We start from the raw sequence: 50179 nt of genomic DNA on the forward strand, positions 1-50179 counted from the left end.
TCAATTACTGACTTAAATTTCGCTCAAATAAACTTCGAGTAATTTAAACCAATCAATCAATGAAAATTATTTCGATTAATCAATCAGTAAAAATCCACACAAGTTGTTCTTCAATTCTCTTAATGATTTTTCTGCTCTTCGTCAGAGACAGATTCGACACAATACTAAGCTTTTATCTTAACCCTGTAAGCTAAGATATTTTCGTGTATCGCGTCGGGATGAGTGCATTATAGGGAAAAAAAACCAGTACGCAAGCACTTTTATAAATATCCGCGTTCGACCGGTTCTTTTTCACCCAAATAAAGCTTATAAAATTATTAAATAATTGATTTATATCATTAATTTATTTTTTCGATGTTTTAATCTTTATATCTACAATCTTTATAGGCTGTTTTGGCACGTTTTGATTCATACCATAGTTTGATGTAGGAACCTGAACAATACGGTCAACTACATCCATTCCTTTTACCACTTTACCAAAAACGGCATACCCAGGATTTCCCGGTGAACGGTTAAGAAATTTATTATCTGCAACATTTATAAAAAATTGACTAGTAGCTGAATCTGGATCTGATGTACGAGCCATGGCTAAAGTACCACGTGTATTTGCAATACCATTTCCTGCTTCGTTCTTAATAGGCGCTCGTGTTGTCTTTTCCTGCATATTTGCAGTCATACCACCACCTTGTGCCATGAAACCAGGAATGACTCGATGAAAGATTGTCTCTTTATAAAAACCAGACTTTATATAGCTTTTGAAGTTATTCACACTAATCGGTGCTTTGTCATCATATAACTCTATTTCGATGTTGCCCAAATTTGTTTGCATCTCAACTAAGCTATTAGCCCATACTGAGTGACTGCTTAGACCTAGACAAAACAACATCAATAGCTTTTTCATATTTTCCTACAATAAACTTTATAAAAAGATAATCATTAAATCTAATCGTCTACAACGAAGAATTCTAGTGAGTATTTATTAAGAATTTTAATTCTATTTTCTATTTAATCCATGTTCCACGTGAAACATGGATTATTGAGTTTGCTTAACTATTTTTATCCCAGAATTTTCTGAAATTTTTACTAATTTCGATAGTATGGCGTTTTGCTTTTCTAGAAATTGGTGTCAGGTTAATAAAACCATGAGTCTGTTCCGGAAATTCTTCGTAATACATTTTTACGCCATTTTGTCTTAATTTATGACTATATATTTTTGCTTCGTCATGTAAGACATCATGTCCAGCTGTAATCACAAAAGCCGGTGGATTTTTCTTTAGGTTGCCATAGGTAGGTGAAATAATTGGATCGTCAAGTTCTACATTATGCTGAGTTGCATAATATTGTGTGACGTAATCAATATCGGTATTTGTTAACACCAACCCTTCGTTATAAGCATAAAAAGAAGGATGTCTGCTTTTGAAATCCACTGTTGGATAGATAAGTAATTGTGCTTGCGGAGCATAAGCTTTATTTACTGATCTTTGCGCAACAACAGTACTAATATTTCCACCTGCACTGTCCCCTGCAACCGCAATTCTATTTTTTAATATTTTTAATTGTCTGCGATTTTGATAAACCCATGCTAATGCATCTTCACACGACTGAATTAAATGTTGTGGTGAAACTTCTGGAGCAAGAGGATAGTCGATACTGAGAACCTGTACTCTGGCGTATTTAGCTAATAAACGACAAACCTCATCATGAGTATCTAAACCACCTACGACAAAACCACCTCCGTGATAAAACACAATTAATGGCAGTTTCTTGTTAGGAGCAGGATGATAATGTCTGGCAAAGATTGTGCCGCTTTGGAGTGGTAGACGAATATCCTCTACCGACTCAATATAGGTTGGTTTTTGGCGTATGGCATGCATTTGTGAATCAAACATTCTTCTTGATTCAATTGGGTCAGAACCAATAAAGCCCACTCTCCCCTGTTTAATTTGCACAGCCATCATGCATTTAGTAAATGAATCGAGATCTGGATATTGATAAGAATATCCTAAAATTTTAGCGAGAGACTCTTGGGCTATTCGAGGCAACCTATCGAGTGCTCGAGCAGCGGGGCCTTGCCCCTTATCTAGCAATGTTTGAATTTTTTGATTAAATGCTGTCATGCCTGTCTCCTTGAATCCCTCTTATCCTTCATATTTTCTACAGAATTCTTTGTTGTTTGACTATATTCGCATACAACTCATGCAATCAAGATACAAAGGTAAAAACCAATCTACGCTAATCTGATTTATAGCAAATGTCATTAACAAATCTGTCGATTAAAACAGGACTTTTTTGCCAATTATTGTTAACAGACAAAAAGAGGTACTGCTATGTCAGCAAAACTAGTTGTTACTATGTTAGCAACCAGTCTTTTAACTGTAGGCTGTGTTGCTTATCCAGATGACCCTTATTATCGTGGTGGCGGATATGGTTACCATGATCATGATCGTCGCTATGATCGTGACGATCAACGTCGATATAATGATTGGGAACGGAAACGTTGGGAAGAGCGTCAACGAGTATATGAACAACAACGTAAAGATATTCGTGAACAAGAAAAAGATCGTCGTGAATGGGAAAAAAGGCACCGTGATTGGGATAAAAAACGGGTAGAAGATCGAGATCATGATCGCCGAGATTATCGTCATGATGATTAAATTCACTATTATATAAAAAGCCCCAAAGAGATAAGTCTTCTGGGGCTTTTTTGAGAAATATAAATTCTATTTCATTTATAGAAAATGAGTAGCAGCTCATTTCATATATGTATCGGCATCTTGAACATATATGCTCTATAAACTCATATCTCTTATTTTAGCAGTGAATTACTGAGCAGTTGCAGAACCTGAAACTGAACCAGAAGCACCAGCATCTACTTGACCTGGTTGAGCTTGACCAGAAACACCTGCGTCGATACCAGCACCAGCGTGTACACCAGATGGGCTAGCACTTGTTTGAGCAGAACCTGATGCGTTTAAACCAGCTTCAGATGCACAACCAACAGCTGTAAGAGCAACACCAGCAAGTACTACAGAGATAAGACCTAATTTTTTCATGATTGCTTTCCTTTCATTACGACAAACGTTTAAATGCAAAGTTCATCTTCGCGCTGCCTATAATTCACAATTTTTTTTTCTGACGTGCGTATCATTGGTTGTCTTTTGTAGTAGTAGAAGTACAAATTCTGCAATTTTTTATTAAATTCAATTTTTTAATCTGACCAACCTAATTTATAAATTAAACCATAGATAAACGTTTGTTTAATTTTATCAATTTTTTCTTTTTATTTTGCTGGTTCCTTATATTTAAAATTTTTTCATTTATAGAAACGCTATATAAGGTACGTAGACTGTTACAGAGCTTTTTTACCCTTAAAAGTGGTTTCTTCACAAAAAAGCCGCGAATGATCGCGGCTTTTTTTGAAAGTGAATATGGCTTAAACGTTAGATTATGGCCACTGCATTTCACCTTTTACAACTTTAGCCCCTAACTCTAAACTATCCACGCTTTGAAGAGTTGGATATTGCTTTTGCATAAGTTTGCTCAACTCAGCAGAGTTTTTAGTTGCCTTAGCTGCTTTTTCATAACTATTTAAATAATTAATTGAGAAATTAACCGCATCAAGACCTTGCGGAGCTCCTTGAACCATATGAGCAGGTACAACAATTTTAGGCTGAAGAGCTTTGATACTTTCTAAAGATTGAATAACTTCGGCACGATCTTTAGTTTTAGGGGTATCGGCCATCCATAAATGAATGCCTGAAGATACAGGAATCCCCCCTACTACTGCTTTTGCAGACGGTACCCATAAATAGGTAAGTTCTTTTTTACCTTTAATCTCGATTGACTCATTTTCAAGTTTTAAAGTCTTAGCTGTATAAGCTTGAGGCACAATAATTTGGCTAGGTGCATTTGCACCCATTTTTGGTCCCCAATATTTAACTTTAAGCGTTTGAGTATCTTGGATATGTTTTACTGTTTCCGGCGTAGCAATGATCTGTACATTCGGGAAATACTGTTTAAATACGTCTAAGCCGAAATAATAGTCCGGGTCACCATAGCTTACAAAAATAGTTTTTAATGTTTTACCGCTATCGAGAATATTTGCGGCAATGCGCAATGCTTCAGATTTTGAAAATTGTGCATTAACCAATAAAACTTCCTTATCCCCTTCTATTAAGGTTGAAGTCACACCGAAGTGTTCTGGTTTAGCCAGAAAACTCTGAATTTTGAGGTCTTGAGCAAAAGCTGACTGAGCCATAGTTAATGCTGTTGCAGTAGCAAGTGCAGAAGCTGTTAATTTAAATAATTTCATTAGGTATTCTCCTGTTTCATGAGAAATACTTTAAATTGCAATTTATGTAAGATAAATGCACTAATTTAAGATAAACTGTTGCATATATTGTAATAATAGCTAGACATATGGACACTTTAAAAGCGATTCAGGTCTTTGTTTCTATTGCACAACATGGCAATTTGACCAAAGCCGCAGAGCATCTTAATTATTCTCGTGCCATGGTTTCGCGTTATCTTGAACACCTTGAGCACACATTCTCAACTCGACTATTTCAGAGAAATACCCGAAAAATATCTCTTACTCCCGCAGGTGAGAAAGCTTTGCTCTACTGTGAAAATATTTTACAGCAACAACAACTTTTACAAGAGCTCGCAGCGCCTGAGCAACATAACGGTACAATCCGTTTTACATGCGGTTTATTTTTATTTGAACTTGGGGTAGCAGAATGTATTCGTCAATTTAAGCGACAGCATCCTCATATTCAGTTTGATGTTTACCTAACTGAAAGCACAATTGATCTTATAGACGCACAAGTGGATTTGGCGCTACGTATTACTCAAAAGGTAGCTGATGGTTTAATTGCTCGGCCAGTTTGTCAGATTGAGTCTGTTTTCTGTGCTCATCCTGATTATTTAAAACAGCACAGCCCCCTGCTCCATCCTCGTCAACTTATTCAGCATGAATGTATTGCTCACCATAGCCAGCATCAATTCTGGACACTTTTTGATAATGAACAGCAACCTCAGAACTATCCTTTAAATGTTACTTTTAAAAGTAATGATGTGAACGCGCTTTACGATATGTGCTTACATGCCCAGGGAGTTGCGATGTTACCGTCATTATTAGTTGAGAAAGATTTAAAAGAAAAACGCCTGACAGCTTTATTTAAAAATTTTACGGCTCCTGCGTTAAGTTTGTCGGTTGTGTATGCTTCTAGACAACATTTACCCCGAATCACTCAAGAATTTATAGCTTTTATGATCGAAAATCTGGATTTTTACTTAAAACCGCAAAATTAAAAGCTTTAAATTGCCGTGTACGCTTGAATTTTTAGGCAATGCCCATACTTCATCCCTATTAATGAATTACAGCATATGCATGGCAGTTCAGGTTTTACACAGTAAATACTGATGCCAAAAAGGACTGTACATGTTTAAAAACCCATTTAAACGGAGATCATCAATGGCTAATGAGCAAAACGAGCAAGCTCAAGACATTCAAAATGAGCAAGCTGAGCAATCTAACGAGCAAACTCAGGCTGAAGGTGTAGAGCAAGCAAACGACGTTACCGTTGAATCTTTACAAGCGCAAATCACTAAACTAGAAGAAAATCTTAAACTTGAAAAAGCTCGTACTGCAAATGCAGTTTACGAAGCACAAAAAAGTGTAGAGCGTATTCAACGTGAGTCTGAGAAGCATAAAGAAACTGTGCTTGAAAAATTTGCCAAAGAATTGTTGGATTCTGTCGACAATTTAGAACGTGCAATTCAAGCTGCTGGTGGCGAAGAAACACCTGTACTTGAAGGTATTAAGTTAACTTTGAAGTCATTGTTAACGACTCTTGAGAAATTTGGCGTTGTAGAAGCTGATACTCAAAATGGTTTCAACGCAGATTTACACCAAGCTGTTGGTATTGATCCAAATGCCAAAGCCAATGAAATCGGCACCGTTTTACAAAAAGGCTATACCTTAAATGGTCGCTTGTTGCGCCCTGCTATGGTTATGGTTGGTCAATAAAATGAGCAAAAGCGAAGCTTCGCTTCGCTAAAAGCACAAAATTTGAGAGTTTTTTGATTTTTTTTTCATAAAAATGCTTGAAAAAAACCGATTGACTCTCATATCGAATAACAAGCAAAAACATTGCAACAGAATTTTAGAGGAACACACCAAATGGCGAAAATTATTGGTATTGACTTAGGTACTACCAACTCATGTGTTGCTGTACTTGAAGGCGATAAAGTAAAAGTAATCGAAAACGCTGAAGGCGCACGTACAACTCCATCGATCATTGCTTATAAAGATGGCGAGATCTTGGTTGGTCAAAGCGCTAAGCGTCAGGCAGTAACAAACCCTAAAAATACATTATTCGCGATCAAGCGTTTAATTGGTCGTCGTTATGAAGATCAAGCAGTACAAAAAGACATTGGTCTTGTACCGTATAAAATCATCAAAGCAGACAACGGTGATGCTTGGGTTGAAGTAAACGATAAAAAATTAGCGCCTCAACAAATCTCTGCTGAAATCTTGAAAAAGATGAAAAAAACTGCAGAAGATTATTTAGGTGAAACAGTAACTGAAGCGGTAATTACCGTTCCTGCTTACTTTAACGATGCTCAACGTCAAGCAACTAAAGATGCGGGTAAAATCGCTGGTTTAGATGTTAAACGTATCATTAACGAACCAACGGCTGCGGCTCTTGCGTTCGGTATGGACAAAAAAGAAGGCGACCGTAAAGTTGCAGTTTACGACTTAGGTGGTGGTACTTTTGACGTATCTATCATTGAAATCGCAGACCTTGATGGCGACCAACAAATCGAAGTGTTATCAACTAACGGTGATACTTTCCTTGGTGGTGAAGACTTTGATAACGCGTTAATTGAATACTTGGTTGAAGAATTCAAGAAAGAACAAAGTGTGAACTTGAAAAATGATCCACTTGCGTTACAACGTTTGAAAGAAGCTGCTGAAAAAGCAAAAATCGAGCTTTCTTCATCAAATGCAACAGAAATTAACCTTCCATACATCACTGCTGATGCGACTGGTCCTAAACACTTAGTGATCAACGTAACTCGTGCAAAACTTGAAGGTTTAGTTGCAGACTTAGTTGCTCGTACAATTGAACCTTGCCGTATTGCACTTAAAGATGCTGGTCTTTCGACTTCTGACATCTCTGACGTAATCTTGGTTGGTGGTCAGTCTCGTATGCCACTTGTACAACAAAAAGTACAAGAATTCTTTGGTAAAGAGCCACGTAAAGACGTGAACCCTGACGAAGCAGTTGCAATCGGTGCAGCAATTCAAGGTGCTGTATTGTCTGGTGACAAGAATGACGTATTGCTTCTTGACGTAACACCATTAACTTTAGGTATTGAAACAATGGGCGGTGTATTGACACCAATCATTGAGAAAAACACGACGATTCCTGCGAAGAAATCACAAGTGTTCTCTACTGCTGCTGATAACCAACCAGCTGTAGATATTTCAGTTTACCAAGGTGAACGTAAGATGGCTCAACAAAACAAATTGTTGGGTAACTTCCAATTAGGCGATATCCCACCTGCTCCACGTGGTGTGCCGCAAATTGAAGTATCGTTTGACATCAACGCTGACGGTATCTTGAAAGTATCTGCGAAGGATAAGAGCACTGGTAAAGAGCAATCGATTCAGATTAAAGCAAACTCAGGTTTATCTGATGCTGAAATCGAAGCGATGATTAAAGATGCTGAAGCGAATGCTGAAGAAGACCGTAAGTTTGAAGAACTTGCAAAAGCTCGTAACGAAGCTGATGCATTAATTTCAAGCTCGAACAAAGCTGTTAAAGATCTAGGTGACAAAGTGACTGAAGATGAAAAAACAGCGGTAAGCACAGCGGTTTCTGAACTTGAAGCAGCAACTAAAGAAAATGATGTTGAAGCGATCAAAGCGAAAACTGAAGCTTTACAAAACATTTTGATGCCGATCACTCAACGTGCTTATGAACAAGCACAACAAGCTGGTGGTGCTGAAGGTTTTGATCCTAATGCATTCCAAGGTGGTGATGCTGGTCAACAAAAAGCTGATGATGGCGTTGTTGATGCTGAATTTACAGAAGTAAAAGATGACAAAAAATAATTTGTCTCTTTAGAAAAGACCGCGCGAAAGCGCGGTTTTTTATGAGTTACAAAAAAAAACAATTATTATTTTTATATCAATTTGGTTGTTTTGTCGTCAAAATAGCTAATTATTAAAACTAACTATTTATTATTTATAATCATTTCAAAAAATTAAAATCACTGTTATTAAATCCATTAAATTTTCCATTAGTGCCAAATAAATAGATTTATCCCTTCCCTTTCTTTAGCAAGATCACAAAACAACCACCATCTCTAGTCTCCTTTATCACTTTGACGAATCAGAATTACTTACTAACAATAAGAATTTATTTATATTTTTATTTTTGCCATGAAAAAATTTCTATGGTGGGGAATAAGCTTTTACTTAAGTATGAGCTTATACACAGTTGCTTTTGCTCAAAGCCATTTATCAACTATTTCTTTTAATCAGCCTCTAAAATACAAGATTGATTATATAGATCCACGTTTTCATATTACCAAGGAACAATTTATTCAAATTGGTCAAGAAGCTGCTGGGATTTGGCAGAAAGAGGCAGGAAAAACTTATTTTATTTATGACCCACAAGCAGAACTTACAATTAATTTAGTGTTTGATGATTATCAAGCTGTTCAAAATGAAAAAAAAATTAATATAAATAAGTTATTACAACAGCAGGAAGAATTGCGGGAGAAAAATAAAACTGTTCTATTATCTAAACAACAAATAGATCAGGAAACTGCTCTTTTGAATGAAGCAAAAGAGGAACTAAATAATAGATTTGAACAATATCAAAAGGATGTAACTCTTTTTAACCAAGGAGATAATAGTAAATTTAATCAAGCTGATTTAATTAAACGTCAAGCTGAGCTAACCGAATTATCATTAAAGTTAAAAACAAAATTTTCTCAACATAACAATAAAATAGAAAATCTTAATGCACAAATTAAGCAAATAAATCAACAGCAAAGTCTGCTTAGTCAATCTATTAAACAATTTAATTTAAGTACAACGGCTAGTCCAGAGACTTTCCATAAAGGTTTATTCAGTCAAAATCAGATTCAAATTTATGGTTTTAATTCATTTGATGATTTGCGTCTAACACTTGCCCATGAATTTGGACATGCACTGGGACTAAAACACACTACTGACCCTAAATCTTTAATGTATCCTCGTTTAAAAGAACAGGATATTCATAACTTCAAATTAACACATTCGGATTTAGATTTACTGGGTTCATTTTATAGTTCCAATAACGAAAATCATTAAAAGCAACTGATTAAATAAACTAAATAAATTAAAAATTAATCAAATTTTTCTAACAAATAATTTGGCAAATGGTAAAAAATAATGAGACTAAAGTCTCATTTATTTGTCGAAATTGTACATTTTTTGATTGATTTTTCATTTTATCTTCTTATAATACGTTTCTTTCAAATCTCCCCTCCCGTGACGACTATGCGCTTAACTTCTTTGTTTTTAGGCTTGGCTTTTGCTTTTTCTAATTTTCAGGCCAATGCTCACCTTGCAACTCCTGTGAATACTCAAGTTCAGCAAAAAAATGCTCAACATTTGACATATAAAATTGCTGAAGTTGATCCTCGTTTTGGTTTAAGTCAAGACCAATTGATTCAGATTACTCAGCAAGCTGCTGATATCTGGAAAGAAGGTACGGGTAAAAATTACTTTACTTATGATCCAAATGCAAAGTTAGAAATTCGTCTTGTATACGATGACAGCAAAAATCGTTCAGAACAGCGTCAAAAAATCTCTGCTCAATTTAAACAAGATCAACAACGTGTAGTTGATGAACAACAGCAAATTAAGCAGTTGAAGCAAAATTTAAGTCAAACTCAATCTGATCTTGAAAACAAAAAACAGATCTTAAATGAGAAATTGAAGAATTTTGATCAACAAATGATGCAATTTAACGAAGGTAAATTAGCACCTGAATACACGGCAAAATCTCTTGCGAAAACTCAAAAAGATTTACAGAAACAAACTGTTTCTTTAAAGAAAGATATTGCTGCTTACAATCAGCAAGCTGCGGACTTAAACAAAAAGGTTAATCACTTTAACCAGATTAATGACCAGTTTAATCAATCATTAAATCAGTTTAAGCAAAATGCACAAGCTGATGTATTTAAGAAAGGCATTTATAACGGTAAACAAATCACAATCTATGAGTATAGCTCTATCGATGATTTACGTTTAACGATTGCTCATGAGTTAGGCCATGCGCTTGGCTTGAAACATAGCAATCAACCAGGCGCGTTAATGTACTCAGTTCGCAAAGATAGTGATAAAAAAAGTGATATTTTAACTGACGCTGATCGTGATCTATTAAACGCTTTACCTCAATAATTAGATACAAGACATCAATGATGTATCTATTTTATAAATAGATACATCGAAATTCATGTCAAAGTCATGTTATTGTGGTTGTAAGAGCCGTCTAAAATAGAATGGAGATCAAGATGAGTTATTATCATATCCTGATTGAAGTAAATGACCACATTAGTACGATTGAACAAACTCGAGATATCGAACTATTTGATATTATTGAACTTAAACCGTACCTTCATTCTATTTTACTGCCTTATTTTAATGAGCAAGAAATTGAGCTTGAAGATGAAAATATTGAATATAAAGATATTTTACATCTTGAAGTTAAGCAGACATTACTACCCATCGAACATTTAATCGAAGAAGAACAGAAGCAGTTACCAAGTGACACCGATGTCACTATTACTGCTTATGAAATCTTTAATGATCGTGATTTAAGCCAAGATGTCACTTCAGTTATTTTGGACATTTTGGAAGCTGTAAAGCTAGATTAATCCATAGTTTAACTGCTAAATAAAAAAGGTCTGCATATGCAGACCTTTTTTATTTAATGCCTTATTGCATCATTTTCTGGGCTTGTTCCTGACGGAATGCTCTTAAAATTTGCTGCCCTGCCCGTCCAGTTGGATTTAAACCTAAACGAGTCTGCTCTTGACGGATAGCAATACGTGTTTTATCACCAATTAAGCCATCTACAGCACCAATATCATAGCCACGATTAATTAGAAATTGCTGAATCTCTCGACGCTCTGCACGAGAAGTACCTGGGTCATCTGTTGGCCAAGAAGCAATGAATGGCTTGCCACCTTTTAAGCGATCAGATAAATGTGCAATCGCAAGTCCATAACTTTCGGCTGCGTTATAGCTATAAATGGCATCAAAATTTTTAAATACTAAAAACACTGGGCCATTTGCTCCTGCTGGTGCCATTAAACCGGCAGGCGTACTATCAGACAAAGCACCTTGAATTAAAGGTGTACCATCAATTCGGGTTACTCCACGTGCACTCCAGCTACTCAATGATTTTTTAGAGCGGCGTCCTTCTCCATCAATTGACATACCTGACGGAATTTTGACTTCAAAACCCCAAGGCATTCCCGTTTGCCAACCCGCTTTATTTAAGAAATTAGCCGTCGATGCCAATGCATCTGCCGTACTCGACACTAAATCTCGGCGACCATCACCATCAAAATCAACAGCTAAGCGTTCATAAGTTGATGGCATAAACTGTGTATGTCCAAATGCACCAGCCCATGAGCCTTTAAGTTGATCTTCGGTTAAATCGCCACGTTGTAAAATACGCATAGTGGCAAAAAATTCTGTACGGAAATAACTTTGTCGGCGCCCTTCACAACTTAATGTTCCAAGTGCTTGCAATAAAGGATATTTTCCAGAAATATCTCCAAAATTACTTTCAACACCCCATACTGCTACAATTGTTTCAGCTGGTACGCCATAAGCTTGAGATGCACGATTTAAAACATCTCGATATTGCGCTAATTTTTGTTTCCCCAGCTCAACACGCTCTTCATCTACAAGACCAGATAAATAGTCCCAAATCGGTGTAGAAAATTCTGGCTGATAATTTAACTTATCAATTACTGAGTAGTCTGGCGTTAAATTTTGCGTATAGCGTTCATAAGTACTACCTGAAACTCCAGCAGCAATTGCCTGTGAACGTAAATTTGCTAAACAACTCTGGAAATTATTATTAGGCGTATAAGTATTGCTATTCGTTACTGGAACAGTCGCATTACTAGACATTGTAGAAGTAGAACCATTTATTACCAGCTCTGCTTGAGCCTGAGTCATTGTCAAAAATATTGACCCAACAATACAAGAAAAACGTCGCATATTATCCTAGTTCAATTTTTAAATTTAAATTTGTCTGTACCATACCATTATGGACTCAAAATTTTCAGAGAGAAATCGTAAATTTGAATTCATAATTACTTCTTTAAATTCATTTCCAAAGTTTTAAATTCAAATTTTACATCTAGTTTTGAATTTAAAACTTCTCACACAAGATTAATTGGTTTTTAAATTCAAAAATCTCTCCTGTAGTTTAAATTCAAAATGTCACTTTAAATTTAAAAACCTAAACCCAATCTATCTGTGGATAACTTATAAAACCCACACCTAAACCACCTTACACACTATATTCTTTATACTTTTCATCATCCTTACGAACTATAAGGCCTTAGCTACTCATGAGTACATGTTTTAAATTTAAAAGTTAGATGTAGTTTTGAATTCAAAACACCACCCAGACAACATACATCTTTTTAAATTCAAACTTTAAGCATTGGGGATAACCTATTTTAAATTCAAAACCACCAAAACGACTTATTTCATTTTTTTAAATTCAAAATTAGAGCCTTTATTTAAATTCAAAAAGCTTAATAAAAGTTATCCACAGCAGAACAACATTAGATTTCTTAAATTTAAAAGACAAAAAAAGCGATCCGAAGATCGCTTTTTAGAAAATTTAACTTAATTAAATGGTCATATCAGCTGTCAATGCGAGTGGTTCTGGCAAAATTTTCGCTAATTGACGGCATAAACTCGTCAATTCATTACTATCCACAGGCATTAATGTAATGTGGCCCAACTTACGGCCAGCACGTTCTGATTTGTTATAAAGGTGCAGATGAGCGCCATTTAAGGCAAGTACATCCTCAGTTTTAGGATGCTGACCAATAATATTGATCATAACCGTTGGTCGAACAACGTCTGTTGAACCCAATGGTAGTCCTGCAACAGCTCGAATATGGTTTTCAAACTGTGAACATACGGCGCCTTCAATTGACCAGTGGCCAGAGTTATGCACACGTGGTGCCATCTCATTTGCACATAAGCCTTGTTCTGTCACAAATAGCTCGAGAGTTAGCACACCAACATAGTTGAGATGATTTAACAAACGAGTAATGTAGTCTTGAGCTACAGGTTGTAGAGCTTCACTGTTCGGTGCAGGTACGATTGAGTGCGACAAAATACCGTTGTGATGGTGGTTTTCAGCTAATGGCCAAGTTTTTACTTCACCATTTTGGCCACGCACCGCAATGATTGAAACTTCGCGAGAGAATTTAACAAAGCTTTCGGCAACTAGACTTTTTGCAGGACCAAGTTCAGCCCAAGCAGTATCAATCTGGTCTTCTGAACGAAGTACAAACTGACCTTTGCCATCATATCCACCAGTTGCAGTCTTAAGCACGATCGGTAAACCAAGCTCAGCAACAGCTTTTTTCAAGCTTTCCAGGCTATCTACAGCACGATACGGCGCAACAGGAATCTCAAGTTCATCAAACAATGCTTTTTCTGACAAACGATTTTGCGCAGTCGCTAAAGCAATACGGGGAGGGTGCAATGTTTTGGTTTGAGTCAAAACATCTACGTCCGCAACAGGCGTATTTTCAAACTCAAGGCTGAAAACATCAGCACTTTCAATAAACTGCTTTAAACCTTGTTCATCTTGGCTAGAAAAAACTTGGCCTAAAACACCTGCTGGACAATCTGTATTTGCTTCAAAAAAAGTACATTGAATATTTAATGGTAAAGCTGCTTGCGCCATCATACGGCCCAATTGTCCACCACCAAAAATACCGATAGTTTTATCCATTTCAGCCTCTTAAACCTGTCCCGGAATATTGTTGCTTGCAACTTTATCAGTTTGCGCAGCACGGAAATCAGCAACATTTTTTGCGATTTCAGGACGAGTTAAACCTAAAATTTGAGCAGCCATAATCGCAGCATTGGTCGCGCCAGCTGGACCAATTGCCAAAGTACCCACTGCGATACCTGCTGGCATTTGTACGATTGAAAGTAATGAATCTACGCCATTTAAAATTGATGATTTAACTGGTACACCCAACACAGGTAAGTCAGTTTTTGCAGCACACATACCTGGTAAGTGCGCAGCACCACCAGCACCAGCAATAATCACTTGAATACCGCGATCACGTGCAGTTTCTGCATATTCAAATAAACGATCTGGAGTACGATGAGCAGATACCACTTCCGCTTCAAATGGGACACCAAGCTGTTTAAGCATATTGGCTGTGTTTTCGAGAGTTGCCCAATCAGATTGAGAACCCATAATAATTCCAACGAGAGGTTGAGCATCTTGTGCTGCGGCCGCATTCATTGCTAATGTTCCAGAGACAAAAGTAAAAGAAGATAAATCTCGACGAGAGCCAAGTTTTAAATGGTTCGGAAGCCCATTATTATAGACTGATTTTTCATCTCACGAAAATTTAACTGACCAGCTCTGTGAATATTTTTAATTTGATAGAAAAATGTCATGGTTTAACAGTGACACATTCTCAATTTTTATTAATATAACGCGCTTAATCAAATTCATAAGAGCTTAATAATGAAAAAATTTCTTGGAGTCTTAACACTCACACTTTGCACAACGACGAGTTACGCGGCCTTAGTAAATTTAAATATCAGCGAATTTCAAAAAACCATTAAAACTTTAAATAAAGAAAAGGGTTATAACGGAGAAATCAAAAGTGGAGCATTAACTGGTAAGGTGCAAGAGAAATTTATTGTCACTGGAAAATCTGCTACTGATGAGAGAGAGCCAGTTCTGATGACTGGTTATTATCTTGGTGCAACTGAGGTAGGAAATGTATATTCAATTACTGAATATCGTATTTACTGTGACGATCAGACCTATAGTTATGCTATGTCTAATTTTGAACCGGACGGCGCTTTGAGTACAACTACATTAGATAGTAATTATGCTTTTGACTATGAAGACCCAACGCCAAGAGATAAACAATTTTCTAAAATTCTAAAAAAAGCGTGTAAATATTCTGCTAAATAATCAGGTATTTGAAAAGTAATAGCTTGTAAAGTCAGTTATTCAATACAAGCTATTGCTGATTACTGGCTTCTAAATACAAAATAGACGCAGCCAAACAGGCATAACATGGCCCAAACATAGTCTAATTTAAACGGCTGCTTAAATAGCAACACCATAAATGGCACAAATACAATGAGAGTGACTACTTCTTGGGTAATTTTCATTTCACCCAAGGTCCAGTTTTGATCACTCAAGATTCGAGTTGCTGGAATCATAAAACTATATTCCAGTAGGGCGATAATCCAACCGAATAAAATCGCTTGCCAGAATGGAGCATGGTGCAAAAATTTAAGATGCCCATACCATGCAAGTGTCATAAAACAGTTCGAAATAATTAATAGCACAAAAGCTAAAACCGTTGGGCTCAAAGGCACATCCTTCATCGTCACGATGATTTAAGTATTAATATGGATCAAAAACATTATAAAAGATAAAACTATAATTCAGCTTAAATCTAAAAAATAAAGCTGTACTTTTATGAGTGCCTCAAACACATAGAACAACAACGAATTTTGACTATCTTTTCCAGTTGAGCCTTGCTATCGTTGCTGGCAAATTTATCAATAATGAAAACACAGTAATTCACATTAATACTGTGTACAAAAGCAGTGGAGAAGGCGAGCAATGCATCTGCATATCTTGGGTATTTGTGGCACTTTTATGGGCTCTTTAGCACTTTTAGCTCGTGATTTAGGACATAAGGTAACAGGTTCCGATTCAAACGTTTACCCGCCAATGTCTACCCAGTTAGAAAACGCAGGTATTGAACTCATGCAAGGCTATGACCGTAGTCATTTACAGCCTCATCCAGATTTAGTTATTGTCGGCAACGCCATGAAACGTGGTATTGATGCCGTGGAATACATGCTCAATGAAGGCCTGCCATATATTTCTGGTCCACAGTTCCTTGCTGATCACGTTTTACAAGGCAAACATGTGCTTGGTGTGGCAGGTACTCATGGAAAAACCACGACTACCACCATGTTAGCTTGGGTACTTGATCAAGCTGGTTTAAATCCGGGCTTTTTAATTGGTGGTGTCCCACTTGGTTTTAGTGAAAGTGCTCGTTTAGGCGGTGGAAAATACTTCTGCGTTGAAGCCGACGAATATGACTCAGCTTTCTTTGATAAGCGTTCTAAGTTTGTTCACTATCATCCAAAAACGGCGATTTTAAATAACCTTGAATTTGACCATGCCGATATTTTTGATGACTTAGCAGCAATTCAAAAACAGTTCCATCATCTTGTGCGTACTATTCCAAGTGAAGGCCGTATTATTGCGCCAATTACCGAAACTCATATTGATGAAGTACTTGAAATGGGTTGCTGGACGCCAGTGATTCGTACAAGTTTAGAAGCAAATGAAAAAGCTGCTTTATCTGCCGAATTAATCTCAATTGATGGCAGCCATTTTAAAGTCCTCGAAAATGGCAATGCCGTTGGTGAAGTGAAATGGAGCATGACAGGGCAACATAGCGTAGCGAATGCTTTAGCAACCATTGCAGCGGCTCAACATGTGGGCGTTGCACTTGCAACAGCTTGTGAAGCTTTATCTAACTTTGGCGGTGTAAAACGCCGTATGGAGTTACTCGGTACAGTCAATGGTATTGAGGTTTATGATGACTTCGCTCACCATCCAACAGCAATTGATACGACTTTAGATGGCGCACGTAAACGCTTAGGTGAACGCCGTTTATGGGCCATTATTGAACCGCGCTCAAATACCATGCGTATGGGCAGTCATAAAGATGGCTTAGCGCATTCAGCACGCTTAGCAGATGAGGTTATCTGGTACCAGCCAGAAGGTTTAGACTGGGATTTACAACCTGTAATTGAAGCTGCATCAAACCGTGCTCAAGTCAGCCGTTCACTTGATGAAATTATTGACCGTATTGTTAATGAAGCAGGTGAGGGCGATGCTGTGGTGATTATGTCTAACGGTGGCTTTGGTGGCTTACATCAAAAACTTTTGAGTGCATTAAAAGCAAAAGCTGCCTAAATTGCTCCTTTAAGATTAAAAAAAGGGTTTCAAATTGAAACCCTTTTTTATTAAATCGTTTTCAAACCTGCTCAGGTTCAATATTTTCCATAAACTTATTGGAAATAAATAAACGTAAGGTATAGACAATACCCATCGCAAACACGCTATATCCCACGTTATTACAAATGAACGGAATACATAAAATAATAAGCGCGGTAATAGGATAAAACCATTTAGAAATTCCAGCTAAACACTCAAACTCGTATAACATCCATATACAAGTGGTATAAAGCACCACACTCACAGCAACAATCACACCCATATATAAATCAGAGATATGTGCATGATGGGTAGTAACATCCACAGCGGCGGCAAGCGCAGCACCTACGGCAGCAATACTCACAAAAACAAAATAATGGCCATAACCCCATACAAATGGACGCACACCTTTAAAATGATGATGTTGTTCACTGCGATCAAAGTAAGCCCACCACATTGCAAACATCAACATTAATCCGCCAATCATTAAAAAAACAGCCGGAATATTGATAGATTGAGCCGCAAGCGCATCACGTATGGCATTAAAACTACCTACAATTGATTCGCCCAAAACAATAATGGTGAGGAGAGCATAGCGCTCTACAATATGGTGAGGATGCCACGGCGTAGGCGAATGTTTTTCTGCATAGATGGGAACAAATAACTCGAACACAACTAGACATAAAAATAGAGGTATAGAAAGGACATGAGCAAAGTTAGCTACAAGCCAGCCAATTTGTACCAAGACTATACCTATCGCATAGCGGTAAGCCGTAACTCGCCGTTCAGGATCATGTTTTGCTGCTCTGAGCCACTGAGTAACTAAAGCCAAGCGCATAATCACATAGCCCACAATAATGATGTCAAAATCCTGACTACGAAACACATCAGGAATACCTGCGGCCATCACCAATGAACCTACAATCTGAACAAAAGTAAGGCATCGATACAATGCATCATCATTATCGTAAGCTGAGGCGAACCATGAAAAATTCATCCATGCCCACCACAGCGCAAAAAATACCATCAGGTAGCTTGGCAGAGCATGCCAGAGATGATTTTCAATAATTGCGTGGTGTAACTGCTGACCTGCTGTTGCAATCGCGACCACAAAAATTAAATCGAACAATAATTCGAGGGGAGTCGCTGCTCTATGCGGCTGTTTTGGATCTCTTGGAGATAAAGGCCTCAAACTTAATTTTTTCTGTTTTTCTTGAGTAGTCATAAAATAACGTTCTCGAATAAAGTGCCAACACGTTAACACTTTAATATTAACCACCAGATCACGCATTAAAAATTATTTAGGTCTGCTGATTAATCTTTACTCATTAGCAAACTATATTTCATTTTTGTGACAATTCTTTATCAAGACAATAGGCTTAATTCTTTATCATAGCCCACGTTTTTTTGTTCTTGTTTGGAATATGAATGTCTTTAGAAACACTCAACCTTAGCTTATTCCATGTCATCAATGGTGCTCAGGATGCGAGTCAATTTATCATTCGTCTTGCTATCTTTTTTGCTAATGATCTCCTGTATATCCTGTTATCCATCCTTACATTTTTATGGTTTTATGGCGATCAAGATTTAAAAAATAGGGTCATTAAATCTGTCTTTTTAACCTGCATATCACTTTTAGTGGGTTATGTTATTTCTCTGTTTTATCACCATCCAAGACCGTTTGTGATCGGTGTGGGTACAACGTTTATTGAACATGCACCAACAGCGTCTTTTCCAAGTAATCATATGCTGATTTTCAGCACCATCGCGCTGTCTTATTTGTTTGCTCAGCGCAAAATGATTGGAATGATTCTGTTATTTTTGTCATTTGTGGTGGCATGGTCACGTATTTATTTAGGTGTGCATTTCCCTTTAGACATGTTGGGGGCTTTTATTGTCGCGCTTCTGGTCAACACAGCAGGTTATTACTTCTGGAATGCTTACGGTACAAGTTTGACCGCATTCTTTATTCACCTTTACCAGATTATATGCAAACCGCTTTTAGACCGCGGTTTGATTAAATAATTCGTAGAGTTTTTTGTTTTAAAAGCACGACATTAAGTTCAGTTGCGTAATACAAAAAAATCTGCCATTCTATGTGAAATTGGATAGGTTTTATCCAATACAGAATTTAGTTTGACAAGGGGAGTAGCCTCCTCCAAACATAACAGCAATGTTATGTGTCAGATATCGTCAATACACTTTTATTAAAAAGTCGGTATCTGAGCATCGTGAAATTCATGATGTAGGCAAGACCTTGATCATGTTGATACAGATGTTTAATTCATCTGGCAACTGGTCGAGGTTTTTTTATGCCCAATTGCCGGATGTATGGAGGATTTATGGAAACAATCGGCAATTTATGGCTGTACATAGCATTCTTTGGCATAGTCATTGTCATGCTTTTGATCGATTTCTTGGGCTTTAAGCAAAAACAAGGTCAAGATGTCTCAATTAAGCAAGCTGCTTACTGGAGCGTGGCGTGGGTAAGCGTCGCAGCCTTATTTGGTGGTGGTTTATGGCTTTACCTACAACAAACGGTTGGGGTGACCTTAGCAAACCAAAAAACCATGGAATACTTTGCAGGTTACTTACTTGAAAAGTCCCTCGCAATTGACAACGTTTTCGTTTGGTTAATGATTTTTGCGGCGTTTGCTATTCCAGCTGCATTACAACGTAAAATTTTGCTCTACGGCGTATTAGGTGCAATCGTACTGCGTACCCTTTTTATCTTTATTGGTGCATGGTTCGTACAAGAGTTCTCTTGGGTGCTTTATATTTTCGGTGCATTCTTGGTATATACAGGCTTTAAGTTCTTAAAGGGCCAAGAAGAAGAAACCAATATCGAAGATATCAAAGTTTTAAAATGGCTACGTAAGCACATGCGTATTACCCCACAGCTTGATGGTGACAAATTCTTTGTCCGTCAAAATGGTTTATTGTGGGCAACGCCGTTATTTCTAGTTTTGATTTTAGTTGAAGCTTCAGATGTGATTTTCGCGGTAGATTCTATTCCTGCTATTTTCGCGGTTACTAGCGATCCGTTTATTGTTTTAACAGCGAATTTAATGGCAATTTTAGGTTTACGCGCAATGTTCTTTTTACTTGCTGGCGCTGCTTCTAAATTGCATTACTTACCGTATGGCTTAGGCATCATCTTATTGTTCATTGGCGCGAAAATGTTGTTGCTTGATGTATTCCACATGCCAATCTGGATCTCGTTAAGCTTTATCGTCATAGTGTTAGCAATTACTGCTTATCTCTCTTTACGACACAACAAAAAGCAATTGCAGTCTTAATTCATCACAACAAGGCATCTACACGTGAGATGCTTTGTCATTTAAATCTTTAAAATAGGCTGTACTTTAAAAAAGCAGATTAATATCATATGCCAACTTAAAATTTATCTTTCCTAATCAGAAACATAATAGATAATAGCTATTCGGTTTTTTATGCCGAACATACTTATTAAAATGTGTGGAGACTCATGCGTTCTAAAAAAATTAATCTTGTCGTGGTCCCTTTATTACTCACGGCATGTAGCCATAATGATGGTCCTTTAGTACAAGACGTATATAACAACCAATATGACTGTGCTCGCGACTGGAATAATGAAACATGTAAACAAGAAAATAGCTCAAGTGGACATGGTTCTAGTTATGTCGGTAGCCGCTATTTAGGTCCTGCGTATTATCGAAATAATCGAGAAGTTTCTTTTCGCGGAAATACCTTACATCCTTACAGCAATTTGAGTGTAGGTCACCCCATTATTTCAAGTACGGCGAAAAGCGCATCTTCTTCATCCCCAATTCGTGGGGGTTTTGGTCGTAGCGGCTTCTCTTTCGGCGGCTAAATTCTCAGGCATTTACTGAATATGAAAAGAAAAATATTTACTCCACGTCCAGACTGGCAAGTGGAGCATCAAAATATTGGTTTTGATTATTTTAATTTACCTTCTCTCGATGGCTCAATTTACTGGTCTGAAGGGGTTGCGTATGAGTTTACCCTTAAGCAGATTGAACAACTTGAAGATGCAGCAAATGAACTGCATCAGATGTGTTTATCGGTAGTAGGAGATCTCATTCAACGGGGCGATTATCCTGCTTATTTTCAAATTCCTGAAGTCGCCATAAACCATATTGAACATTCGTGGAAACAAAATGCTCCCATGCTCTATGGTCGCTTTGATTTCGCTTACGATGGGCGAAATATCAAAATGCTGGAATATAATGCCGATACGCCGACTGGCTTACTCGAAGCCTCTGTCGCACAGTGGCTGTGGATAGAACAAGTCTCAGGCATTGCAAATCGAGACCAGTTCAATAGTATTCATGAAGACCTGATTAAACGCTGGAAGACAATTTTACCGCGTGGTAGCCATGTGCATTTTGCTGCCTGTCAGGAGGCTGGAAGGGAAGACTGGGGCAATTTAGAGTACTTGATGGATACCGCTTATCAAGCTCATCTACAGGTTTCCGAGCTTTCTATGGAAAACATAGGCTGGAACGGGCAAGATTTTGTCGATCTTCATAATCACCCCATTCAAAACATATTTAAGCTCTACCCATGGGAATGGATCTGGGAAGAAGCATTTTCTCAATATATTCATCCACAAACACAGTGGATTGAACCTTGCTGGAAAATGTTACTTTCAAATAAAGCGATTCTGGTTGAGCTTTGGAAGCGTTATCCAAACCATCCATTATTGGTTGAAACCCATACCTATGACCAGCAACAAGTTTTGTCTGGTAAATGGGTGAAAAAGCCAATTTTGGCAAGGGAAGGGGCCAATATTCGAGTTTTACAAGACGGCCATGACCAAGGCGCGGCTTCTGGTAGCTTTTATTTTGATGACTATGACAAATATGGTTATGTCGTACAGAAATGGGTAGATACCCCATTATTTGCAGGACAACTACCTACACTCGGTTTATGGATGGTTGGACATCAATGTGCAGGCATGTCTATTCGTGAAGATTGCTATGACATTATTGGTAATGATGCCCACTTTGCAGCGCATTATTTTGTCGAGTAATAAACGCCTAGAGATATTTAAAAAAGCACTTTTAAAGTGCTTTTTTATTGAGTATTACTTGCGATCAATTAGTGCATTTTAAGTAAACAGCGAATAATGAGCTTTCATTTTTAAAATTAAATTAGAACGAAAATTCAAAAATACCACAATATAAATATATGTATTTTAATAAATTTTTCATTATTTTATTTATTAAAAATTAATATTGGCAAGCTCTTTGCATCTCCTAAAAAGAAAAAAGCCTAGATTTTAAGGGCTCGCGAGAGCCCTGATTTTTTTAAGGAGTGATGCCATGAATGCTATTCCAACTTTAACGCCACTTGCCATGCCGTGTAACAGCAGTTTTGAAGCAAAAGATTGGGAAATTTTATCAAGTCACTGGTATCCGGTTGCGCGTATTCAAGATGTCTCTACAGCACCTCAACGCGTCACGCTACTAGACGTCAACATGGCCCTCTATAAAACAGAAAGTGGCGAAATTCATCTAGTTCGAGACATTTGCCCGCATCGTGGCGTGCCTTTAACCAAAGGTTGGGTCGATGGTGAGGAGATTGTGTGTCCTTATCATGGTCTACGCTATAACACCGAAGGGAAATGTACTCAAATACCAGCTCAGCCCGAACTAACTAAAATTTCTGATCGTTTTTCTCTGACCAAATTTCCGGTTGTGCAAAGATATGGCCTCATTTGGACCAGTATTCATGGTCGTGATATTGCTAAAGCCAATATTCCTGTATTAGATACTTGGGATGATGCAGAGCATCAAGCGATTTTGCCACCTTTTGTGGATATTGGTGGTTCTAGTGGTCGTCAGCTTGAAGGGTTTATTGATGTCGCTCATTTTGCATGGGTGCATCACAATGCTTTTGCCAGTCGTGATAATCCCGTTGTCCCTAAGTACCACACTGAACGTACCAGCTATGGCTTAAAAACGGTCTATATCAGCAATGTCAGTAACTATCCGCATGAACTAAAACATCTCGAACCAGAAGGCTTTTTATGGAAGCGCACCTTTGATGTCTATCCACCTTTTTCAGCCGTGCTTACGGTCGATTTTCCAGAAGATGGGGTCTTAAAAATCTTAAATGCCTGTTGTCCTATCTCAAGTAATAAATCTCGTTTATTTGTTCCACTCACACGTAACTTTGACCAAACAGGTGATTTAGAAAAAGTATATGCATTTAATGCGCAAATTTTTGCCGAAGACCAAGACATGGTCGAATCACAAAAACCAGAAGAACTACCGCTTGATCTAATGATGGAAGCACATTTTGAAGCAGACCGTTCATCAACGACTTATCGACGGATTTTGGCTGAATGGGGACTAAGTAAACGTTATACCATTTAAATCTTGGCTAAGTGGGGTACAATCAATCGAAAAAAGTGAAAATATATAGGCTTTCCATGTCATTGATCGCAAATACCACCGTTGTGCGTGGTCGTTTTTTAGATATTCAACAAACTGTCTCTGAGCCAACTGATATTCCAAATCAAGTGCGTTATTTAGAAGATGGTGTATTGATTAGTGAACATGGAAAAATCAAATGGTTTGGTGCATGGGAAGAAGCTCAACAGCATCTTCCTACTGGAGTTGAAGTTCAACATTACCCAGAGCAATTGATTGTACCTGGCTTTATTGATACCCATATCCACTTTCCACAAACCGAAATGGTAGGAGCTTACGGCGAACAACTTTTAAGCTGGCTCAATACTTATACTTTCCCAACCGAAATCCAGTTTCAAGACAAAACATACGCAAGTGAAATTGCGCAGTTCTTTGTTCAGGAACTCTTAAAACACGGTACAACTACAGCCCTCGTTTTCTGTACAGTTCATCCCGAGTCTGTTGATGCCTTATTTGAAGCCGCAGAACGCGTTCAGATGCGTTTGATTGCAGGGAAGGTACTCATGGACCGTAATGCTCCTGAAGCGCTTTGTGACACGCCAGAAACAGCTTACAGCGACACTAAAGCACTTATTGAAAAATGGCATGGTAAGGGCCGTGCTCTCTATGCAATTACACCACGTTTTGCACCTACTTCTACACCTGAACAATTAGAAAGAGCAGGGCAGTTAAAACAAGAATTTCCGGATGTTTATGTCCATACGCATTTAAGTGAAAATAAAGATGAAATCGCTTGGGTGAAATCTTTATTTCCGGAACAAGCGGGCTATTTAGATGTTTATCAGCATTATGGCCTAACTGGTAAGCGTTCTGTTTTTGCACATTGCGTTCACTTGGAAGATCAAGAATGGCAATGTATGCATGATACACAATCGGCTATCGCATTTTGCCCAACTTCAAACTTGTTCTTAGGCAGTGGTTTATTTCCATTGAAAAAAACTTGGGAAAAACAAGTGAAGGTAGGCTTAGGTACAGACATCGGCGCGGGTACATCGTTTAGTTTACTGCAAACTGTTAATGAGGCTTATAAGGTTCAGCAATTACAAGGTGATAAACTCTCAGCTTATGAAGCGCTTTATCATGCAACCCTAGGCGGAGCAAAAGCACTCGATTTGCAAGATCAGTTAGGCAACTTCAACGTCGGTAAAGAAGCCGACTTTGTGGTACTCAACCTAAAACCAACCGCACTCCAGCAACTTCGCCAGTCTAAATCTAAATCCGTTGAAGATTCACTGTTTGCATTATTCACCTTAGGTGATGATCGTAATATTGAGGCGACTTATATTTATGGAAAACGTGCTTATCAAAAAGAAACAGTCCAGTAAAAAAGGTATTGTTAAGTTTTTGTTATTATTTGGAATATGTGCTGTTGCTTTAAAACGTGATCGACATATTCCGCAAAATGATAAAATTTCACAGCCATCAAAGGGTGCATGAAACGTCATTTTGCTTTAAAATTTTACCATTAACTCAGTTTTTCGAGGTGTTGCAGGTCAACACCTTTTTTATTTTTTCTTTTATATCTTGTAGGAATCTGCCATGACTGTTGCAATGAGCATCATGATTTCAACCGAAGAAATTCAAGCAAAAGTCAAAGAGCTCGGCGAGCAAATTAACGCTCACTATGCAAATAGTGACAAAGAATTGGTTCTGATTGGTCTACTTCGTGGTTCTGTTATTTTCATGGCAGACTTATGCCGTACCATTACCAAACCACACGAACTCGACTTCATGACAGTGTCTAGCTACGGCGGTGGTACCACTTCAAGTCGAGATGTTAAAATCTTAAAAGATCTTGACGGTGAAATTCGCGGTAAAGATGTGCTTGTGGTTGAAGACATTATCGACTCAGGCAACACCTTAAGCAAAGTTGTGGAAATGTTGCAAACTCGCGAACCAAATTCAATTCAATTATGCACATTAGTGAGCAAACCATCTCGCCGTGAAATTGATCTCGAGGTTAAATTTTTAGGCTTCGAAGTTGAAGATAGGTTTATTGTGGGTTATGGCTTAGATTACGATCAAAAATATCGTCATCTGCCTTTTATTGGTGAAATTGGCCTATAAATTTCATAAAAATAGCACCATAAGGTGCTATTTTTTTATATAACGTTTTAGCTTTGAACAAAAAAGACACAAAAAGTCGCAATCTGCTACAGACAAAATAGACAGCTCTGTCGCACGATAGAATATGAAGCAAAATCATTAACTTCATCAAAAAAACAACTGGAGAACAAATATGTGGTCACTTATTGTTGCTATTGTGGTTGGTTTCTTCGCTGGCTTAATTGCTCGTGCTTTGCATCCAGGTGATGATAAAGCAGGTTTCATCGTTACGACTTTGATTGGTATTGCAGGTTCACTTCTAGCCACTTATGGTGGTCGTTTGCTTGGGCTTTACGGCGAAAACTCAGCTGCAGGCTTTATCGCTTCCGTGATTGGTGCAGTCATTATTCTTTTCATTTACAACTTGATTGTCCGAAAAAGCTAAACTTTAATTTGTTCATAAAAAAAGCACCTTAAGGTGCTTTTTTTAATTTATAGACCCAGTTCTTTCCAAACTTCCTGAATTTCTTCAGCAGATCTTGCACCTACCAATTTAAAACCATTTGCAAAAACTAGGGTAGGAGTAGCATTAAAACCTAATTTTTTACCCAACTCTAAGTTACGATCAATTGGGTTTGCACAACTTGCAACTGTTGGTTTTACACCTTGTTCAATTAGCTTTTTCCAAGAATATGATTGGTTCGGTGCGCACCAAACTTGTCTGGAAACCACAATAGATTGAGGCTTTAAAGGATAGATAAACGTGTAAATTGTTACGTCTTTAAGTTTATCGAGTTCAGGTTCAAGCTTTTTACAGTAAGGACAATTTGGGTCAGAAAATACCGCTAAAACATGCTGACCGTTACCTTTGACTGTTTTAATAGCATCTTTTAAAGGCAATTGTTTCCAATCAATTGAGTTTTGTCCTAAAACCAAGTCTTTGGTTAAATTCTTCTGGTCCTTTAAGCGAATCATAGAGCCTACCAACATATGCTGACCATCTTCACCAAGATAAATAATTTGTTGATCGAGATTGGCGCTATATAGCCCTGGCATTTCGGTTTTCTGAATATTGCTAATTTTCAAATTAGGATATTGTTTTTTAATATTTTCCCGAACAGTATCTACATTAGCGAAACTCAAACTTGTAGTTAAGCTAAATAATGCCAATATTCCTATTTTTTTAAGCATAAAACCAACTCATTGGTAGGAGAGGAGATCATTTTAATCAGTTCAGCTCATGAAAACAGAACTGATTACCGAGTTATAACCAAACTCCCACATCGTTATGCTTATGTTTCACGTGGAACATAAGTCGCTTTTAGAAAGCCCTTCAACCTGATTTTGATCATGACGTGATACACTATGGGCGTGTATAACATTCAAACCCAATATACTCCCTACCGGTATATTAAATTATTAAGAGAAAACAGATGAGTCACATTGGTCAGGATAAAAAAATTCTTAATCGTGTAAAACGACTAAAAGGGCAAATCAATAGCATTGAAAATGCGATAGAACAACCAGAATCATCATGCATTGATATTTTGCAGCAAGTTGCGGCTATAAAAGGTGCAATAAACGGTTTAATGAGTGAATTGATGGAACAACACTTACACCATCATGTACTTCAAGGTGCAGAAGTCGATCAAAATGAGTTAGATGAATTTTTAAAAGTTTTAAAGAGATACGGCTGAGAAAAGTACTGGATGACATAACACTCTACATCATCCAGTTTTTTTTATTATTTTCCAATACAGAAAGAACCAAAGATTTTGCCTAATAGGTCGTCAGCACTAAAGTCACCTGTAATCTCACCTAAAGCATTTTGAGCAAGGCGTAATGATTCGGCAACAAGCTCACCAGCGTTAAATACAACAAGTTGCTCACGTGCTTCTGAAAGATAGAGCTGTGTGCGCTTCATTGCGTCTAAATGGCGTGTTCTTGCAATAAACGTATCTTCCTCAGGATGAAAGCCTGCATGAGCTGTAATCGCATCTACGAGGCCTTGTACGCCCATCTCTTGTTTTGCAGAAACTGTAATATGACGGAACCCCTGAAAATCAGTAATTTCAGCTACCTGTCCAGTTAAGTCGCATTTATTACCAATTAACATTAAACGACGTGGTTCAATATGTTCAGCGAAATATTCTTGAGCGAGTTTTAAGGGGTCATCACCTTGATTTAAATCATAAACCAACAATAATAAATCAGCTTGTTCAATTTCTTTAATTGCTCTACGAATCCCTTCTTTTTCAACAATATCACCTGTTTCACGAAGGCCAGCGGTGTCTGTTAAGGTAATTGGCAGACCATTTAAGCTAATTTTTTCATGCAAAACATCGCGAGTTGTGCCAGCAATGTCCGTCACAATAGCGCGTTCTACACCAGCAAGCGCATTTAATAAGCTCGATTTACCCGCATTCGGTTTACCCGCAATAACAACTTGCAAACCTTCACGTAACAGTTGCCCTTGTCGTGCAGAAGTTTGAACCGCATGTACCGACTGCTGGACATCTTCGAGTAAAGCTAAAATCTTACCATCTGCTAAGAAATCGATTTCCTCTTCAGGAAAATCAATTGCAGCTTCGACATGTAATCGTAAATGGATCAGTTTTTCTAAAACCGTATTAATTTTTGTTGAAAATGCGCCCTGTAAAGAGCGAACAGCAGAGCGTGCCGCAGCTTGAGAGGTTGCATCAATCAAGTCAGCAATCGCTTCTGCTTGTACCAAGTCCATTTTGCCATTTTCAAAAGCTCGCATGGAGAACTCACCAGCTTTTGCAGCAATTGCACCTAGCTCAAATAAACGGCCAAGGAGAGCATTTTGAATGACTGGACCGCCGTGCCCCTGTAGCTCGACAACATCTTCACCAGTAAACGAATGCGGATTTGGAAAGCACAAGACAATCCCTTCATCCATGATGCTTCCATCAGCATCATAAAACTTACGAAAACCAGCCATACGTGCTTCAGGCAAGTTTTTTTGCGTCAGCTTTTGAGCAATTTCATAGGCCTTAGGTCCAGATAAGCGAATCACGCCCACTCCACCACGCCCTGGCGGCGTTGCAATTGCAGCAATTGTGGTTTGACTTTGCATATTATTCACCTAAAAAAACCTAAAATACAGCCAAAGAAAAATCCGCCTAAGATTACCATCTTAAGCGGATTGATTCAGTAAAAGTTCAACGATTAAGACGCTGATTCAGTCTTGTTTAGACGACTTTTTTCAACACTCTTGTTAATAAACCATTGCTGTAAAATGGTAATACTGTTGTTCACAATCCAGTACAACACGAGACCTGCAGGGAAGAACAGCATAAATACCGTGAACATAATCGGCATAATACGGAATACTTTCGCTTGCATTGGATCAGCCGGTTGCGGGTTCAACATTTGCTGAGCAAACATTGTCGCACCCATAATTAACGGCAAGATGAACCATGGATCCATTGCAGACAAGTCTTGAATCCAGCCTAACCATGGTGCGTGACGTAATTCCACACTTTCCATGAGCACCCAGTACAAGGCAAGAAAAATCGGCATTTGTAGCAATAGCGGCAAACAACCTGATAGTGGATTAACTTGTTCACGTTTATAAAGCGCCATCATTTCTTGCGAGAAGCGCATACGGTCTTCACCGAACTCTTCTTTCATGCGTTGCATTTCTGGTGCAATCACACGCATTTTCGCCATAGAACGATAACTTTTTGAAGATAAAGGCCACAAAATCATCTTCACCATAATGGTAAGCAAGATGATTGACCATCCCCAGTTGCCTACAATGCTATGGAAGAATTGAAGACCTAAGAACAATAACTTGGCAATTGGCCATAACCAACCATAGTCAACCGTCTGGTTCAAACCTACAGCCAAATCTTTTAATTCAGATTGTACTTTTGGACCTGAATAAAGCTTCGCATCTACTTCCATTGAAGTGCCAGCTGGAACATTAATTACTGGCGAAGTAAAGCCAATAATATTCATATGATCCGCAGACTGACGAGATTCAAGCTTAGCAACATAAGGCTGACCATTCGCTTGAGTCAGTTTAAGATTTCCAGGAATCCAAGCACTTACAAAGTAGTGCTGAACCATTGCAACCCATCCACCTTTAGCATCAGCATTTACTTTTTCTTCTGAGAAGTTAGCAAACTTAAGCTTGTTATAATGTGAATCAGGCGTTCCCCAAGCACCACCTAAGAAAGTTCCTAGAGTGAAAATACCTTGAGAAGACTTACCAGGATCCTCAGAGTTATCACGCTTTAACTGTCCAAACATCTGACCTTGCCAATTTTGTTGGCTACGGTTAATGACTTGATGACTTACAACAATCGGGTATTGACCTTGGGTAAAGGTGAAAGTTTTAATAATTTCAACGCCTTCTGGTGTCTTAAATACCATCGGCACGTTTAAAACTTTTTCAGACTGACCCTTTTGATCCTGTACACCCTTAGCATCAGCCAAAGTATATGATGTTTTTTCAACCGCATATAACGGACGACCACCACGACTACTATCTGGTCCATTCAAACCAATTAAGCCAGACTGAGCAACATATGTACGCTTGGCATCATTTTCAAGCATAACAAATGGTTGATTACTGTCTTTACTTTTGTCGTGAGAGAGTAATTCAATACGAACAATATCACCACCTTTTGGATTGATCCAAAGATGATAAAGGTCAGTTTGTACTGAAATAAGCTGTTGATTCACAGGTGCTGTCGCATCTGTGGTTTGTGACTGCGTAATATTTGCTTGTGGCACATCGGAAGCCACTGTTGCAGTTTTAGCATTTGGCAAATCAGCAGATATTTCATGTGAACTTACAGCCGCCGCTTGTTGTTGCGGTGCAGTTGCAGCATTTCCATAATCTTTTTGCCAAGCCAAAATGAGCAAATATGCGGTGACAAACATGGCCCCGAGAATTGCAAACCTGGCCCATTGTTGCATATCTATTACCCCAAATGGTTAGAGAGATTTTGCTTCATTAAACGATCACGAAAGGGTACAGCAACATGATGCGTTTGAGAATCTATTTGATGAAACGAAATAAAACGAATTGCTTTTGGCGGTACCGGATCATATCCGGAGCCTCCCCATGGATGACATCGACAAATACGTTTAGAAGATAGCCAAACGCCTTTCATTGCACCATGAGTTTGTAATGCTTCTATCGCATATTGGGAACAAGTTGGGATATAACGACAACGGGGTCCAAGAAGCGGACTAATCGCAATTTGATACAGTCGAATGAACCAACGCAAAATACGAACCATTGGTCATCTCTTAATTTTGCGAGGTTGGGACAACTTTAGAATGTTTTTTTGCCAAGCGTTGTAATTTTTGCCAAGCAAAATCTAATTGTTGATATAGCTCAGCGTTCGTAATCGTTTCAATACCAACTTTAGGCATTACAACAACATCTATGTCTAACCCAAATTTCGGCTGATTTAGACGAAAGCTCTCACGAGCAAGACGCTTTATTCGATTTCTTTCATGCGCACGGCGCACTTTTTTCTTAGCAACGACAATACCCAAACGGCTATTAGGCTGTTCGGTTAATTTTGCAAGAAATAAAAAATGGGGTTGATGCACTTTAAAAAGCGCACCATCAAATACACTTTTATAATCTGCAGCACAGCGCACACGACGATCTGTGCTAAAACTGTAAAGTGCCATCACACCCAAGTCTGGTCAGCGTAACAGTAATTAAACAGTTAAGCTATGACGACCTTTTGCACGACGACGAGCTAATACTTGACGACCAGCTTTAGTTGCCATACGAGCACGGAAACCATGAACGCGTTTACGCTTTAATTCAGATGGTTGGAAAGTACGTTTCATATCGAAACTCCCAAAAATGATCTTTCTATAAAGGTCCGCGATTTTATTGTGCAATGTTTACTCTGTCAATGATAAACAGAGAAAGTTTTGTATTTAAGTCAAATTTTTACTTATTCATCCTCTCTTTATATTAAGTCAATTTTTACCATTTAAAAGTTATACACAAAGTAATTGTTTATTTTTATTATGACTTTTAAGATATACACTTCTTATTTACATACTTATCAACAAACCTAGATGTGAAATTAGTTTTGTTTTGATATATTTGAATTTAAATTCATATTTTTTAGTTATCCACAATTTGAAGTAGCCCTATTAAATAAATTCAAATTTTAAAATTTAAATTTATTCTTATTAGTGTGGACTTTTTCTGTGGATTTCACGGTTTTAAATTTAAAAAACATATATTTGAACTGTTGATAACTCTGTTTTTATTATCTTTGTGGATTGTGGATAAGTTTATGTGATAATTTATCCACAGGATGTGCAAAAAGTTATTCACAATTGGTTTTGAATTTAAATTTATTCACAAGAGATTTCTTTTTAGGCAAAATCAACCGAATTCGTCATGACAGATGTGGATAACTTGGGTAGAATGGCGACCCCTTCTTATCAGGAAGGGTTAATCTTTAAATGATTTGAATTTAAAACGCAGACATAGGGGATACACATGCTTTGGACAGACTGCTTAACTCGCTTGCGACAAGAGCTCTCTGATAACGTCTTTGCGATGTGGATTCGCCCTTTAGTAGCTGAAGAAGTGGAGGGCATACTACGTCTATATGCTCCTAACCCTTATTGGACACGTTATATTCAAGAGAATCATTTAGAGTTAATTTCTATATTGGCAGAACAGTTGTCAGAAGGACGTGTACGTCAGGTAGAAATCTTAGTCGATTCTCGTCCTGGTAGTATTTTGTCTTCTAATGAACAACCGGCAACAACTACAGCTGCCTTACAAAGTACGCCTGTATCGCAACCAACTAAGGTTAAAAGAGAACCTGAACCTGTTGCCAACACTGCAGTTAGCCCGAAAACATCAAAAAAGAAACTATTAAACCCACAATTTACTTTTTCACTATTTGTTGAAGGCCGTTCTAACCAAATGGCAGCGGAAACTTGTAGAAAAGTATTAACACAATTAGGTGCTTCTCAGCATAACCCTTTGTTTTTATATGGCCCAACGGGTCTTGGTAAAACTCACTTAATGCAAGCAGTTGGTAATGCTTTACTTCAAGCTAAGCCGAATGCGAGAGTCATGTATATGACTTCAGAAAGTTTTGTACAAGATTTTGTGAGTTCCTTACAAAAAGGAAAGGTTGAAGAGTTTAAGAAAAATTGTCGTTCTTTAGATTTGTTATTAGTTGATGATATTCACCTTTTGGCTGGTAAAGAAGCTAGCTTAGTTGAATTCTTTTATACATTTAATGCCTTACTTGATGAATCTAAACAAATTATTTTAACTTCTGATCGCTATCCTAAAGAATTAACAGAACTTGATCCTCGATTGGTTTCTCGTTTTTCTTGGGGACTATCGGTAGGCGTTGAACCACCAGATATTGAAACACGAATCGAGATTCTGCTTAAAAAAGCTGAAAATAGTGGCGTTGATTTGCCAAGAAACTGCGCATTATTTATTGCACAACAAGTAGTAGCGAACGTACGTGAACTTGAAGGCGCATTGAATAAAGTTGTTGCAATTTCACGTTTTAAAGGTGCGCCTATCGATCTTGATGTGGTGCGAGAGTCTTTAAAAGATGTATTGGCGATCCGTGCGCGTACAATTAGTGTGGAAAATATCCAACGTGTGGTGAGTGAATATTTCCGCATCCCACTCAAAGAACTCGTAGGCCCAAAACGAACACGAATCTATGCGCGACCACGCCAATTGGCGATGGGGCTTGCCCGTGAGTTGACTGGTGATAGTTTTCCAGAAATTGGAATGGCTTTTGGTGGTCGAGACCATAGTACCGTGATGCATGCTTGTGAAAAAGTAGTCAGTTTACGGGAAGAAGATCCTATCTTTGATGAAGATTATAAGAATTTACTACGTCTTCTTCAGAGTTAATGAAATCATAAGACGTTGTTGCAAAGTCTCCATAAGTGCAGCATAGTACACAGCTAAAAAATGAAATGTTTGCTCCAAGTTGCTAGAGGAATGAATCGTGCGTTTGAAAATCGCTAAAGAAAGTTTACTCAATGTTTTATCGCATGTTGTCGGTGCGGTAGAACGTCGTCATACCTTGAATATTCTTTCAAACGTCAAAATTCAGGCTAATGGTCAAGCACTCACCATTACTGGTTCGGATTTAGAAGTTGAACTAGTGGCGAGCACTGCTTTATCAGAAGGGGCGTGCCTCGAAGCAGGTGAAACGACTGTTCCTGCTCGTAAATTGATGGACATTTGTAAATCTTTGCCTACCGCTGCATTGATTGACTTACAAATTACTGAAGATCAAAGATGTATTTTAAAGTCTGGTAATAGCCGTTTTGTGCTAGGTACTTTACCAGCAGAAGATTATCCGTTATTAAATACTGAGAATAGCCAAGGTACGCAAGTACAGGTGACTCAACGTGAATTAAAGCGTTTATTTGAAAAAACTGCTTTTGCGATGGCTGTACAAGATGTACGTTTTTATTTAACTGGTACGTTATTAGAAATTGATGAAAATCAATTGCGTGCAGTCACAACAGATGGTCACCGTCTAGCCCTTTGTGAAATTTTGGCTTCTTCTAGCTCATCTCAATTAGTACAAGCAATTGTGCCGCGTAAAGCTGTTGGTGAATTACAACGCCTACTGAGTATTGAAGATGAGCAACTTACTTTGCTTATTGGCCGTGAATTATTAAATGTAACGATCAATACGCCAAGCCGTGATAAAGAACAAGGTGATATTACTGTTCGTTTTACGACAAAATTGATTGATGGAAAATTCCCTGATTACCGCCGTGTAATTCCACGTGGTGGTGATAAACACGTTTTAATTGGTCATGATGTATTTAAACAATCATTACAACGTGTCGCAATTTTAAGTAATGAAAAATTACGAGGTGTTTTCTTAAACTTTAATCAGGATTCTTTACAGCTTCGTGCAAATAACCCTGAACAAGATGAAGCGATTGAGGATTTAGCAATCCAATATCAAAATACCCCATTAGAAATGTCATTTAATGCTCAATATTTACTTGATGTGTTGGGTGTATTAGATGGTGATGACGTAAATATGAGCATGACTGAAGCGAACCAGTCAGTATTGGTACAAGATCCAGCTCATCCTGACCAGACTTATGTCGTTATGCCGATGCGTGTTTAATTTGGTTTAATTCTATGCATCTTACGCGCTTAAATATAGAACGCGTGCGTAATTTAAAAACGGTTGCACTCCATGGTTTGCAACCGTTTAATGTTTTTTATGGCGCTAACGGTTCGGGTAAAACATCAATTTTAGAAGCGATTCATTTGCTTGCAACTGGTCGTTCATTCCGTACACATATTCCCAAAAATTATATTCAGTATGAAGCTGACGACGCGATTGTATTTGCTCAGTCAACAACTGAAAAAATCGGTATGCAGAAACTCGCTTCTGGTGAGCAATTGATGAAAGTCAACGGCGATACAGTTGCGACTCAAGGTCAACTCGCCAAATTGCTCCCTTTACAGCATATTGATCCACAAAGTACAGATATTATTGACCATGGTGCTAAGCCAAGACGTCAGCTTTTAGATTGGCTAATGTTCCACGTGGAACCTGAATTTTATTTTGCGTGGCAATATTACTCTCGAGCTTTAAAACAGCGAAATACCTTACTCAAAACAAGACGCAATCTTTCCTTGGCTGACTTAGAGCCGTGGAACAAAATGTTGAGTGATTATGGCGAAATTTTACACTCACAGCGTTTAAGTATCGTAGAGCAATGGAACGTTTATTTTCAAAATGACTTAAGTCAGTTATTACCTGATTTAGAGATTGAGCTGGAATACAGCCCCGGTTTTCATACAGAGCAGGGGCTTATGCAAGACTTGCTGAATCAGCACCAAAAAGACATTGAAAGACGTTATACAGAGTATGGTCCACATCGGGCTGATTTGCGCTTAAAAACGCCTTTTGGACACGCAGATGATGTTTTATCAAGAGGTCAGAAAAAACTCTTGATTATTGCCTTAAAACTGTCACAAATTGCAATGTTGCATGCGAGTAATAAGGAAACTGTGGTATTATTAGATGATCTGACAGCAGAATTAGACTTAACCGCACAACAACGTTTAATTGAACGATTAAGCCAACTTGGTAGCCAGGTTTTTATGACAACTTTAGATCATGCATCGGTAAAAAAACATTTACATGATCTGTCTATTTCATATCAATTATTCAGTGTTGAATCCGGTCAAGTTAGTCTTGCTTCACCATAATTTTTTGATGTTACCCATCTTTGAATAAACCTATATTTGCTAGGGAGAAACCATGAGTTCAGAGTCTCAATCAGCCTCTCAAACAGAACAAACCAATGAAAAGGCTTATGATTCCTCTAGTATTAAAGTATTACGTGGATTAGATGCAGTTCGTAAACGTCCGGGCATGTATATTGGGGATACAGACGACGGTACCGGTTTACACCATATGGTATTCGAGGTTGTTGATAACGCAATCGATGAAGCCTTAGCAGGACACTGTGATGAAATCATTGTCACGATTCACGAAGATGAGTCGGTGAGTGTTTCAGATAATGGCCGTGGTATTCCAACTGATATTCACCCTGAAGAAGGTGTTTCTGCAGCAGAAGTTATTCTTACTATTCTGCATGCAGGCGGTAAGTTTGATGACAACAGCTATAAAGTTTCAGGTGGTTTGCACGGTGTAGGTGTTTCAGTTGTAAACGCACTTTCTAGTAAATTACATTTAATTATTAATCGTGCTGGCCAAGTACATGAACAAGAATATCAACATGGTGATCCGCAATATCCATTACGTGTGATTGGTGAAACGGATAACACTGGTACGATTGTACGTTTCTGGCCAAGTGCAGAAACTTTTAGTCAAACCATTTTCAACGTTGAAATTTTAGCACGCCGCTTACGTGAACTTTCTTTCTTAAACGCTGGTGTACGTATCGTTTTACGTGATGAGCGCATTAATCTTGAGCATGTTTATGATTATGAAGGCGGTTTATCTGAGTTTGTTAGATACATTAACGAAGGTAAAAACCATCTGAATGAAATCTTCCATTTTACGGCTGATGCAGATAACGGTATTGCTGTAGAAGTTGCATTGCAATGGAATGATAGCTATCAAGAAAATGTTCGTTGTTTCACAAACAACATTCCACAAAAAGATGGTGGTACGCACTTAGCAGGTTTCCGTGCGGCATTAACGCGTGGCTTAAACCAATATCTTGAAAATGAAAACATTCTCAAGAAAGAAAAAGTGAATGTGACTGGTGATGATGCGCGTGAAGGTTTGACTGCTATTATTTCGGTTAAAGTTCCTGATCCAAAATTCTCTTCTCAAACGAAAGAAAAATTGGTATCGAGTGAGGTAAAACCAGCAGTAGAGCAAGCAATGAACAAAGAGTTCTCTGCTTACTTACTTGAAAACCCACAAGCTGCAAAATCAATCGCTGGTAAGATTATTGATGCTGCTCGTGCACGTGATGCGGCGCGTAAAGCACGTGAAATGACACGTCGTAAGAGCGCATTAGATATCGCAGGTTTGCCAGGTAAATTGGCTGATTGTCAGGAAAAAGACCCAGCACTTTCTGAATTATATCTTGTCGAGGGTGACTCTGCGGGTGGTAGTGCCAAGCAAGGTCGTAACCGTAAAATGCAGGCTATTTTACCTTTGAAAGGTAAAATCTTGAACGTTGAACGTGCCCGCTTTGACAAAATGATTTCGAGTCAGGAGGTCGGTACATTAATTACAGCACTTGGCTGTGGTATTGGCCGTGAAGAATATAACCCTGACAAGCTTCGTTATCATAAAATTATTATTATGACCGATGCCGACGTCGATGGTTCGCACATCCGTACATTGTTATTAACGTTCTTCTTCCGTCAAATGCCGGAGTTGGTGGAGCGTGGTCATATCTATATTGCACAGCCACCTTTATATAAACTGAAAAAAGGTAAGCAAGAGCAATATATTAAAGATAATGATGCCTTGGAAACTTATTTAATTTCAAATGCAATTGATGAGCTTGCTTTGCATATTAGTGCAGAAGCACCTGCGATTACAGGCGAAGCATTAGCAAAAGTGATTCAAGACTATCAAGTTTCACAAAAGAGCTTACAACGTTTAACGTTGCGTTATCCAGCAAGCTTACTTGATGCATTACTTGAAGTAGAGGCGTTTAAAGCTGATCAGAACCACGATCAGGTTTATGTACAGCAATGGGCAGATCAAGTACGCGAAGCTGTACAAAGACTACAGCCAAGTTTGCGTCCTGAAATTACGCTTGAAACCTTCGAACGTGAAAATGCTCAAGGCGAGAAAACAGCGCATTATTGGCCACGTGTGACGGTATATGTCCATAACTTGCCACATGCTTACTTGCTTGATGCTGGCTTATTAAACTCAGCAGAATATGCGCGTTTATTGAAGAACTCTAAGAGTTGGTTCAATTTAATTGAAGATGGTGCATATTTACAGAAGGGTGATCGCCGTATTCAAGTGGCTAATTTCCATCAGGTATGGCAGCACATTCTGCAAGATTCGCGCCGTGGAATGATGATCCAGCGCTATAAAGGTCTGGGTGAGATGAATGCTGAACAGCTTTGGGAAACCACAATGGACCCTGAAAACCGTAATATGTTACAGGTGACTATTGATGATGCAATCGAAGCAGATCGTATGTTCTCATGCTTAATGGGTGATGACGTTGAACCACGTCGTGCCTTCATTGAGGAAAATGCATTAAATGCAGATATTGATGCTTAATTGATAGCTAGATTCTAAATCAGTCTAAGGAGAGAAGATGATGAGTCAAAAGTTTATAGCAAGTATGCTGATTTCATGTGCAGCTTTAGTGAGTCATTCTGCATTTGCAGCTGACTTGTTGGAAGCTGACATGAAAACTTTAGCAAAGAGCACAAAAGCCTTTGCTGAAGCGAAAGATCTCAATAACGCAAAACAGCAGCTTGTGATTATGCGTCAGGCAGCAGTATCTTCAAAAAAATCTTTACCTCATAAGTTGGAAGGTTTACCGCCGGAAAATGTACAGGTAAAACAATATCAAGCGGGTTTAGATCAGTTGGTTGCTGAAATTGATCGAGTTACTGTATTGGTTGATAAGGGTCAATTAGACCAAGCAAAATCAGAAGCAATTAATCTGGTTAATATCCGTAATGAAAACCACAAAAAATTTAGATAGATTCATTTTGATCTAAATAAAATAAAGGGAATGATTGATTCATTCCCTTTATTTTTTGGTCTATTTCAGTGTATTAAACCTAAAAAGATCAATTTTCTACTAAGTCTGTAACCTGAATGAGCGCATGGCCAAATAAATATCCAGCTGTTAATAGAATGCAGATCCACAAAATAGCTCCAGCGACATTATAGATTAAAAATTTTCCATAACTCATATTGCTAGAGCCCGCAGCTAGTGGTGCAAAAGAACGTGCAAAAGGAATAAAGCGTGCCAGAAGAATAGTTTTCCCACCGTGTTGCAAGAAATAACGGTTGGTTTTATTTAAATATTCTTTCTTAATAAAGCGTGATTTTGCTTCAAAAATACGGTTACCAAAATGACGACCAATAGAGTAGTTCACAATATAGCCTAGGGTGGCAGCTACGGTAAGTAAAGTAATCATATAACCCAGATGCATCATTTCGATCACTGAGCAAAGCGCCCCTACAGTGAGAAGTAAACTATCTCCAGGTAAAAAGAACATAAATACAAAAGCTGTTTCAGAAAAAATAATCAAAAAGAGTATGGCATAGACCCATGCGCCATACTCCTGAATTAAAATAGGTAAAAAATGTTCAAAATTAGTAATAAAATCAATAAAATTCATTCAGTTTGTCTGATCCCGAATTAAATACCTACTCAAGAAGGGTAAAAACGAAGTTACAGAATTTAGTTAAATTATCTGTGTATGGCAACCCTTAAGATGTAGCTTAAGTCTTATATGTTATCAAATTTGAATCTATCTCAAAAATTTAACAGCTGAATGAAATATTATTAGAAGTCATTCAAATTTTTATATAGTAGCGCAAATAAAGCTCTGATTTGAACTAAAAGCCAGTACTGGTCCTTAAAAATACCAGTACTGGCAAGAACTTAGTTTTCGAAAGAGGCTTCCATTTCCTCAAGTTCCATCATGAGTTCTAAAAGTTGCTCTTCATGTTGTTCAAGCTTAGCCTTCAGCTCAGTCTGTTCATTCATCAATTTCAGCAAATCGTCTTTACGATTCGCTTCATATAATGAGCTATCTGCTAAAGCTTCTTCAATTTCAGCAAGTCGCGGTTGAAGCTTTTCAATTTGTGATTCAACCTTCTCAATATTTTTACGAATAGGTCGGGTCTGTTCACGACGGCGTGCGGCTTCCTTACGCTGTGCTTCTTTATCAACTTTAGTAGGAGCAGGGGCAGCAGATGATGATGAGTTATTTGCTGCTACAGCAGTTTGAGCATTGATTTGCTGCTGACGTGCTTCACGTAACCATTTAGCATAATCCTGCAAATCACCTTCAAATTCGGTACATTTGCCGCCGTGTACTAAAAGAAGTTCATCACACACACTGGCAATAAGTTGACGTTCGTGAGAAACCAGAACGACAGCACCTTCAAAATCTTGTAAAGCCATGCTCAGTGCATGACGCATATCAAGATCTAAATGGTTCGTTGGCTCATCGAGAATTAAAACATTTGGACGCTGCCATACAATCAATGCCAAAGCCAAACGAGCACGCTCACCGCCAGAAAAGCTTTCACATGGTGTGTCCATGCGTTCACCACTAAACCCAAAACTACCAAGGAATGAGCGTAAGGTGGCTTCACTAATTTGTTTATCTGCCAAACGTGCAAGCTGTAGCATCGGGCTGGCATTACCATCTAAAGCATCCATTTGGTGCTGTGCGAAGTAGCCAATATTAAGCAGTTCGGAAGCTTTACGTTCACCTGCTAGAAGTGGCAAATCACCGACCAAGCTCTTAATCAAAGTTGATTTACCTGCGCCGTTCATACCAAGTAAACCAATACGTGAGTTCGGTGTAATTTGAAGTTTAATTTTTTCAGCAATTTGCTTATCGCCATAACCTATGCTGGCATTGTCTAAAGTCAGCAACGGTGAACTCATTTTGGTCGGTTCACGGAAACTAAAAGTAAACGGCGTATCGACATGAGCAGGTGCGAGTTGTTGCATACGCTCAAGTTGTTTAATACGACTTTGTGCTTGACGAGCTTTAGTGGCTTTTGCTTTAAAACGGTCAATAAATTTTTGTAGGTGAGCACGGGTTTCTTGCTGCTTCTCAAAGGCTTGTTGTTGTTGTGCTAAGCGTTCACTTCGAGTTGTTTCAAATGTGGAATAATTACCCGTGTAAAGCGTGAGTTCCTGATTCTCAATATGGAGAATATGATCTGTAATTGCATCTAAAAAGTCGCGGTCATGCGAAATGAGGATGAGAGTACCTTCATAGGCTTTAAGCCAATCTTCTAACCACAAAATTGCATCTAAATCTAAGTGGTTGGTTGGTTCGTCTAGTAATAATAAATCGGAACGGCTCATTAATGTACGCGCCAAGTTTAAGCGCATACGCCATCCACCAGAGAAACTAGCAACATTTAAACGTAATTGATGCTCTAGAAAACCAAGACCTGCCATGAGCTGGGCAGCTTTAGATGGTGCTGAATAACCGTGAATTTCATCAAAGCGGCCATGTAGTTTAGCCAAGTCTGAATCTGTGAGTTGATCTGGATGAGCAAGCTTATTTTGAATATCCCAATATTCTTCATCACCAGACAGAACAAAATCGAGGGCAGGCATGTCTAGAGCTTTAACTTCTTGCGCCATATGCGCCACAGTCCAGACTGAAGGACGAGTAAGTGTGCCTTCATCTGCGCCTAAGCTGCCCAGTAATGCTGCAAATAACGTTGATTTACCTGCTCCATTGACCCCAGTCAGACCAATCTTCCAACCTGGGTGTAATTGCATAGACGCTTTTTGAAAGAGAACACGTCCACCGCGGCGTAAAGAAACTTGGTCAAATTGAATCATCTTGTCTTATCGAGGTGAGTTAGGGATGCTGTATTTTAAAGAGAACTGAACTTGAAAACAAAACTTTCAGAGTTTTAGTTTATAAATGCTGAGATTGCATGGCTTAACCTATCTCTATTTCAGCTATTCGTCTGAAAATATCTAAATTTTTAACGAGATAGACCACATTTTAAAAAATATGGCTAAAATAAAAACAATTTAAAACTTGGTTGATAAATGAACTCCTAATAAAACTAGACTAAGGAAAGTCAAATGAAAAAAGGATTGGGGATAATTGGTACAGTATTTTGCTGTGCTATGGGAACAGCACATGCCGGACAAAATGTATGTGTATTCGATTTATTGGGAAAATCGGGTGAATCCTACAAAATGATGGAAGAGTGGGCACTTGCAGCTAAAAGCTGGCAGGCTGACATTACTTTAATTCCATTTCAAGACGAAGCTTTAGTAGATCGTAGACTGCGTGAGGGCAAATGTGACGCAGCTTATATGACCTCAATGCGAGCGCGAAATTACAATAAATTTGCAGGCTCGATTGATGCGATTGGTGGTGTGACCAGTAATGCGATTGCTCAAAAGGCAATTAGTTATGTTTTGGACCAGCGCAATAAACATCGCATGGTAACTGCACAAAATGGAACAAACTATGAGGTTGTTGGAATTGTCCAGATTGGTTTGGCTTACTTGTTTGTAAGAGATAAAAACCTCAACTCAATTGAAAAAGTACGTGGTACTAAATTTGCTATTTTACAATATGACGCAGCTCAAAAAATTATGGTGGAAAGTGTAGGTGCACATCCTATTCCGTCAGAAATTACCGATTTTGTGAAAAAGTTTAATAGTGGCCAAGTCGATGCGATTGCCGCACCTGCTTATGCGTATAAACCCTTAGAAATAGGCAAGGGTATTGGAACAAATGGAGCAATGTTTACTTTTCCAGTGGTCAACGTTACAGGAGATTTAATAACAAGAAATGATAGATTTCCAGCCAACTTTGGAATCAAGTCTCGTGAATGGTTTATTAAACAGTTACCGCAAAACTTCAATATGGTAAAACAGTTGGAAGCAGGGGTACCGCCTAGAATTAAATTAAATTTTTCAGCTGAGGATAAGCTGAAATATCAAAAAATATTGCGTGAAGGACGGCTCAAATTAAGTAAGCAAGGTGTCTATGATGCGACCATGATGAGTGTGCTGAAGCGTGCACGTTGTACGATTGAACGGACTAATTTTGAATGTACGCTCAATGATGAGTAGTTTGTTTTTTAATCACAAAATCGCTACACATATTTCAAAGCTGAATATGGGTATGAAAATTGTGAATATAAAAAGTAACTTACGGAAAATTAGAGATTTTTACTTCTAATAAATAATTTAAATAGAACAAACAATGATCCAATCAGATAAAAATATTTGAGTAAAAGCTCTATTTTTTTCTAAAAAACATGATTAATATCTGTGTTTGAAAGGAAACTTCAAACAAAAAATCTATTCCGTGGAAGGATGAAGAAAATGAAAAAAATCGTACTTGCTATGGCTGCCGCTTCTGTTGTTGGTTTTTCTGCTTCAGCACAAGCAGCGAGTACCGTGTGTGTATTCGACCTCTTAGGAAAAGCAGGCGACTCATATAAAATGATGGAAGAATGGGCTCTAGCTGCAAAAGGCTGGGGTACTGAAATTAACTTAGTTCCTCGTCAGGACGAGGCTGTTGCAGATAATGATTTTAAAGCTGGTAAATGTGATGCTGTAGCAATGACTGCTATGCGTGCACGCCAATATAACAAATTCGCAGGATCAATCGACTCGCTTGGTGGTGTTCCTAATAACCAAATCGCACAGCGTGCTATTACCTATGTATTAGATGCACGTAATGCTGCAAAAATGACAACTAACCTTGGTGGTAAAAAATACGAAGTTGCTGGTATCTCTCCGCTAGGTTCAGCATTTATTTTCGTACGTGACAAAAACATCAACTCTGTTGAAAAAGCTGCGGGTAAAAAATTCGCCGTATTAGGCTATGACGATGCACAAAAAATTATGGTGCAGCGTGTAGGTGCTCAGGCAGTTCTTTCTGATATTTCAAACTTTGCTGCTAAATTTAATAATGGTCAGGTAGATATGGTAGGTGCGCCTGCTTATGCATACAAACCATTAGAACTAAACAAAGGTTTAGGTGCAAACGGTGTAATGTGGAACTTCCCAGTTTTACACGTAACTGCTGACCTTGTATTACGTGCAGATAAATTCCCAGCGGGCTTTGGTCAAAAATCTCGTGATTGGTTCGTAAAACAATTACCTAAAAACTTTGCAATGATTAACCGCCTAGAAGCACAGATTCCGGGTAAATACAAAATGAACCTAAGTGCTGAAGACAAACTTAAGTACCAAAAAATGTTACGTGATGGTCGTATGGACTTAACGAAACGTGGTATTTACGATGCGGGTATGATGTCTGTATTGAAAAAAGCACGTTGTTCTGTAGACAAAGCTAACTTTGAATGTTCAATGCCTGGTGAATAATTCATATTGATCTTAAAAGCCTAGACTTAGTTCTAGGCTTTTTTGCTTTATATAGGCTGTCAATTCAGCCATTGTGGTGAATTGAAAAGTCGCTAATCTAATTTGAAGATAAAACTTCATCTGGATATATGAAGGTATAAAAACTGAACAAGGATGTGAGTGATCAAAGAAGTACTATCGATATTTAAATATCTATTTTTCTTTAATTGAGCTCATATAAACAGAATTGCTCGTAAAAATATCTTAATCGCAAATTTTAGATGAAGCATATCTCATGAGAATCATGCCGACCAGCGTGAAATTTCTTGATGCTAAAAACAAAAAATCTACAAGGAAAGGAAAAGAATATGCGATTTTCCAAAACGCTTTTACTTGCGATGGGACTCACAACAATTTCATTTGCAGCCGAAGCCAAACAAACTATTTGTGTTTTTGACTTCGTTGGTAAAAATGGTGACGTCTATGCACTCATGAAAGATTATCAGCTTGCAGCGAAAAACTGGGGAGCTGATATCGAACTCAAAGTAAATCAAAACGAAGCAGTGATTGCTGAAGATTTTAAAGCTGGTAAATGTGATGGCATTAGCGTATCGGGTATGCGTGGGCGTCAATTCAACTCATTTACAGGTTCATTAGATGCTATTGGTGCGATTCCCGATCTCAAACTTGCTGTTAAAGTCATGCAAGGTTTAGCGAGTCCAACCTTTAGTAAATATATGGTGAATGGGCGCTATGAAGTCGTCGGTGTTATTCCGGTAGGGGACGCTTACCTTTTAGTAAATGACCGTAGTATTAATACAGTGGCGAAAGCTGCGGGTAAAAAAATTGCTGTTCTAGATTACGATGAAGCGCAAAAAATTATGGTTCAGCAGGTAGGGGCACAGGCTGTGAGTGCTGATGTGACTAACTTTGGAGCTAAATTTAATAATCATCAGGTTGATATTATTGGTGCGCCAGCAGCGGCGTTTAAACCTTTAGAACTACAAAAAGGCTTAGGCACGAAAGGAGCAATCGTTAACTATCCAATCTTACAGGTGACTGGAAATATTATTATTCGTCCAGATAAATTCCCAGCTGGATTTGGTCAGAAATCTAGAGAATGGGTGGCAGGCCAGTTACCGCGTGCCTTTACTATCTTAGGAAAAATGAAAGCTGATATTCCGCAAAAATACTGGATGGATGTACCTGCTGCCGATAAACCGGGCTATCAAAAGCTTATGCGTGAATCACGAATTAATCTTACAAAACGCGGTGTTTATGATAAACGGATGATGAAATTATTATGGCAATTCCGTTGTAAGCAAGATGCGAAAAACTTCGAATGTGGCTTACAAGATGAGAATTACAAATAATCTTGATAAAAATACTCAAGATTCGCTTTAAACTTCGAAGACAGACCCTATATTGATTATGCTATACTCAATATAGGGTCTTTTTTATTTTGAAAGGCACAGCAAAATCCGAGGAACAATCATCATGAATGCCCAAGCTCTAGTTTTGACAGATAATGCTGCCAATAAGGTACGCCAACTCCGTGATAGTGAAGGGAATGACGATCTCATGTTACGTGTATATGTAACCGGAGGCGGGTGTTCAGGGTTTTCATACGGCTTCAATTTCGCTGAAAGCGTAAATGAAGATGATGCTGAATTTGTAAATGGCGATGTAAAGATGCTTGTTGACTCACTCAGCTATCAATATTTAGTTGGCTCAGTGGTTGATTACGTTGAAGGCCTTGAAGGTTCACGCTTTATTGTGCAGAACCCAAATGCGACAACAACTTGTGGTTGTGGTTCTTCGTTCTCGATTTAAAAAGAATTTTAAATAAAAAAGCCTCTCTATTTTGAGAGGTTTTTTTATTGGTTAAATCATTATTTTTCACTGATAGATTCTAAAAAGTATTGAACCAGTTCAGGTGCATTCTGATAAGGAATCCAATGAGAAGCGTTCATGAAAATGGCTTTATAACTATTTTTAAAATAACCTGAATTTAACTTGGCACTTTTTTCTGTTACGGCAATATCATCTCTACCCCAAATAAATAGAGTCGGCACATCTATTAATTTAAAAGGATTCTGAGGTTTATCCCAGAAAAATCCACGGTACCAATTTAACGCCGTAGTTAGCCTATTTTCTTTTATAAACTCAGTCTCGAATATTTCAATTTGCTGTTCGGTCATGCCTGATGACTTTAGAAACTTACGGCCTAATTTCGGTATCTTTTTAAATAAAAGTTCGGGCACAATCGGTAGCTGAAAAATTGCAAAATAATAAGATTTAAAAAGTTGTCTACTGCTTAAACAAGCTTTTAAAAATGCGGCTTGATGCGGCACAGAAACTAAAGTGAGATGTTGAATATACTGCGGGTACTTCATAGCTACACTAGACGCAATTACAGAACCCCAATCGTGCCCAATTAAATAAACTGGTTGACCAAGCCCCTTAATAAAAACTGCGACATCTTCAGTTAGTTCACTTAAAGCGTAATGAAAGCGGCTTTGTGGTCTAGCGTTTAGACTATAACCACGTTGATGAATCGCAAGTGTTCTAAATCCATGCTGATGCAATAGTTCAGAAGTTTGCACCCAACTATGTGCAGTTTCTGGAAAGCCATGCAATAAAACCACGAGAGGGCCATCTATAGGGCCTGAATCAATTACATCGAATGTCCAAGCCCCACGAGTATATTGATGAATACGGTTGGTCAAATCCATAACAACATGCCTTACTTATTTTTGTTGGCATTTATCATGAGTTTTTATGCACATTTAAATAACAGCATTTCGGGTCAGTAAATGTGCTATAAGGTCGAATCTAGGTAAAAGAACTTATAAAAAATCTTATACCGCCGTGATTGTTCCTAAAATTCTAAAATCAGACGCACCAGTTACTGCTGGTAAATTACCACTTAAACTATTCACAAAACGCATTGCTAACCATGCAAATGCTGTAGCCTCGACCCAGGTAGGGGAGAGTCCTAAAACATCTGTGGTTTGAACTGACCAATTGTGCTTACGTAAACGCCAGCGTAATTGTTCTAACAAATAAGAGTTATAAGCCCCACCACCACATACATATACTTCGCCTGTTTCCATATCAGAACGATAAATCGCTTTTTGAATAGCACGCACAGTAAGTTTTAATAAGGTTGCTTGAATATTTTCTGGTGTATCTTCTAACTCATCGTAAGTTAAATCATTACGCCAATCGATTAACTGATCATCTAACCAGTCAATATTGAAATCTTCACGTCCCGTACTTTTAGGTGGCTCTTTAGAAAAATATTCATGCGCATGAAGACGGTCGAGTAACGAACGAATAGGATGCCCATAAGCAGCCCAATCACCATTTTCATCATATGGATGACCCGTATGACGATGACACCATGCATCCATCAAAATATTCGCAGGTCCCGTATCAAAACCAAATACGCCGTCAGGATTATTGGCAGGTAACATACTTACATTGGCAATGCCGCCTAAATTCAAAATCACACGATGAATGCTTGGATGTTGAAATAATGCTTGATGAAAAGCTGGGACTAATGGAGCACCTTGTCCGCCTGCAGCCATATCTCTACGACGGAAATCTGAAACAACCGGGATTTGAGTGATTTCAGTAATAATGTTTGGATCGCCAATTTGTAACGTAAAGCCATGCTCTGGACGATGACGAATAGTTTGCCCATGCGAACCGATCGCTTTAATTTGGCTACGGTCTAATTGATGCTTTTCAATTAAGCTATTAATCCCATGACCAATCATTTTGGCTAGAGCAACATCAGCTTTACCCATACGGTCAATTTCATTGTCATCGGGTAAAGTTAATGCCATAAGCTCATCACGTAACTCGGGTTCGAAAGGAACTGTAAGAGTGGCATGAAGCTGTAGTGGCTCAAATGAAGCCGCAACAATATCTACACCATCCATACTAGTGCCAGTCATTACGCCGATATAGATTGCGCTCATATGCAACTTCCCCTGCAAGACGCTGAAAAAATGTTAGTATATCGCACAAATTGAATAACTGATGTGTTTAGGTTTTGTGATGTCAAATTTCTTGCCCGCCGAAGAACAGCTTGCCCTCATCCAACGAGGCACGCACGAAATTATTTCAGAAGAAGATTTACTGAAAAAGCTTAAAGAGAATCGTCCTCTTAAAATTAAAGCTGGTTTTGACCCTACAGCACCAGATTTACATTTAGGACATACGGTACTTATTAACAAACTAAAAACGTTCCAAGACTTGGGCCATGAAGTTACCTTCTTGATTGGTGACTATACAGCAATGATTGGTGACCCAACTGGTAAAAGTGCAACTCGTCCGCCTTTGTCACGTGAACAAGTTGAAGCCAATGCTAAAACTTATCAAGAACAAGTTTTTAAAATCTTAGACCCGAATAAAACAAAAGTACGTTTTAACTCAGAGTGGTTTAACCAAAAGTCTGCTGCTGACCTTATCCAGTTAGCGAGTCAACAAACCGTATCGCGTATGTTAGAGCGTGATGACTTTACTAAGCGTTATAGTAACCATCAGCCAATTGCGATTCATGAGTTCTTATATCCTTTAGTTCAAGGCTATGACTCAATTGCGCTTGAAGCTGACGTTGAGTTAGGTGGTACAGACCAAACCTTTAACTTACTTATGGGTCGTACATTACAAAGCCGTTATGGACAAGAATCACAAGTGTGTATCACTGTGCCGATTCTAGAAGGTTTAGATGGCGTAAATAAAATGTCTAAATCTTTAGGTAACTATATTGGTGTTTTTGATGCGCCAGGTGCAATGTACCAAAAAGTATTATCTATGCCTGACTCTTTAATCGAACGTTATTTCGATTTATTAAGTTTTAAATCTCTAGATGAGATCAAAGCTTTATTAGATGAAATCGCGGCTGGTCGTAATCCACAAGAAGTAAAACGTATTCTTGCACTCGAGTTGGTTGAACGCTTCCATGATGCTGAAGCAGCTGCCAATGCTCATAAGAGTGCAGGTAACCGTATTACAGAAGGTGAGGTGCCAGAAGATACACCTGAAGTGACTATTTCACGTGGTGAGTTTGGAGGAGAAATCTTTATTGCTACGATTTTACGTGTAGCAGGCCTAAACCCGAATGCAGCAGCTGCAAAAGATGCTGTAGCACGTGGTGCAGTAAAAGTTGACTGGAACGTAGTAGATGCAGGTTTCTCTGTAAAAGAAAATGGGACTTTCATTATTCAGTCGGGTAAGAAGGCAATTGCACGTGTAACTTTCACTGACTAAGAAAGTTATATGGTGATAAAAGCAGGAGTAATCCTGCTTTTTTTATTTCTGGATCACAAAATCAATTAAGCGTTCCACGTGGAACAATTTTTAATTAACTTAATAAGTAAAAAATAGAATAAGAAAAGAATAAAAGTATTAATCAATAAATAGAGCATTTGCTCTAGTCTATCTTTGGAATCTAAAATGCTATATATGCCTATAAGTTCTATAAGAAGTCATCTAAAATCTAAGAAGAACAGTATTATTTTTAAAATAAAAAATTAATAAAAGTAGTGAAAATGCCTAAAAAAAAGCCATGTATATCACTTTTTTCGCAAAATAGTAGAAAAAAACGGCACTCAAGAGAAAAAGGCTGAAATACCCCTTGCCAATGGGATTTAATAGTCTATAATGCACATCCATCGGCGGTGATGCAGATAGAAACTTGTTGAAAAACAGTTACTTAGAATTGAGTTGGTTGCTTTGAGTAATGAATTTGATGTTAAGTTGGTTTTGAGAATAAGTTTTAAA

Annotated in this window: 46 protein-coding genes and 1 pseudogene; 28 read left to right on the plus strand and 19 right to left on the minus strand. The window is 38.1% G+C overall.

All coding sequences use genetic code 11. The features are described from left to right. Positions 1 to 343: 343 nt before the first annotated feature. Together ACH8JV_RS15140 and ACH8JV_RS15145 are read right to left on the minus strand one after the other, a co-directional pair. On the minus strand, positions 344 to 901 hold the full coding sequence (locus ACH8JV_RS15140) for a peptidylprolyl isomerase (protein ID WP_396522195.1): 558 nt from the start codon (positions 899 to 901) through the stop codon (positions 344 to 346). A gap of 145 nt (positions 902 to 1046) precedes the next feature. Next, a complete protein-coding gene (locus tag ACH8JV_RS15145) occupies positions 1047 to 2117 on the minus strand; it encodes an alpha/beta hydrolase (protein WP_396522197.1) in 1071 nt (356 codons plus the stop codon). Between the two features lie 210 nt (positions 2118 to 2327). Here ACH8JV_RS15145 and ACH8JV_RS15150 point away from each other — a divergent pair, with 210 nt between their 5' ends. Continuing rightward, positions 2328 to 2654 carry a hypothetical protein gene (locus tag ACH8JV_RS15150; protein ID WP_086223627.1) on the plus strand — a complete coding sequence of 109 codons (327 nt, stop codon included), beginning with the start codon at positions 2328 to 2330 and terminating at the stop codon, positions 2652 to 2654. A 168-nt stretch (positions 2655 to 2822) separates the two neighbouring features. On the opposite strand, the gene ACH8JV_RS15155 is transcribed toward ACH8JV_RS15150, so the two are convergent. Both ACH8JV_RS15155 and ACH8JV_RS15160 read right to left on the minus strand, forming a co-directional pair. Beyond that, positions 2823 to 3053 (minus strand): hypothetical protein, encoded by a 231-nt coding sequence (locus ACH8JV_RS15155; protein WP_002051903.1) that lies wholly within the window; start codon positions 3051 to 3053, stop codon positions 2823 to 2825. A gap of 392 nt (positions 3054 to 3445) precedes the next feature. Then, positions 3446 to 4312 carry an MBL fold metallo-hydrolase gene (locus tag ACH8JV_RS15160; RefSeq protein WP_396522199.1) on the minus strand — a complete coding sequence of 289 codons (867 nt, stop codon included), beginning with the start codon at positions 4310 to 4312 and terminating at the stop codon, positions 3446 to 3448. Positions 4313 to 4419: 107 nt separating this feature from the next. Here ACH8JV_RS15160 and ACH8JV_RS15165 point away from each other — a divergent pair. From ACH8JV_RS15165 to ACH8JV_RS15190, 6 genes and pseudogenes are all read left to right on the plus strand, one after another. Beyond that, positions 4420 to 5348, plus strand: a pseudogene (locus ACH8JV_RS15165) (LysR family transcriptional regulator). Positions 5349 to 5476: 128 nt separating this feature from the next. Beyond that, positions 5477 to 6031, plus strand: coding sequence for a nucleotide exchange factor GrpE (gene grpE / locus ACH8JV_RS15170; RefSeq protein ID WP_039250138.1), 555 nt, complete (start codon positions 5477 to 5479; stop codon positions 6029 to 6031). 153 nt (positions 6032 to 6184) lie between these two features. Further along, entirely contained in the window at positions 6185 to 8125 is a 1941-nt protein-coding gene (dnaK, locus tag ACH8JV_RS15175; protein WP_289736561.1) for a molecular chaperone DnaK, read from the plus strand. 330 nt (positions 8126 to 8455) lie between these two features. Then, the gene (locus ACH8JV_RS15180) at positions 8456 to 9373 is read left to right on the plus strand and encodes a matrixin family metalloprotease (protein ID WP_396522201.1); all 918 of its coding nucleotides are present in this window, start codon (positions 8456 to 8458) and stop codon (positions 9371 to 9373) included. A gap of 81 nt (positions 9374 to 9454) precedes the next feature. Next, a complete protein-coding gene (locus tag ACH8JV_RS15185) occupies positions 9455 to 10468 on the plus strand; it encodes a matrixin family metalloprotease (RefSeq protein WP_396522203.1) in 1014 nt (337 codons plus the stop codon). 101 nt (positions 10469 to 10569) lie between these two features. Then, the gene (locus ACH8JV_RS15190) at positions 10570 to 10944 is read left to right on the plus strand and encodes a hypothetical protein (protein WP_077164428.1); all 375 of its coding nucleotides are present in this window, start codon (positions 10570 to 10572) and stop codon (positions 10942 to 10944) included. Between the two features lie 61 nt (positions 10945 to 11005). Here ACH8JV_RS15190 and ACH8JV_RS15195 read toward each other — a convergent pair whose 3' ends face one another. From ACH8JV_RS15195 to purE, 3 genes are all read right to left on the minus strand, one after another. Then, complete coding sequence (locus ACH8JV_RS15195; RefSeq protein ID WP_396522205.1) at positions 11006 to 12304, minus strand: lytic murein transglycosylase; 1299 nt, start codon at positions 12302 to 12304, stop codon at positions 11006 to 11008. Between the two features lie 643 nt (positions 12305 to 12947). Continuing rightward, positions 12948 to 14069: a 5-(carboxyamino)imidazole ribonucleotide synthase gene (locus ACH8JV_RS15200; RefSeq protein ID WP_396522207.1), complete on the minus strand. Its 1122-nt coding sequence runs from the start codon at positions 14067 to 14069 to the stop codon at positions 12948 to 12950. Positions 14070 to 14078: 9 nt separating this feature from the next. Beyond that, entirely contained in the window at positions 14079 to 14594 is a 516-nt protein-coding gene (gene purE, locus ACH8JV_RS15205; protein WP_311070317.1) for a 5-(carboxyamino)imidazole ribonucleotide mutase, read from the minus strand. 228 nt (positions 14595 to 14822) lie between these two features. On the opposite strand from purE, the gene ACH8JV_RS15210 reads away from it, so the two are divergent. Beyond that, entirely contained in the window at positions 14823 to 15281 is a 459-nt protein-coding gene (locus ACH8JV_RS15210) for a hypothetical protein (protein ID WP_311070318.1), read from the plus strand. Between the two features lie 59 nt (positions 15282 to 15340). Here the strand turns inward: ACH8JV_RS15210 and ACH8JV_RS15215 are convergent, their stop codons facing one another. Beyond that, entirely contained in the window at positions 15341 to 15703 is a 363-nt protein-coding gene (locus ACH8JV_RS15215) for a DMT family protein (RefSeq protein WP_004711246.1), read from the minus strand. Between the two features lie 241 nt (positions 15704 to 15944). Between ACH8JV_RS15215 and mpl the strand changes: the two genes are divergently transcribed. Next, positions 15945 to 17318 carry a UDP-N-acetylmuramate:L-alanyl-gamma-D-glutamyl-meso-diaminopimelate ligase gene (gene mpl / locus ACH8JV_RS15220; RefSeq protein WP_348902176.1) on the plus strand — a complete coding sequence of 458 codons (1374 nt, stop codon included), beginning with the start codon at positions 15945 to 15947 and terminating at the stop codon, positions 17316 to 17318. 61 nt (positions 17319 to 17379) lie between these two features. Here mpl and ACH8JV_RS15225 read toward each other — a convergent pair whose 3' ends face one another. After that, positions 17380 to 18630 (minus strand): low temperature requirement protein A, encoded by a 1251-nt coding sequence (locus ACH8JV_RS15225; RefSeq protein ID WP_077169185.1) that lies wholly within the window; start codon positions 18628 to 18630, stop codon positions 17380 to 17382. A 137-nt stretch (positions 18631 to 18767) separates the two neighbouring features. Between ACH8JV_RS15225 and ACH8JV_RS15230 the strand changes: the two genes are divergently transcribed. From ACH8JV_RS15230 to ACH8JV_RS15265, 8 genes are all read left to right on the plus strand, one after another. After that, on the plus strand, positions 18768 to 19364 hold the full coding sequence (locus tag ACH8JV_RS15230) for an undecaprenyl-diphosphatase (RefSeq protein WP_396522210.1): 597 nt from the start codon (positions 18768 to 18770) through the stop codon (positions 19362 to 19364). Positions 19365 to 19681: 317 nt separating this feature from the next. Beyond that, entirely contained in the window at positions 19682 to 20638 is a 957-nt protein-coding gene (locus ACH8JV_RS15235) for a TerC family protein (RefSeq protein WP_396522212.1), read from the plus strand. Between the two features lie 188 nt (positions 20639 to 20826). Next, positions 20827 to 21192 carry a hypothetical protein gene (locus ACH8JV_RS15240; RefSeq protein WP_005120731.1) on the plus strand — a complete coding sequence of 122 codons (366 nt, stop codon included), beginning with the start codon at positions 20827 to 20829 and terminating at the stop codon, positions 21190 to 21192. Between the two features lie 21 nt (positions 21193 to 21213). Continuing rightward, complete coding sequence (locus tag ACH8JV_RS15245; RefSeq protein ID WP_396522214.1) at positions 21214 to 22374, plus strand: glutathionylspermidine synthase family protein; 1161 nt, start codon at positions 21214 to 21216, stop codon at positions 22372 to 22374. Between the two features lie 292 nt (positions 22375 to 22666). Then, positions 22667 to 23722, plus strand: coding sequence for a Rieske 2Fe-2S domain-containing protein (locus tag ACH8JV_RS15250; protein ID WP_396522216.1), 1056 nt, complete (start codon positions 22667 to 22669; stop codon positions 23720 to 23722). Between the two features lie 56 nt (positions 23723 to 23778). Then, complete coding sequence (gene guaD / locus ACH8JV_RS15255; RefSeq protein ID WP_396522218.1) at positions 23779 to 25104, plus strand: guanine deaminase; 1326 nt, start codon at positions 23779 to 23781, stop codon at positions 25102 to 25104. Positions 25105 to 25318: 214 nt separating this feature from the next. Next, the gene (hpt, locus tag ACH8JV_RS15260) at positions 25319 to 25846 is read left to right on the plus strand and encodes a hypoxanthine phosphoribosyltransferase (RefSeq protein ID WP_002115408.1); all 528 of its coding nucleotides are present in this window, start codon (positions 25319 to 25321) and stop codon (positions 25844 to 25846) included. A gap of 172 nt (positions 25847 to 26018) precedes the next feature. Beyond that, positions 26019 to 26270 carry a GlsB/YeaQ/YmgE family stress response membrane protein gene (locus ACH8JV_RS15265; protein ID WP_004884259.1) on the plus strand — a complete coding sequence of 84 codons (252 nt, stop codon included), beginning with the start codon at positions 26019 to 26021 and terminating at the stop codon, positions 26268 to 26270. Between the two features lie 47 nt (positions 26271 to 26317). Here ACH8JV_RS15265 and ACH8JV_RS15270 read toward each other — a convergent pair whose 3' ends face one another. Further along, positions 26318 to 27016: a DsbC family protein gene (locus tag ACH8JV_RS15270; protein ID WP_396522220.1), complete on the minus strand. Its 699-nt coding sequence runs from the start codon at positions 27014 to 27016 to the stop codon at positions 26318 to 26320. A gap of 242 nt (positions 27017 to 27258) precedes the next feature. Here ACH8JV_RS15270 and ACH8JV_RS15275 point away from each other — a divergent pair, with 242 nt between their 5' ends. Then, positions 27259 to 27522, plus strand: coding sequence for a metal/formaldehyde-sensitive transcriptional repressor (locus ACH8JV_RS15275; protein ID WP_100291111.1), 264 nt, complete (start codon positions 27259 to 27261; stop codon positions 27520 to 27522). Positions 27523 to 27569: 47 nt separating this feature from the next. On the opposite strand, the gene mnmE is transcribed toward ACH8JV_RS15275, so the two are convergent. The 5 genes from mnmE to rpmH all read right to left on the minus strand — a co-directional run bounded on the left by mnmE (position 27570) and on the right by rpmH (position 31672). Then, positions 27570 to 28925, minus strand: coding sequence for a tRNA uridine-5-carboxymethylaminomethyl(34) synthesis GTPase MnmE (gene mnmE, locus ACH8JV_RS15280; protein WP_311070328.1), 1356 nt, complete (start codon positions 28923 to 28925; stop codon positions 27570 to 27572). Positions 28926 to 29017: 92 nt separating this feature from the next. Further along, the gene (yidC, locus tag ACH8JV_RS15285; RefSeq protein ID WP_311087028.1) at positions 29018 to 30778 is read right to left on the minus strand and encodes a membrane protein insertase YidC; all 1761 of its coding nucleotides are present in this window, start codon (positions 30776 to 30778) and stop codon (positions 29018 to 29020) included. Positions 30779 to 30783: 5 nt separating this feature from the next. Continuing rightward, positions 30784 to 31104 (minus strand): membrane protein insertion efficiency factor YidD, encoded by a 321-nt coding sequence (gene yidD, locus ACH8JV_RS15290; protein ID WP_311087029.1) that lies wholly within the window; start codon positions 31102 to 31104, stop codon positions 30784 to 30786. Positions 31105 to 31114: 10 nt separating this feature from the next. Next, positions 31115 to 31507 (minus strand): ribonuclease P protein component, encoded by a 393-nt coding sequence (gene rnpA, locus ACH8JV_RS15295; RefSeq protein ID WP_311070331.1) that lies wholly within the window; start codon positions 31505 to 31507, stop codon positions 31115 to 31117. 30 nt (positions 31508 to 31537) lie between these two features. Then, positions 31538 to 31672 (minus strand): 50S ribosomal protein L34, encoded by a 135-nt coding sequence (gene rpmH, locus ACH8JV_RS15300; RefSeq protein WP_000831329.1) that lies wholly within the window; start codon positions 31670 to 31672, stop codon positions 31538 to 31540. A 670-nt stretch (positions 31673 to 32342) separates the two neighbouring features. Here rpmH and dnaA point away from each other — a divergent pair. The 5 genes from dnaA to cybC all read left to right on the plus strand — a co-directional run bounded on the left by dnaA (position 32343) and on the right by cybC (position 39037). Continuing rightward, positions 32343 to 33740, plus strand: a complete 1398-nt coding sequence (gene dnaA / locus ACH8JV_RS15305) for a chromosomal replication initiator protein DnaA (RefSeq protein WP_263612617.1) — start codon at positions 32343 to 32345, stop codon at positions 33738 to 33740. Positions 33741 to 33837: 97 nt separating this feature from the next. Then, on the plus strand, positions 33838 to 34986 hold the full coding sequence (gene dnaN, locus ACH8JV_RS15310; RefSeq protein ID WP_263612616.1) for a DNA polymerase III subunit beta: 1149 nt from the start codon (positions 33838 to 33840) through the stop codon (positions 34984 to 34986). 14 nt (positions 34987 to 35000) lie between these two features. Then, positions 35001 to 36083 (plus strand): DNA replication/repair protein RecF, encoded by a 1083-nt coding sequence (gene recF, locus ACH8JV_RS15315; RefSeq protein ID WP_263612615.1) that lies wholly within the window; start codon positions 35001 to 35003, stop codon positions 36081 to 36083. 52 nt (positions 36084 to 36135) lie between these two features. Further along, the gene (gyrB, locus tag ACH8JV_RS15320) at positions 36136 to 38604 is read left to right on the plus strand and encodes a DNA topoisomerase (ATP-hydrolyzing) subunit B (RefSeq protein ID WP_311087032.1); all 2469 of its coding nucleotides are present in this window, start codon (positions 36136 to 36138) and stop codon (positions 38602 to 38604) included. Between the two features lie 37 nt (positions 38605 to 38641). Continuing rightward, the gene (cybC, locus tag ACH8JV_RS15325; protein WP_022575180.1) at positions 38642 to 39037 is read left to right on the plus strand and encodes a cytochrome b562; all 396 of its coding nucleotides are present in this window, start codon (positions 38642 to 38644) and stop codon (positions 39035 to 39037) included. A gap of 88 nt (positions 39038 to 39125) precedes the next feature. Here the strand turns inward: cybC and ACH8JV_RS15330 are convergent, their stop codons facing one another. Both ACH8JV_RS15330 and ACH8JV_RS15335 read right to left on the minus strand, forming a co-directional pair. Further along, positions 39126 to 39683 carry a VTT domain-containing protein gene (locus ACH8JV_RS15330; RefSeq protein ID WP_002051888.1) on the minus strand — a complete coding sequence of 186 codons (558 nt, stop codon included), beginning with the start codon at positions 39681 to 39683 and terminating at the stop codon, positions 39126 to 39128. Positions 39684 to 39949: 266 nt separating this feature from the next. Beyond that, positions 39950 to 41884, minus strand: coding sequence for an ATP-binding cassette domain-containing protein (locus tag ACH8JV_RS15335; RefSeq protein WP_396522223.1), 1935 nt, complete (start codon positions 41882 to 41884; stop codon positions 39950 to 39952). Positions 41885 to 42136: 252 nt separating this feature from the next. Here ACH8JV_RS15335 and ACH8JV_RS15340 point away from each other — a divergent pair, with 252 nt between their 5' ends. From ACH8JV_RS15340 to erpA, 4 genes are all read left to right on the plus strand, one after another. Further along, the gene (locus tag ACH8JV_RS15340) at positions 42137 to 43141 is read left to right on the plus strand and encodes a putative solute-binding protein (RefSeq protein ID WP_396522225.1); all 1005 of its coding nucleotides are present in this window, start codon (positions 42137 to 42139) and stop codon (positions 43139 to 43141) included. 255 nt (positions 43142 to 43396) lie between these two features. Then, complete coding sequence (locus ACH8JV_RS15345) at positions 43397 to 44404, plus strand: putative solute-binding protein (RefSeq protein WP_002051905.1); 1008 nt, start codon at positions 43397 to 43399, stop codon at positions 44402 to 44404. 347 nt (positions 44405 to 44751) lie between these two features. Then, positions 44752 to 45756 carry a putative solute-binding protein gene (locus ACH8JV_RS15350; RefSeq protein WP_002051879.1) on the plus strand — a complete coding sequence of 335 codons (1005 nt, stop codon included), beginning with the start codon at positions 44752 to 44754 and terminating at the stop codon, positions 45754 to 45756. A gap of 124 nt (positions 45757 to 45880) precedes the next feature. Then, the gene (gene erpA, locus ACH8JV_RS15355) at positions 45881 to 46216 is read left to right on the plus strand and encodes an iron-sulfur cluster insertion protein ErpA (protein ID WP_000993572.1); all 336 of its coding nucleotides are present in this window, start codon (positions 45881 to 45883) and stop codon (positions 46214 to 46216) included. A gap of 59 nt (positions 46217 to 46275) precedes the next feature. Here the strand turns inward: erpA and ACH8JV_RS15360 are convergent, their stop codons facing one another. Both ACH8JV_RS15360 and ACH8JV_RS15365 read right to left on the minus strand, forming a co-directional pair. Continuing rightward, positions 46276 to 47118: an alpha/beta fold hydrolase gene (locus tag ACH8JV_RS15360; protein ID WP_017393175.1), complete on the minus strand. Its 843-nt coding sequence runs from the start codon at positions 47116 to 47118 to the stop codon at positions 46276 to 46278. Between the two features lie 126 nt (positions 47119 to 47244). Beyond that, positions 47245 to 48372, minus strand: a complete 1128-nt coding sequence (locus tag ACH8JV_RS15365) for an anhydro-N-acetylmuramic acid kinase (protein WP_004711281.1) — start codon at positions 48370 to 48372, stop codon at positions 47245 to 47247. 61 nt (positions 48373 to 48433) lie between these two features. Here ACH8JV_RS15365 and tyrS point away from each other — a divergent pair, with 61 nt between their 5' ends. Then, positions 48434 to 49666, plus strand: a complete 1233-nt coding sequence (tyrS, locus tag ACH8JV_RS15370) for a tyrosine--tRNA ligase (protein WP_006581460.1) — start codon at positions 48434 to 48436, stop codon at positions 49664 to 49666. Positions 49667 to 50179: the final 513 nt, after the last annotated feature.

It is taken from the genome of Acinetobacter sp. ABJ_C5_2 (assembly GCF_044538485.1).
Classification (GTDB): Bacteria; Pseudomonadota; Gammaproteobacteria; order Pseudomonadales; family Moraxellaceae; genus Acinetobacter; species Acinetobacter nosocomialis_A.

What these genes read in the sequence shown, in the direction of transcription:
- cybC (WP_022575180.1), top strand. Translation starts at nt 38,642, where the DNA reads ATGATGAGTCAAAAGTTTATAGCAAGTATGCTGATTTCATGTGCAGCT.
- ACH8JV_RS15180 (WP_396522201.1), top strand. Translation starts at nt 8,456, where the DNA reads ATGAAAAAATTTCTATGGTGGGGAATAAGCTTTTACTTAAGTATGAGC.
- ACH8JV_RS15335 (WP_396522223.1), bottom strand. Translation starts at nt 41,884, where the DNA reads ATGATTCAATTTGACCAAGTTTCTTTACGCCGCGGTGGACGTGTTCTC.
- dnaA (WP_263612617.1), top strand. Translation starts at nt 32,343, where the DNA reads ATGCTTTGGACAGACTGCTTAACTCGCTTGCGACAAGAGCTCTCTGAT.
- ACH8JV_RS15145 (WP_396522197.1), bottom strand. Translation starts at nt 2,117, where the DNA reads ATGACAGCATTTAATCAAAAAATTCAAACATTGCTAGATAAGGGGCAA.
- ACH8JV_RS15340 (WP_396522225.1), top strand. Translation starts at nt 42,137, where the DNA reads ATGAAAAAAGGATTGGGGATAATTGGTACAGTATTTTGCTGTGCTATG.
- tyrS (WP_006581460.1), top strand. Translation starts at nt 48,434, where the DNA reads ATGTGTTTAGGTTTTGTGATGTCAAATTTCTTGCCCGCCGAAGAACAG.
- ACH8JV_RS15330 (WP_002051888.1), bottom strand. Translation starts at nt 39,683, where the DNA reads ATGAATTTTATTGATTTTATTACTAATTTTGAACATTTTTTACCTATT.
- ACH8JV_RS15225 (WP_077169185.1), bottom strand. Translation starts at nt 18,630, where the DNA reads ATGCGTGATCTGGTGGTTAATATTAAAGTGTTAACGTGTTGGCACTTT.
- hpt (WP_002115408.1), top strand. Translation starts at nt 25,319, where the DNA reads ATGACTGTTGCAATGAGCATCATGATTTCAACCGAAGAAATTCAAGCA.
- yidC (WP_311087028.1), bottom strand. Translation starts at nt 30,778, where the DNA reads ATGCAACAATGGGCCAGGTTTGCAATTCTCGGGGCCATGTTTGTCACC.
- gyrB (WP_311087032.1), top strand. Translation starts at nt 36,136, where the DNA reads ATGAGTTCAGAGTCTCAATCAGCCTCTCAAACAGAACAAACCAATGAA.
- ACH8JV_RS15190 (WP_077164428.1), top strand. Translation starts at nt 10,570, where the DNA reads ATGGAGATCAAGATGAGTTATTATCATATCCTGATTGAAGTAAATGAC.
- mpl (WP_348902176.1), top strand. Translation starts at nt 15,945, where the DNA reads ATGCATCTGCATATCTTGGGTATTTGTGGCACTTTTATGGGCTCTTTA.
- ACH8JV_RS15160 (WP_396522199.1), bottom strand. Translation starts at nt 4,312, where the DNA reads ATGAAATTATTTAAATTAACAGCTTCTGCACTTGCTACTGCAACAGCA.
- rnpA (WP_311070331.1), bottom strand. Translation starts at nt 31,507, where the DNA reads ATGGCACTTTACAGTTTTAGCACAGATCGTCGTGTGCGCTGTGCTGCA.
- ACH8JV_RS15210 (WP_311070318.1), top strand. Translation starts at nt 14,823, where the DNA reads ATGAAAAAATTTCTTGGAGTCTTAACACTCACACTTTGCACAACGACG.
- purE (WP_311070317.1), bottom strand. Translation starts at nt 14,594, where the DNA reads ATGAATGCGGCCGCAGCACAAGATGCTCAACCTCTCGTTGGAATTATT.
- ACH8JV_RS15150 (WP_086223627.1), top strand. Translation starts at nt 2,328, where the DNA reads ATGTCAGCAAAACTAGTTGTTACTATGTTAGCAACCAGTCTTTTAACT.
- ACH8JV_RS15185 (WP_396522203.1), top strand. Translation starts at nt 9,455, where the DNA reads ATGAGACTAAAGTCTCATTTATTTGTCGAAATTGTACATTTTTTGATT.
- recF (WP_263612615.1), top strand. Translation starts at nt 35,001, where the DNA reads ATGCATCTTACGCGCTTAAATATAGAACGCGTGCGTAATTTAAAAACG.
- dnaK (WP_289736561.1), top strand. Translation starts at nt 6,185, where the DNA reads ATGGCGAAAATTATTGGTATTGACTTAGGTACTACCAACTCATGTGTT.
- ACH8JV_RS15345 (WP_002051905.1), top strand. Translation starts at nt 43,397, where the DNA reads ATGAAAAAAATCGTACTTGCTATGGCTGCCGCTTCTGTTGTTGGTTTT.
- ACH8JV_RS15155 (WP_002051903.1), bottom strand. Translation starts at nt 3,053, where the DNA reads ATGAAAAAATTAGGTCTTATCTCTGTAGTACTTGCTGGTGTTGCTCTT.
- ACH8JV_RS15240 (WP_005120731.1), top strand. Translation starts at nt 20,827, where the DNA reads ATGCGTTCTAAAAAAATTAATCTTGTCGTGGTCCCTTTATTACTCACG.
- ACH8JV_RS15265 (WP_004884259.1), top strand. Translation starts at nt 26,019, where the DNA reads ATGTGGTCACTTATTGTTGCTATTGTGGTTGGTTTCTTCGCTGGCTTA.
- rpmH (WP_000831329.1), bottom strand. Translation starts at nt 31,672, where the DNA reads ATGAAACGTACTTTCCAACCATCTGAATTAAAGCGTAAACGCGTTCAT.
- ACH8JV_RS15235 (WP_396522212.1), top strand. Translation starts at nt 19,682, where the DNA reads ATGGAAACAATCGGCAATTTATGGCTGTACATAGCATTCTTTGGCATA.
- mnmE (WP_311070328.1), bottom strand. Translation starts at nt 28,925, where the DNA reads ATGCAAAGTCAAACCACAATTGCTGCAATTGCAACGCCGCCAGGGCGT.
- guaD (WP_396522218.1), top strand. Translation starts at nt 23,779, where the DNA reads ATGTCATTGATCGCAAATACCACCGTTGTGCGTGGTCGTTTTTTAGAT.
- ACH8JV_RS15360 (WP_017393175.1), bottom strand. Translation starts at nt 47,118, where the DNA reads ATGGATTTGACCAACCGTATTCATCAATATACTCGTGGGGCTTGGACA.
- ACH8JV_RS15215 (WP_004711246.1), bottom strand. Translation starts at nt 15,703, where the DNA reads ATGAAGGATGTGCCTTTGAGCCCAACGGTTTTAGCTTTTGTGCTATTA.
- yidD (WP_311087029.1), bottom strand. Translation starts at nt 31,104, where the DNA reads ATGGTTCGTATTTTGCGTTGGTTCATTCGACTGTATCAAATTGCGATT.
- erpA (WP_000993572.1), top strand. Translation starts at nt 45,881, where the DNA reads ATGAATGCCCAAGCTCTAGTTTTGACAGATAATGCTGCCAATAAGGTA.
- ACH8JV_RS15350 (WP_002051879.1), top strand. Translation starts at nt 44,752, where the DNA reads ATGCGATTTTCCAAAACGCTTTTACTTGCGATGGGACTCACAACAATT.
- ACH8JV_RS15200 (WP_396522207.1), bottom strand. Translation starts at nt 14,069, where the DNA reads ATGGATAAAACTATCGGTATTTTTGGTGGTGGACAATTGGGCCGTATG.
- ACH8JV_RS15195 (WP_396522205.1), bottom strand. Translation starts at nt 12,304, where the DNA reads ATGCGACGTTTTTCTTGTATTGTTGGGTCAATATTTTTGACAATGACT.
- ACH8JV_RS15275 (WP_100291111.1), top strand. Translation starts at nt 27,259, where the DNA reads ATGAGTCACATTGGTCAGGATAAAAAAATTCTTAATCGTGTAAAACGA.
- grpE (WP_039250138.1), top strand. Translation starts at nt 5,477, where the DNA reads ATGGCTAATGAGCAAAACGAGCAAGCTCAAGACATTCAAAATGAGCAA.
- ACH8JV_RS15365 (WP_004711281.1), bottom strand. Translation starts at nt 48,372, where the DNA reads ATGAGCGCAATCTATATCGGCGTAATGACTGGCACTAGTATGGATGGT.
- ACH8JV_RS15140 (WP_396522195.1), bottom strand. Translation starts at nt 901, where the DNA reads ATGAAAAAGCTATTGATGTTGTTTTGTCTAGGTCTAAGCAGTCACTCA.
- ACH8JV_RS15250 (WP_396522216.1), top strand. Translation starts at nt 22,667, where the DNA reads ATGAATGCTATTCCAACTTTAACGCCACTTGCCATGCCGTGTAACAGC.
- ACH8JV_RS15230 (WP_396522210.1), top strand. Translation starts at nt 18,768, where the DNA reads ATGTCTTTAGAAACACTCAACCTTAGCTTATTCCATGTCATCAATGGT.
- ACH8JV_RS15245 (WP_396522214.1), top strand. Translation starts at nt 21,214, where the DNA reads ATGAAAAGAAAAATATTTACTCCACGTCCAGACTGGCAAGTGGAGCAT.
- ACH8JV_RS15270 (WP_396522220.1), bottom strand. Translation starts at nt 27,016, where the DNA reads ATGCTTAAAAAAATAGGAATATTGGCATTATTTAGCTTAACTACAAGT.